Genomic DNA, 57671 nt, shown 5'->3' on the forward strand with positions numbered 1-57671 from the left:
GGCCTGCAAGGCCCCTCATGCACCCAGGCGCAGACCGCTGCTGGGCCTCATCACGCTCAAACGGCTACTGGCGCCCACTCCTCCCTATTCGGATTCGTCAAACATGGGGTTGTGAGAGGCTCCCAAAAGGGATGGAAACTGACCGTCCGCATCAAAAATATGTCATCAGGGGTTGTGAGATGCTCCCTCTTAACATAGAGCTCTCACATAAAATTATAATCGCCATTTATCCATTAATTTCTCAGGACTCAGATTATCATAACCTTCAAAAGGCTGATGAATCCACGGATTCGTGGTTAAAAATTCAACAGAATAATCCGGAGTGAAGCTTGAAATTGCTTTAGTCCAAACTACCGCACTACGTAGCTCAACAATAGGAGTGTATTGAGTCTTCAACAACTCTATAACCGCATTCAAAGTATGTCCGGAATCAGCCAAATCATCCACCAAAAGTACTCTACCCGCAATTTCACCTTTTGGTGTTGTGATAAATCTTGCAATATCCAAGTACCCCTGAATTGTCCCCGCTTCTGCACGATATGAACTAGTGGACATGATTGCAAGCGGCTTGCTAAATATTCGACTTAAAATATCGCCAGGACGCAACCCACCACGGGCGAGACACAAAATCGTATCAAACTCCCAGCCAGACTGGTGAATCTTAAGTGCCAATTTCTCAATCAAGCTATGATATTCATCATAACTCACATATAGATGCTTACCGTCTTCCGTTAACATTTAAAACTCCTGATTCATTCATCAGACTCACACAGTGACTAACTAGTAAATTTCAACTTACCAAGTATGGGTTATGCAATGTAATGGTGTGGTCTCGATCAGGACTCGTGGAAATCATAGCAATTGGAACTCCAGTCACCTCCTCAATTCGCTCCAAATACCTTCTCGCATTAGCAGGTAGCTCTTCATATTTTGTCACTCCCACAGTCGATTCAGTCCAACCGGGAATTGACTCATAAATGGGAGTGCAGCGGGAAATATCCTCTGCTCCCATCGGTAAAATTTCGATGTACGCTCCATCAAGCTCATACCCTGTGCAAAGCATGAGTTCCGACAATCCATCTAAAACGTCCAGCTTCGTGATACAGAGCCCTGTCAGTCCATTGACTTGGGCACTTCGCTTCAAAAGTGCTGCATCGAACCAACCACAACGGCGACTGCGGCCTGTAGTGACGCCTTTTTCCGCGCCTACCGTACTCATGTGATAACCCGGTGTACCAGGAACCTCCCAATCCAGCTCCGTAGGGAAAGGACCTCCTCCAACCCGCGTGCAATAGGCTTTGGTGATGCCCAAAACATAGTGAAGCAGGTTGGGACCCACGCCAGATCCCGCAGCAGCATTGCCAGCGACACAATTGCTAGATGTCACATAGGGGTAAGTGCCATGGTCTACATCCAGCAAGGTTCCCTGTGCACCCTCAAAAAGCAAATTGGCTCCCGCTACATGGGCAGCATTCAATTCGCTAGATACATCTGCAATCATGGGAGCAAGCAGTTTCGCATGTTGCATAGCCTCGTCGAAGACTGCATTGAATTGCACTTCTCCGTCAACCAAATAGGGGGCCAACGAATCACCAAAAACAAAAGAGCCGGAGTTTAAAAAAGTCTTGAGAACATGGTTATGCAGTGCCAGCAACTCACGCAGCTTTTCAGCAAAACGGGCTGGATACTTCAGGTCTTGGACACGAAGTGCGCGTCGAGCAATTTTGTCTTCGTAAGCAGGACCAATGCCACGACCTGTTGTTCCTATTTTTTCGGTCCCCTGGTGCTCTCGTGCAGCCTCTCGAGCCACGTCGATGGCTACGTGAAAGGGTAAAATGAGTGGGCAGGCTTCGCTTACTCGAAGGCGCGATCGAACCTCAACCCCAGCTTTTTCCAAGCCTTTTATTTCTTCAAACAACTTGGCAACCGACAGCACGACACCATTGCCGATGTAGCATTTGACGCCCGGCCGCATGATGCCACTCGGAATCAGGTGCAAGGCCGTCTTGACGCCATTGATGACCAAAGTGTGACCTGCATTGTGCCCGCCTTGGAAACGAACAACACCTTGGGCGCTTTCTGTAAGCCAATCAACCAGCTTTCCCTTGCCTTCATCACCCCATTGGGTGCCTACAACGACTACGTTCCGACCTTTGGTTGCTTTCATTTCAAACCCGATTCAATATAGCTAATGCTTCAGATAACTTTCACGATCCAACGGTCGGCAACTTTAGCCAACTCCCGGTCGTAACGAAACTCGTCGAACTCACTCTCATTACCAGGAAAAACGCACACAACGGTCTCACCGCGGCTACGCAAATCAGCGACAGCCTCGTTGACGGCGGAATCTTGCATCCATGGGGCCCTGATGGCAGTTTTCAACGCCCGTGGAGAGACGACGCTTACCAGTTGTTTGATATCCAAGCTAAACCCGGCTGCAGGACGGTTACGGCCAAAAACCGCTCCAACTTCATCGTACCGACCACCACGAACCACAGCGTCGCTCGCTCCCTTTGCATAGATGGTGAACCGAGTTCCGCTGTAGTAGGCATACCCTCTCAAATCCGCCAAATCAAATGTGACGTTGGCCCCTACAAGATGAGCGGCCAAAGATCGCAAATTGGTTAATATTTCGTCCACGCCGGGAACGTGATGAAGCGCTTCCTGTGCTTCGTCCAAAACAGAAACGTCACCATACAACTGCAGCAGCGCCTTCAGCCCCTCACGCGATGTCGAAGGGAAGTCGCGCGTAAGACTTGCCAATTCGCTCCCATCTTTGGCAGCAAGTGCGGCATGCACTCTGCGTACCGCATGCGCGTCCAAAGAGAGATTTGTAAGAAGACGCCGCACGATGCGTACATCTGCCAAATCTACGCTGGTGTCACGAACTTCGGCCACGCGTAGACATTGCAGCGCAAGCAAAACCGCCTCTAGGTCAGCTTCCAGACCCGCGTGACCATAAATTTCGGCGCCAAATTGAAGCGGCTCTCTCGTTGCATGGGGGCGATCAGGCCTCGTATGAAGCACAGGCCCGCAATAGCACAGCCGCGTAACACCTTTGCGGTTGAGCAAATGGGCATCAATGCGTGCAACCTGCTGTGTCATATCGGCGCGTACGCCCAAGGAGCGCCCCGACAACTGATCGACCAGCTTGAAGGTCTGAAGGTCGAGCGCCTCACCCGTGCCCGTCAACAACGACTCCAAATGTTCCATCAAGGGAGGCATGACTAACTCATAGCCGTAGCCCTGAGCGGTGTCTATCAGCCCGCGACGTAGTTCTTCGATGTGTCGAGCCTCGGAAGGCAAGACATCGGCAATGTGATCCGGCAGGACCCAAGCAGACATGGAAAGTGGGAGGCTGTTAAAAACGCGATTCTACCGGCATGACCGTCCGCAGTGGCCACCTCCACCCACAGCAGCGAACTGACCAAGCGGTCATATGCATGCGTCATCGATGCGATGACTCAATAGACCACGTGCGGCGCCGAATTTCTGTACTAAGACAACAGCACCGGAAGTCACAAAAAAGTAAGCGCGCCCAGCGAGAGCGCGCTATCCATGGACCTACTTACGAGTCGCGGATGTAGGCGCAGCGCCAGAGCTAGCGCCACCTCCACGGAAAGCTTTGAAAAATTCAGTGGAGGAAGGGTCTACCACCATGACATCGCTCTTCTTATTGAAGCTCGACTTGTAAGCTTCCAAGCTGCGATAGAACTGCGCAAATTGCGGGTCACGTCCAAAAGCTTCTGCATAAACGCGAGCAGCTTCTGCATCACCTTCGCCCTTCACCTTCTGGGCATCGCGATATGCGTTGGCAATCGCGACTTCACGCTGACGGTCTGCATCCGCTCGGATTTTTTCGCCCTCTGCCGCGCCTGTGGAACGCAGTTCGTTGGCCACTCTCTTGCGCTCTGCTTCCATGCGTCGATAAACAGACTCTGTGATGGCCTCGACATAGTCCACGCGGGTGATGCGAACATCAACGACATCGACGCCCCAAGGCTTGGCACCTTGAACGACCTCCAGCACCTCGCGCTTCACGTCCGACATCAAAGCATCACGCTTAAGTGACAACAACTCCTTGACGGTCCGCTTGTTGACTTCTTCCTGGAAGGCGTTACGCACGACCCGATTCAACTGCAGCGCTCCGGCATTCTCATCAAGGCCGACGTTGCGAATGTAAGCTGACGGATCTGAGATCCTCCAGCGCACATACCAGTCAATGACCACCCGCTGCTTTTCGGCAGTCAACATCGACTCGGTGTCAGTACTGTCAAGTGTCAACAACCGCTTGTCGATGTATCGCACATTCTGAAAGGGCGGGGGCATCTTGAAGTTAAGACCTGGCTCCGTAATCACATCTTTGATTTGACCCAGTTGGTACACCACACCGAATTGGCGCTGGTCCACCACAAACAAGGTTGAGCTCAAGAGAGCAAGCAAAACCAAGACAGTAGAAACGAAAAATCCGACTCTGTTCACAATGCGCTCCTATCGAGACTCGCGCTCACGCGTACGGCTGGAGTCCCGCGCACGGGGGTCAGCGGGAAATGTGGAAGCAGTTCCCGACGGCGGAACAGCAGACGACGCCGCTGGCGGCAAGGAATCATTCGACGCTGCAGCACCAGTCTGCGCGACACCCTGCATGATCTTGTCCAAAGGCAAGTACAACAGATTCGAGCCCTGACGGGACTCCACCAGCACTTTGGTGACGTTCGTGTAGATCTGCTGCATCGATTCGATGTAGAGGCGGTCCCTGGTCACCTGGGGCGCCTTTTGATACTCAGCAAGCAGCGAACTGAATCGCTGCGCATCGCCCTGGGACTGAGCCACAATCCGCGACTTGTAGGCTGCTGCTTCCTCAGCCAACCGAGAGGCCGACCCGACCGCGCGAGGGATGACATCGTTGGCATATGCTTGAGCTTCATTCTTGGCCCGCTCCCGCTCCTGCCCCGCCTTCAGAACATCATCGAAAGCTGCCTGCACTTGCTCAGGAGGACGCACCCCTCCCTGCTGCAAATTGATGCCCACCACTTCGACACCAACCTTATAGCGATCCAAGATCGTCTGCATGAGAGTGCGCACCCTTGGCGCAATTTGATCTCGCTCTTCGGCCAAAGCGGTATCCATCCGCATCTTGCCGACGATCTCCCGCACCGCAGTCTCAGCTGCTTGCACCACGGCATCTGATGGGTTACGGCTCTCAAACAACCAAGCTCTCGCATCGTTCAAACGGTACTGCACGGCAAATTTGATTTCGACGATATTCTCGTCTTCAGTCAGCATTGCCGATTCACGCAAGCCGGTGCTTTTGATCACCACATCCCGGCCGACATCGGCAGACCGGATTTGCGTCACGAAAACGAGTTCGTGACGCTGGATCGGATAAGGCAGCCGCCAGTTGAAACCGGCGTTCACGGTGCTCTTGTATTTTCCAAACTGTGTGATGACGGCCTGCTGACCTTCTTGCACAATAAAAAATCCGGTCCCAAGCCAGATCAACACGGCAATTGCGGCAATCAAGCCAATGCCGAAACCCGCATTTTTCATGTCCGGCTGGAAACCGCCGCCTGCAGGACCACGGCCTCCACCCTGCTTCCCCCCAAAGAGACCGCCCAGCTTGCGGTTGAGGTCACGCCAGAGTTCATCCAGGTCCGGTGGCTGACCAGCGGTGTTTTTGTCACGTCCTCGATGACCCGAGGGGGGCGTGGATGGGGGACGCTCCGAATCGGAGTTTCCCGTGCCATCGTTCTTATCATCGCCACGACCCCAACGGGGGTCATTCAGATTCAACATTCCCCGGATGCGCTCAGGCAATATGGCCCAGCGCGGGGTACGGCTTTGAGGATTCATTCGCAAAATCTCTGTTTCTCTGAATACGTGAACAAAGCGGCATTGTGCCCAATCAGGCACTATCTGGAGGCAATTCAGCATCGGCACCTAGGGTCATGGATGCCGGCTGGGCTTTGGGCACGCAGTCCGACAATCCGCGCCTCAAGGAGGGAAGCCCCTCTCCAGAGCCAGCACTCAGGAAGAACCGCTGAACGGGGGTACCTTGCATGTCGTAGATGTCATTCAGGACTTCCGGCCGTTGCTCGGGCGACAACATGTCCAGCTTGTTGAAAACCAGTATCTGGGGCACGTTCGCAGCGCCGATTTCAGAGAGCACCCGCTGGACTTCCATAATTTGCTCTGGAAAGTTGGGATTCGATGCATCTACCACATGCAGCAAAAGATCTGCATCCACCGCCTCCTGGAGAGTGGCCTGGAACGCATCAATCAATCCATGGGGAAGATCACGAATGAACCCCACGGTGTCCGACAAAGACACCGATCGCCCAGCCTCTGCAAGATAGAGTTGGCGAGTCGTCGTATCCAATGTGGCAAACAGCTGATCTGCGGCGTACGCTCGCGCCTTTACCAGTGCATTGAACAGTGTGGATTTACCGGCGTTCGTGTACCCCACCAACGATATGTTGAAAGTGTCCCGGCGCTCGCGCTGGCGTCGCTGTGTGGAGCGCTGACGCTTGACCTTTTCTAGTCTTTCGCGTGTGCGCTTGATCGACTCACCGATCATTCTTCGATCAAGCTCGATCTGTGTTTCGCCTGGCCCACCCCGGGCTCCGATGCCCCCACGCTGACGCTCCAGATGGGACCAGCGTCGGACAAGTCTGGTGCTCAGGTATTGGAGTTTTGCCAACTCCACTTGCAGCTTGCCTTCATGGCTTCTGGCACGCTGGGCAAAGATTTCCAAGATCAACAACGTTCGATCATTGACTGGAAGATCCAGATGCCGTTCGAGATTGCGTTGTTGCGCTGGACTCAAGGCCTGGTCAAACAGCACTTCCACCGCCTGATGCATCTGCGCAAGCAGCCGGATCTCGTCCGCCTTGCCACTGCCTACAAACAAGGCGGCATCAGGGGCTTTCCGCTTGCAGGTGATTCGCGCCACGGGATTCAATCCCGCTGTCTGCGCAAGCAGACCCAACTCTTCCAACTCAGCGTCGAAATGGGGCAAACCAAAATCAACGCCAACCAAGATGACCGGCGTCTTGGGAGAGGCAAGCGTATCGTATGAACTCAAGACGGCCCGCCCAGAGGCATGTTCGCTACATGCCCGACGGGCATACCACCTTCGTTCAAGAGTTACCGGCCTCGGCGTCGGACGCTTCAGCCGTCGAGAAGTTGACAGCGCGACCTGGGACGATGGTGGAGATGGCGTGCTTGTAGACCATCTGGGTGACCGTGTTACGCAGCAGCACCACGTATTGGTCGAATGATTCGATCTGGCCCTGAAGCTTGATGCCGTTCACGAGATAGATCGAGACGGGTACATGCTCGCGACGAAGCGCGTTCAGGAAGGGATCTTGAAGAAGTTGGCCTTTGTTGCTCACGATATTCTCCGTGTTCAGGAATATTGTTGTAAAGCGGCACCTTACCACAGCTGTAGAGGCGCCGAAGGAAAACCGAGGAAACCCCTCGCAGGGTCCTGGGCTAGTGGTCGCCCTTATCGGTGAAGGGGTTGTGCGACGTCTTCAACTCGATGCGAAGGGGGGTCCCGACCAGATCGAACTCCTTGCGGAAACGGCCTTCTAGGAAGCGTTTATACGCTTCCGTGACATGCTCCAACGAATTGCCATGGACCACGATGACAGGCGGATTCATGCCGCCTTGATGGGCGTATCGCAACTTGGGCCGGAACATGCCAGAACGCTTGGGCGCCTGGAACTGCACCGCCTCCAGCAGCAACCGCGTCAATACGGGCGTGGACATCTTGCACATCGCCGCTTTCTGGGCCTGCACGATGGATGTCCACAAAGGGCCTAACCCCTGGCGCTTCTTTGCTGAAATGAAATGCAACGACGCAAACTTGAGGAACGACAACCGCGTCTCGATGGAGCGCTCCAGCAGTTGGCGACCGTAGTCGTCCATGGCATCCCATTTGTTGACTGCCAAAACCACCGCGCGACCACTTTCAAGAATGTATCCAGCAATGTGCGCATCCTGGTCGGTGACCCCCTGCGTCGCATCGAGAACAAGAAGCACCACATTGGCGGACTCAATGGCTTGCAGTGTCTTCACCACGGAGAACTTCTCGATGGCTTCGAACACCTTACCTTTTCGACGCAAGCCTGCGGTGTCGACGAGCTCAAAGCGCTGGCCATTACGCTCGAAAGGAACGGAAATGGCGTCTCGCGTGGTCCCTGGCATATCGAATGCCACCAAGCGCTCCTCGCCCAGCCACGTATTGATCAGGGTGGACTTACCGACATTCGGGCGGCCAGCTACCGCAAGCTTGACCACGCTCTTGTCTTCGGCTTCCGCGTCTTCGTCCGGATCCGGCAAGTGGAGAGGCTCCAGAGCCAACTCAACCAAGCTGCGAATACCCTGTCCGTGGGCTGCTGAAATGGGATAGATCTCTCCCAACCCCAGCTCATAGAACTCGACGAGCTGCACCCCCTCGCGCATTCCCTCGGCCTTATTGCCGACAAGGAGACAAGGCTTGCCCAAGCGCCGCAGGTAGTTGGCGATGTCATGGTCCTGAGCAGACAACCCGGCGCGGGCATCGACGACAAAGATGACGACATCGGCCTCAGCGACAGCCTGCTGTGTCTGCTTGGCCATCTCGCGGTAAATGCCGCTGGCGGCATCGGGCTCGAAGCCTCCGGTGTCGATCACGATGTATTCGTGCTTGCCCTGCTTTCCGTTCCCGTAGTGCCGGTCGCGCGTCAAGCCTGCGAAGTCGGCAACGATCGCATCCCTCGATTTCGTCAGCCGGTTGAAGAGCGTGGATTTGCCCACATTGGGGCGACCGACCAAAGCGATGACTGGTTTCATCCAGATCAACCCGTCAATCCGGGCGGAAGCCGTAAACGCCGCCATTGCGCGTTACGACCACCAGAGTGCTCCCTGCCGCCACCGGCGCTGCAGCGATGCCTGAACCATCCGTCGTCATCCGATTCAGCGGTGAGCCATCTTCACGCGAGAGCAGGTGCACCAAGCCCGTGTCGTCACCGACGACGACCGACCTGCCAAGCAACAGCGGTGCGGTCAAGCGCCGGTATTGAAGTCGGTCCGAAGACCAGGCACGCGAGCCATCGGCACGCCGCCAAGCAATCACCACCCCGTTGCTCTCTGTGCCGAAAATCGAGGTGTCATCGCCGTGAATGCCTTCCGTTCCATTGGCCGGCTGCGTCCAGGCCACGGTACCTCGCACCGTGTTCACACAACCCACAGTAGACACGAAAGCGCGGGCACAAACACTGTCGCCTTCGCGGCTTGTGCGCCCGACCAATTCAACCAGCCGCTCGACATCATTGGTCCCTCTGGGGCTGGCCAGCGGCGCTTCCCAACGCACCGTGCCATTGTCAGGATTGAATCCGACCATCCGGCCCGCCAGTCCCGCGACCAGCGTGTCGCCTACAGCCGTCAATACACCCGACTGGCGCAACACCAGCGGCTCTCCCGGCCTGGGTTGATTCCACAAACGAAGCCCCGTCGCAGCATCAAACGCCGAAACGGACCGATCGGCCGCCAGGACGAAGATGCGATTGCCCGCCACCAACGGCGCTGTGTACGCTTGCGCGGACAGCGGCTTGCGCCAAATCTCACGGCCATCGGACAAGGCAATCAACTGGTTATCGACGGAGACCACAGCGGCCCACTTGCCGTCGCTGCCCACACCAGCAGACAAAGGTGTGCCAAGGCTGGCTCGCCAGACATCACCGCCGGTGCGCGCATCGACGGCAACGACCACGCCATCCGCAGAAGCCACCGTCACCGTGTTGCCATTGACATGCACATCGAGCGGCAGCCGACCGATGGCGCCCACTTTCGACGTCCACGCTTGGCGCACACCGATCACTGGCACGTTCGCACCCAACTCGGCGGGCTTCGGCTTTGCGGGACCGCCCCACAGAGAGCAACCGGTCAACAGTAGAAAGCACGCCGTTGCCACGGCAGCGACCGCTGCGCGTGGTGCACCCAAACGTGTTGCCTGAAAATCCATGTGACTGCGCATCATTTGGAATCTCCCGCAGTCGCTGCCGAGGCCACGAGTTGTGGCTGCACACCCAGGGCATTGAGCTTCACCTCGACCAAGCGGCGGTACTCCATGCCCTCTTCCAGCGATTTGTAGGCACGCTGGTATTCAGCGATGGCTTCCGGCTTCTTGTCCAGCAGCACCAATGCGTCGCCCTTGCGGTCCGCGACCAAAGCATCGAACTCTGCAGGAAAACTTCCAGACAACTGCTTCAACGCTTCGTCGTATGCCTTCTGGTCCATCAGCAAGCTGGCAAGCCGCAGTTTGGCTAGTGCCTTGTAGCCCGCATCCGAAGCATTGTCCGCAACCCAAGCCAGGGCCGCCTTGGCACCGTCTGGATTGCCGCTTTCCACCAAGCTTTTGGCTACCAGAAGGCCGGCTTGCCCCGCCTTTGTCGTACCGCCATACCGCGATTTGAGGTCGCCGAAAGCCTGCTCCAAGCGCGGGGTGTCTTTTGCCTGCGCAGCCGTTTCCACGGCATCAGACAGCGCAGCCGCCTGTGCCGCCTGTCGGTTCTGCCAGTACTGGTATCCATTCCATGCCGCAAACGCGCCGAAAACCAATACCAGGATGCCACTGATCAGCGTGCCCCAGGTATTCCAGAAATGCTTGAGTTGGTCAAGCTGCTCTTGTTCTTCAAGATCGAGGTGATTTGCCATGTAGGGTCTCTGTTAGCGGGGGGATTGTAGAGTGGGCGCCCAGTCGGGCAGCGCATCGAGCGCCCGCTCCACCTGGTCACCCCCGCCTTCCCGCAGCGGTTTGATCGTTACGGCCGATCGCACAAGCTCGTCAGCACCAAAGATCAATGCGTGCCTGCAGCCGCTGGCATCGGCCTTCTTGAACTGCGATTTCATGCTACCCATGCCTTCGCCCCGAACCGCAGGGCTGTGCATCTGCACGCTCACGCCCAAGGCCCGCAACTGCTGCAGCACGGCCATGACAGCGGGCAACGACTTTTCGTCCGGCACGATGGCATAGGCATCGGCCAACAGCATGGGCGGGGCCGCTTCCTGCTCTTTGACGAGTTCCAGCACACGCTCGACTCCAAGAGCCCAGCCCACCGCCGGCGCGGGCTTGCCTCCAATTTGCTCGAAGAGATAGTCGTAGCGCCCCCCGCCGCAAATGGTGCCTTGGGAGCCGAGTTGCTCCGTCACGAACTCAAAGACCGTGAGGTTGTAGTAGTCCATGCCCCGGACCAGGCGCGGATTGACGGTCCAGGCCACGCCATTCGCATCAAGGATGGCCTTGACGGTGTCGAAGTGGCGCCTGGATTCTTCGCCAAGGTAGTCCAGTAGTTTGGGAGCCGCTTGCACCAAGCTCTGCATGGCCGGATTCTTCGTATCCAGGATGCGCAGGGGATTGCTGTGCAGGCGGCGGCGAGCATCCTCGTCCAAAAGCTCGGAATGGCCTTCCAGATAGGCGATGAGCGCCGCACGGTGGGCTTTGCGCTCTTCAGGCTGCCCAAGGCTGTTGAGTTCCAGGCGAACGTCTTTCAGGCCCAGCTCCTTCCAGAGTGCATCCGCCAGCAGGATCAGCTCGGCGTCGACCTCGGCGCCATGGAAACCCATGGCTTCGGCACCGACCTGGTGAAACTGCCGGTAGCGCCCCCGCTGGGGCCGCTCATGGCGGAACATCGGCCCCATGTAGTACAGGCGCTTGCCACCGTCGTACAGCATCGAATGCTCCGCTGCGGCACGAACGACGCCTGCCGTCGCCTCGGGACGCAGCGTCAGATGCTCACCGTTCAAACGGTCTTCAAACGAATACATTTCCTTTTCGACGATATCGGTCACTTCGCCCAAGCCACGCACGAACAGCGCCGTCGGTTCGACGATGGGTGTTCGCACATTGCGATAGGCATATCGGGCCATGAGTGCCCGCACCTTGTCCTCCAGCCATTCCCAGCGCGCCGAGTCGAGGGGAAGAATATCGTTCATGCCTTTGACGGCCACCAATTTGCTTGTCTTTGGCAGAGGATTGCTTGTCTTGTTGCTCACGGAATGCATCAATGGTTAAGTGACTGGCGCGCCAGCAGCGGCCTGCGCATGCGCGGGCTCGGAAGGCGGCTTTCAATTCAGATCAAGAAGCAGCGACCGCCGTGCTGAAGCGGTCGGCGATGTAGCGTTCGACGAGCTGCTGGAACTCCTGCGCGATATTGTCGCCGCGCAGGGTCAACGCCTTCTCTCCGTCGATGAAGACGGGCGCGGCCGGGGCCTCTCCGGTGCCCGGCAAGCTGATGCCGATGTCGGCGTGCTTGCTTTCACCCGGACCGTTCACGATGCAGCCCATCACCGCCACCTTGATCTTTTCGACCCCGGGGTATTTGAGTCGCCAGACCGGCATCTGCGACCGCAGAAAGTCATCGATCTGCTTGGCCAACTCCTGAAAGGTGGTGCTGGTCGTGCGCCCGCAACCGGGGCATGCGGTCACGCTGGGCACGAACATGCGCAAACCCAGCGCCTGCAAAATTTCGGAAGCAACGACGACTTCCTGGGTGCGGGCCTCGCCAGGCTGCGGCGTTAGGGAGACGCGGATGGTGTCGCCGATGCCTTCCTGCAAAAGAATCGACAAGGCCGTGGTGGATGCCACGGTTCCCTTGGTGCCCATACCCGCTTCGGTCAGGCCCAGGTGCAAGGCGTAGTCGCAACGCTTTGCCAACTCACGGTACACGGACACCAGATCCTGCACTCCGCTGACCTTGCACGAGAGGATGATCTGGTTGCCATCCAGCCCCATTTCCTCGGCGCGCTTCGCCGATTCGATGGCCGATGTGATCAGCGCTTCATACATGACCTGCCGCGCATCCCAAGGAGACGGCCGCCGATTGTTGGCATCCATGAGCTCGGCGAGCAACTCCTGGTCGAGGCTGCCCCAGTTGACGCCGATGCGCACGGCCTTGTCCCAGCGCATCGCCGCGTCGATCATCTGGCCGAACTGGCGGTCGCGCTTGTCGCCCTTACCGACATTGCCGGGGTTGATGCGGTACTTGGACAGCGCCTGGGCGCAATCGGGGTATTCGGTCAGCAGCCGGTGCCCGTTGTAATGGAAGTCTCCTACCAGCGGAACGGTTTCGCCCATGCGATCGAGCTGCTCACGGATATAGGGGACCGCCGCAGCCGCTTCGGGCGTGTTCACGGTGATCCGGACGAACTCGGAACCGGCCTGCGCCAGTTCCTTGATCTGTATCGCCGTGCCGATTGCATCGACGGTGTCGGTATTGGTCATGGACTGCACGCGCACGGGTGCGTCTCCGCCCACCGTGACCACACGCGAGCCCCAGGTGATTCGGGCTTGCCGCGAGCGTCGCGGCTGGGGCGCAGCCATCGCAATCGGAAAAGCGGGCGTTAATAAAGGGTTCACGGTTTCACCTCAAATCGAGCAACGTTTTCGCGCGAAACGGTTTTGAGCTCCAAAGGCTTGCCGTGGACCACCACTTCAGTGACGTCGGCCTTACCGATGACCACGGACCATGGCGGGGTTCCCGGAACCGTCACGCTCTCGCCGGCCGCCAAGACACGCTGAAGGACGGTGGCTCCCGCCGCACTGCGCACCTGAACCCACGATTCTCCGCGCGTGCGAATGACCAGGGCGGCATCCGGACTACCTGCCGGTGCGGATGCCGGGGCCTCAGGCGCGGCCACTGCAGCCGTCGCCGCGGGCGATACACTCGATGGGCTTGCCATGGAAGATGGTGCAGAAGCCGACGGGGCTGGAACCGAAAGTGCAGTCACTGGCTGGGCAGGACTGGCAGCATCGCCGCCCTTGGCGCCTTCGGCTTCCGGGGCCGTACCTGTCGCCGACACTGTTTCATTGCCGGCCACGCCATCAGGCCGATGGGGCCAAAGCAGAACGGCAGCAGCGCCCACCAGCAACACGATCACCGCGAAGATGGCGGTGCGGGAACCCGATCCGCTGGAAGACGACGCCAACTGGCCGCTGCCAGGCTTGAACGATGCATTGATGCCTCGGTGCGCCGACAGCGCAGGTGGCTGATTGCGCGGTAGCAGCGCCAGCACGGGTGCGGGATCCACCTTGAGCGTGCGGCACATGCTGGAGGCCAGGGCACGCACAAAAACCACGTCCGGAAAAACCTCGAAGTAACCCGCTTCCAAGGCTTCCAGCTTGTGCACCGGCACCTTGAGGGCCACGGCCAGTGCCGCAATGTGCACGCCAGCGGATTCGCGGGCTTGCCGCAGCATCAGCCCTGCGGCCACGCTGTCCTGGGTTGGCGAGACTTCACTGTCCACAGGCTGTCCATCGTGCCCCACCACCGGCTCATTCATTGAACGCCCCTCGGTCATATGCCATCAATTCTTTGGAGTCAGGAAAACGCTTGCGCAGTTGTTCGGCGAGTTGCCGCATCGCCACCGAATCACTCAACGCCCGCTCGATCTTGATGCCCAGCCAAAGCGATTCCGCATTGGCGAACTCGCTGTTGTTCAGGCGGCGAATGTAGAACTGCGCACGCTTGATCTCGCCGCGGCGAAACATGAGCGACGACAGGTTGTATCCCACCACAGGGTTGCCCGCATCCAGTTCATACGCCTTGAGCAGTGTCTGCTCGGCTTCTGCGATCTGCCCGGCACGCTCCTGGCAAAGGCCTTGGGCCATGAGCGTCTTGCTGCGGGCGGTATAGGTCCGGCTGGCCAGGGCCCGCTCGAAATACTGCTGGCTTTCCGCGTACTTCTGCTGCTGGCACAGAAGCCAGCCATAGTTGTGCAGCAGGTTGGGCTCGGACGGGTGAAAGCCGAGTGCACGGCGAAAGCTCTCTTCCGCCAGCGGCAGATCCCCCAGGCGCAGATAAATCAGCCCGCGCAGGTTGTAGGCATCACCGTACGACGGGTCTGTGGTCAGCGATTGGCGTACTTCGTCCAGCGCCACCGTGGTCTGGCCCATCTCGAGGTAATTGGCGGCCAGCTCCAACCGGAGCCTGGCGCGGCGGCGGGTTTCCGTCTCTTCCGACGGCGTGACGTACTCCGCACTGCCAGACGAGGCATTCGAGCCGCCAGAGGCCGCGCACCCACCCAGGCCCGCCAACCCGACCGCAGCAAGGCACAAGGCCATCGCCCATCGGGCATGCCGCTCAACAACCGCGACCGATCTCGTCATGTAGATCCTTCCTGCTCAAAGGCAATGCGTGCCATGCGCCAGCTTCCGGAAAAGGTGATTTGAAAATCCCAATGGCGGCATCGCTTCACCCCTTCGTCCGTCACGGCGTTTTCCGAGATGGCGGGCCCAAGGGGGTCAGCCGCACCGGAAAATCACGTCACAGGCTTGAGCACGATGGTGCGCTGCTTGGCCATGCGCTCGGCGGCCCGGGTTCGGTCTTTCACATCTCCCGCCAACTGGCCGCACGCGGCGTCGATATCGTCGCCACGCGTTTTGCGCACGGTCGTAACGATACCCGCATCACTCAACAACTTTGCGAAAACCGCAACTTGCTGCGGGGTCGATCGGTGCAGGCCGGAAGCAGGAAAGGGGTTGAATGGAATCAGGTTGAACTTGCAGCGAACACCCTGCCCATGGCGGGGTCGCACCAGATCGATGAGTTGCCGGGCATGTTCTGCCTGGTCGTTCACGCCATCGAGCATGCAATATTCGAAGGTGATGAAATCGCGCGGCGCATGCGCCAGATAGCGCTGGCAGGCATCCAGAAGCTCCTGCAACGGGTATTTACGATTGAGCGGCACCAGGTTGTCACGCAGCGGATCGTTGGGCGCGTGCAGCGAAACAGCCAGCGCCACAGGGCAGTCCTGGGAAAGCCGATCCATCATGGGAACGACACCCGAGGTCGACACCGTCACGCGGCGCCGGGACAGGCCATAGCCGTGATCGTCCAGCATGGCACGCAACGCGGGCACGAGGGCGGTGTAATTCTGCAGCGGCTCACCCATGCCCATCATCACGACGTTGGAGATGACGCGCTCTTCGCTGCCCAGCCTTCGGCGCAGTGCATGCTCCGCGAACCACAACTGGGCGATGATTTCGCCCGTCGTCAGGTTGCGGCTGAAACCTTGGTGTCCGGTGGAGCAGAAACGGCATCCCACGGCGCATCCGGCCTGGGAAGAAATACACAGGGTGCCCCGGTCATCCTCTGGGATGAACACGGTTTCGACCGCATTGCCGTCACCCACGTCGAACAGCCACTTGACCGTGCCGTCCGTCGAAACATGTTCGCTCACGACCGGCAATGCCTGCACATGGGCGCAGGACTTCAGTTTTTCCCGCAGCGACTTCGCCAGATCGCTCATCTGGTCGAAATCGTGCGCGCCCCGCTGGTGAATCCAGCGGAACAATTGGGTCGCCCGAAAACGCTTCTCCCCCAGCTGCTCGCAAAACGCAGCCAGACCGTCGAGGTCGAAGTCAAGGAGATTGGTGGTCATCGGAGCGAAGGCTGTTCACGTCGATCACCGCCCCCTGCACTGGGCGCGCGGCCTGGGCAGCGCTCCGGCGCAAGGGTGGATCGCATATCAGCGCGAGTAGATGTTGAGGCCAGGGAAGAAGAAAGCCACTTCTGCCTGAGCGGTTTCCAAGGCGTCGGAACCGTGCACGGCGTTGGCATCGATGCTGTCTGCGAAGTCAGCGCGGATCGTGCCGGCTTCTGCCTTCTTGGGGTCGGTGGCGCCCATGAGTTCACGGTTCTTCAGGATGGCGTTCTCGCCTTCCAGGGCCTGGATCATCACAGGGCCGGAGATCATGAAGTCCACCAGGTCCTTGAAGAAAGGACGCTCCTTGTGCACGCCGTAGAACTGTTCGGCTTCCAGGCGCGACAGGTGGGCCATGCGTGCTGCGACCACCTTCAGGCCAGCGGCTTCGAAGCGGGCGTAAATTTGGCCGATGACGTTCTTGGCCACTGCGTCGGGCTTGATGATGGAGAGGGTGCGTTCGATAGCCATGTTGATTTTCCTGGAGAGTGGTTGATCTATTTGAATTTTTCGCCCTGCGGACAAAGCCCTCGATTCTAACTGGGCGGATTAATTCCCCAAGGCGCGAAGGTTCAGCGACCGCCGCGGCGCGGCGGGCCGTTGCGTTTCTGGTCCTGCCGGTAGCGCGACAGGCTGTCCGTGCCGATGTAGCCCACCGACGTCTTCATCGGATCCGGCTGGCTGCCCGTGCCGCCACCGCCGCCCTGGCGCCCACCGGGTGCGCCGTCCTTGCCGCGCCCTGCGCCCGGTCCATAGCCCGGCTTGCGCGCAGAAGATGGCGCGGCCGCATCGCGCGGCGTGCCATTGTTGCGACCGCGGGGCCCGCCACGGCGCAAGCCGCTTTTGCGGTCCGCAGGTCCGGCAGGTGCCTCGACCGTCTCTCTGGGGGCCTTGTTGCCACCACCCACGGCCTGCATGAGCGCGCGGATATCGCGCTCGTCCAGTTCCAGCCACGCGCCGCGCTTGAGTCCGCGGGGCAGCATCATCGCGCCGTAGCGGATGCGGATGAGCCGGCTGACCGCATGGCCCACGGCCTCCAGCATGCGCCGGACTTCGCGGTTGCGGCCTTCGGAGATGGTCACGCGATACCAGCAGTTGGAGCCTTCGCCGCCGCCATCCTCGATAGAGCCGAACGAAGCCATGCCGTCGTCGAGCTGCACGCCGTCGAGCAGCCGCTGCTTCTCTTCGTTGCTGAGTGCGCCCAGCACCCGCACGGCATATTCACGCTCCAGGCCAAAGCGGGGGTGCATCAACTGGTTGGCCAGCTCGCCCGAACTGGTGAACAGCAACAAGCCCTCGGTGTTCAGGTCCAGCCGCCCCACGGACTGCCACTTTCCATGGGCGAGCCGCGGCAGCTTGCGAAACACGGTGGGCCGGTTCTGGGGATCGTCGTGCGTCACCACTTCGCCCGCTGGCTTGTGGTACGCGATGACCCGGGCGGGAGGGGGATCGATGCGGTAGCGAATGGGCCGGCCATTCACTTTCACCTGATCGCCGAACTGCACGCGCTGACCGATGTGCGCCGGCTCGTTGTTGACCGAAATGCGGCCTTCCAGGATCAATTGCTCCATTTCCAGGCGAGAGCCCAGCCCCGCCTGGGCCAACACCTTGTGCAGCTTGGGCGTTTCCACCTGCGGCAGCAGGACGCGGCGCGGCGGCACAGCATCGGCTGCCGTTTCGTCCTCGTCCAGGCGGCCGGACACCACGTCGGCGAACTGATATCCCGGCGTGGTACGCGCCCCCGCAGCAGGGCGAGGCCCCGAAGGGCGCTCCGATCTGGTTGAAGCAGGTTCAGTCCGCCCCGGCGCAGGGGCAGCCTCCACCGCCGTCCCATCCGGTGCAGCGACAGCCTCGGCATCCTGCGCGGACTCGGCAGAAGCCTCCACCGGCTGGCCTGCTGCCGCGTCGGACTCCTTCGGCGCCTTCTTGCGGGGCGGCTTGCGGGTCGCGGGCTTCTTCACGCTGGCGTCTGCCTCGGCGGGCAACGCGGGCTGGTCGTCGGCAGGTTCTGAAATGGGATCGTTCATGGGAGACTCTCTGGTGTGCCGTTATCGGCGTCTTTTGGCTTCTCGTGCGAGGGGGCCAGCACGTCTTCTTCGTCGGATGGGCGCGGCGTGTCTTCTGTGGACGGGCCGGTGACCGGCTCCGTTTCGGAGCCCTGCGGCACCGAAGGCACCGCCTCTGCCACAGGGGGGTCATCCCCTGGCGCCGGGTCGGCAGGTGCGTCGAGCGGCAAGGTGCCGCCAGAACCCAGCGCTTCGAGCACGCTGTCCTGCACGGCCGGATTTTCCATCACGGGCAACTGGTCGAGCGACTGCAGCCCGAGGTCGTCCAGAAACTGCCGCGTGGTGGCGAACAGGGCGGGCCGGCCCACGGTTTCGCGGTGCCCGATGACCTCCACCCAGCCACGGTCTTCCAGCTGCTTGATGATCAGGCTGTTCACGGTCACACCGCGGATGTCCTCGATGTCGCCCCGCGTCACCGGCTGCCGGTAGGCAATGATGGCCAGCGTTTCCAGGGTGGCCCGGGTGTAGCGCGGCGGCTTTTCCGGATGCAGCCGGTCCAGGTACTCGCGCATTTCGGGACGGCTCTGGAAACGCCAGCCCGTCGCGACCTGCACGAGCTCCACGCCCCGCAATGCCCAGTCCTGCTGGAGTTCCAGCAGGATGGTTTTCAGGGTATCGGTTCCGAGAGCGTCGTTGAAGAGCGTGCGCAACTCGCGCAGGGTCGCCGGTTGCGGAGCGCAGATCAGCGCGGTTTCAAGGACCCGTTTGGCGTCCACCGTATTCATGGTTCAGCAATTGCGGGGAAAGGGACGCCACGTGTCGAAAAGGGCGCCATGCCTGTCAAAGGGTTCGTTCAGCGGGACCGCACGCAAAGACCTTGGTGCTGTTCCCAGCCCTGCAGTGTGTCCATGCGGGCGAGTCGGCTGGTACAGCCGCTAGGCGCGATTGTAGCGCAGGCCCCAAAAATCCAGGGCGTTTTCCATGTCCGGCGGCAGAGGCGCATGGAACTCCATCGGCTCACCCGTCATGGGATGGGCGAAGGCCAACCGGTACGCGTGCAGCGCCTGCCGGGAGAGCCCCCCCGCCGCTTCCCCGCCGTACAAGGCATCGCCCACCAGGGGATGGCGAAGCGAGGCCATGTGCACCCGGATCTGGTGCGTGCGCCCGGTGTGCAGCGTGCAGCGCACGAAGCAGACCGGATCGACGCTGTCGAGCAGGGCAATGTCCGTGCGCGCGGGCTTGCCCGACTGCGTGGCCAGGTCCACCACGGCCATGCGCAGGCGGTTGCGCGGGTCACGGCCGATGCTTCCCTCGACCACGCGCTGCTCCGGCCCGCTCCAGGGGCGGTGGCCGATGGCGAGGTACTGCCGGCTCACTTCGCGGGCGGCGATCATGCGCACCAGCGCATCCATGACGCCCCGCTCGCGCGCCACGACCATCAACCCGCTCGTGTCCTTGTCGAGCCGGTGGACGATGCCCGCCCGGGGCACCAGCAGCGCCTTGGGATCGCGGGCCAGCAGGCCGTTGAGCAAGGTCCCGCTCCAGTTGCCGGGCGCGGGGTGAACGACGAGCCCCGCAGGCTTGTGGATCACCAGCAGGTGCGCATCCTCGAACACCACGTCGATGGGCATGGACTCCGGCCGGAAGGCCTGGCTCTGCTGGGTGGGCCGCAGTTCCACCGCCACCACATCGCCCGCCTTGACGCGGGCCGCAGGCTTGGCCGCGGCCTGCCCGTTGAGCAGAACGCCCCCCTGGGCCAGCAATTGCTGCAGATAGCTGCGCGAAAACTCGGGCACCTGATCGGCCAGCGCCCGGTCCAGGCGCTCGCCGTGCTGCGACTCGCCGATGGCGAACTGGCGAATCTCCTGCGAGGCTTCGCCGCCCTCTTCCAGGTCTTCGGTGCCGGCCTCCCCCTCGGGGAGCAGGCCGGGGCCGGACGGCAGCGTGCTCAACGCGCCGGCAGGTAGCGGGACGGATCGACCGGCTTGCCCTGGCGGCGGATCTCGAAGTGCAGCTTCACCCGGTCGGTGTCGGAGCTGCCCATTTCGGCGATCTTCTGGCCGCGGCGCACCGTCTGGTCTTCCTTCACCAGCAGGGTCTGGTTGTGGGCGTAGGCCGTCAGGTAGGTGTTGTTGTGCTTGAGGATCACGAGGTTGCCGTAGCCACGCAGGCCGGCGCCGGCATAGACGACCCGTCCATCCGCGGAGGCGAGCACGGGGTCGCCCGCCTTGCCGCCGATGTCATAACCCTTGTTGCGGGCCTCGTCGAAACCCGCCACCAGCGAACCCGACGATGGCCAGATGAACGCCATGTCGTCTTCGCCGCCGGTTGCCGCAGGCGCGGGGCTGGGCGCAGGAGCGGGGGCGGCGGCCACGGCGGGGGCCGATGCGCCGGGCTTGGCACCGCTGGCGGGGGTGGCCGGGGCGATCGCGGACGAGGTGACCGGGCGGGTGACCACGCCGGTATCACTGGCCACCGAGGGCGCTGGCGTGGCCGAAGGCGCGGCCACGCGGAGCACCTGGCCAACCTCGATGAGGTTGGCGTTGTCCAGGTTGTTCCAGCGGGCGATGTCCTTCCAGCTTTGGCCGTTTTCCAGGCCGATGCGAATCAGGGTATCTCCTGGCTTGACCGTGTAGTAGCCGGGTTTGCCGGCGTTTTCAGCACCGGGCAGGGGCTTGGCCGCGGGAGCGACCACCATGCCGGGCTGGGAGGCGGATGTGGAAGCGGACGTGCCACGATCTTCCACCGGTGCCCTGTTGACGCGGGTACCGCAACCCGTCAGCACCAAGGCTGCGAGCGCTACCGAACCCCAACCAACAAGACCACGCGTAACCAACATAAGCAATCCCTTCAGGCAATCCCCGATTTTAGGGGGACAAAATGAACGGCCTCCAAAACGTTCTGTTTCAATCCGTGCGCCGTTTTGTCGATGACCAGCAACACCTGGTGGCCGCCGGCGCCCACCATGGGCGCCACGAGGCGGCCACCCACGGCCAGCTGGTCGATCCACGCCTGAGGGAGGGTCTCGCCGCCTGCCGCGGCGATGATGGCCGCATACGGCGCGCCTTTCGCATAGCCCACCGTGCCGTCGCCGAAGATGAGGTGCACGTTCGCGAGGCGCCAGGGACGCAGGTTGTCGCGCGCCTTCTCGTGCAACGCGCGCAAACGTTCGATGGTGTACACCTCGCGGGCCACGCGCCCCAGCACTGCGGCCTGGTAGCCACAGCCGGTGCCGATCTCCAGCACGCGCCCCAGCCCGGCGGCACGCGCGCCCTCCGCGCCCAGCAGCAGCTCCGTCATGCGGGCGACGATGCTCGGCTTGGAGATGGTCTGGCCCAGCCCGATCGGGAGGCTGGTGTCTTCGTAGGCCTGGTTGACGAGGGCGGTGTCCACGAAGCGGTGCCGCTCCACCGAGCCCATGGCCTGCAGCACGGCTGGCGATGCGATGCCCGAGGCCGCCAGGCGCTGCACCATGCGCGCGCGCACGGCGGCCGAATCGAGCCCCACGCCCTGCGGCATGGGCGGGGCATCGCGGCGCGGCGCGGGCTGCGATGGCGGCCGGGGCGCAGCGCCCGGCGGCGGGTCGATGCGGGCCGGAAAGCCGGGGCGGCGCTGGGTCATCGGGCGGGGGCCGGCGTGGTAGCGGCGGGCGCGTCGGGCACCAGGCGCGCCGCGGTCTGCGTCCAGTAGCCCAGGCCTTCGTGGTCGGTCAGGTCCACCTTCAAAGGGGTGATGGCCACATGGCCCTGGGCCGTGGCATGGAAGTCCGTGCCCTCGGCGTCGTCCTTGGCCGCGCCCGCGCCGCCGATCCAGTACATGACCTCCCCGCGCGGGCTCTGCTGCTCGATGACGCGCTCGGCCGCATGGCGGCGGCCCAGGCGGCACAGCCGCAGGGGCCGCAGTGCATCGAACGGCAGGTTGGGAATGTTCACGTTGAGGAGCCAGGGCGCCTCGCCCACCAGGCTCTGCGCCTGCATCTGCTCGACGATCTCGCGCGCCTTGCGGGCGGCGGATTCGATCTCGCCCCAGCCCTTGTCCACCTGCGAGAACGCGATGGCCGGAATGCCGAAGAGGTAGCCCTCCATCGCGGCGCCCACGGTGCCGGAGTAGATGGTGTCGTCGCCCATGTTGGCGCCGTTGTTGATGCCCGAGACGACCAGATCGGGCCGGTAGCCGAGCAGGCCGGTGAGCGCGATGTGCACGCAGTCCGCCGGGGTGCCGTTCACGTACCGGAAGCCGTTGGCCGCCTGGTGCACGTACAGCGGCGAATGCAGCGTGAGCGCATTGGACTTGGCGCTGTTGTTGTGTTCCGGCGCCACCACCTCGACGTCCGCGATGGTCTTGAGCGCATCGTGCAGGGCCACGATGCCGGGTGCCTGGTAGCCGTCGTCGTTGGAAATGAGGATCTTCATGGGTGGCAGGAAGCAGGGTGCGAGCGATTGTAGGCCGCGTCCGACACGGCGCGGCCGGGCCTGCTCCCGACTGCCCGCCCCTGCCGCCGGCCGCCGTCGCTCCAGGGACTCGCCACGCCGGTCCCCGCGCCTATCATGCGGCCACACCGACAGGAGACCTCCCATGCATGCTTGGCTTTGCACCAACCCGACGGGCGTCGACGCCCTGGCCTGGACCGAACTGCCCACGCCCACGCCGAAGGCGGGCGAGGTGCTGATCGCGATCAAGGCCGCCAGCCTGAACTTTCCCGACCTGCTCATCGTGCAGAACAAGTACCAGATGAAGCCCCCCCTGCCCTTCGTGCCGGGGTCGGAATACGCCGGCGTGGTGGAGGCCGTGGGCGAAGGCGTCACGCACCTGCGCCCCGGGCAGAGCGTGGCCTGCCTCACCGGCACGGGCGGCTTCGGCACCCACGCGGTGGCGCCCGCGGCGCTGTGCATGCCGCTGCCCGAGGGTTTTTCGCACGTGGATGCAGCAGCGTTCATCATGATCTACGCCACCTCGCACCATGCGCTGGTGGACCGGGGGCAGCTCAAGGCCGGCGAGACGGTGCTGGTGCTGGGTGCTGCTGGCGGCGTGGGCACGGCCGCCATCCAGATCGCCAAGAAAATGGGCGCCCGGGTGATCGCAGCCGCCTCCACCGAGGAAAAATGCAAGCTGTGCCTGTCCGTGGGCGCCGACGCCGTCATCAACTACACCGAGGAAAACCTGCGCGAGGCAATCAAGTCGCTGACCGACGGCAAGGGCCCGGACGTAATCTACGACCCGGTGGGCGGCGACTTCACCGAGCCCGCCTTCCGCTCGATCGCCTGGCGCGGGCGCTACCTGGTGGTGGGCTTCGCCTCCGGCCCCATCCCGGCGCTGCCGCTGAATCTGGCGCTGCTCAAGGGCGCCTCGATCGTCGGCGTGTTCTGGGGCGAGTTCTCCAAGCGCGAGCGGCAGGCCAACGCCGCCATGATGGCCGAGCTGGCCGCCTGGTACGGCGAGGGCGCCATCAAGCCCGTGATCGACCGCACCATGCCGATGGCGCAATTGCCCGCGGCCTATGCCCACATGGGATCGCGCGGGGTGATGGGCAAGCTGGTCATGGTGAACTGACGCGAGCGCCGGCCCGCGCCCGCCGGGCCCTTCACCCGGGCCGGTGGTGCGCGGGACCGGCGTTGCACGGATGCCCTGCGGGCGCCTGTTCAAGCGGTGCGCCGTCTGTCACACTCGCGCATCTTTGCCTTTCCGTGCACGCCAGATGGCCGACCGCCCCCCTTCAGAAATCGCGCGAGAAACCCTCAAGCAGCTGGCCGCGCGCCGTTTGGCGCCCACGCCCGACAACTACCAGGCGCTCTACGACGAGATCGCCGGCAATCCCAGCCCCACCGCCTTTCCGGAAGGCCCCCTGCGCCACATCCTGCGAGTGCTGCCCGGGCAGACCCCGGCGCAAAAACGCCTGCTGGGCCTGTTCGAATCCGCCATCGACAACACCGACTGGGCCCAGTTGCAGAGCGTGCTGGTGGGCTACGCCAACCTCGGCCTGGCCAGCGTGGCCGCACCGGCCGCCGCGGCGGCGGAACCCTCGGCCGCCACGCACCTGCCCGAGGAACTGACCGAGCAGCTCGCCCGCCTGATCGACAACACCCTGCCCGCGCTGGGCGAGGACGATGCCCGCGTGCATGAACTGGCCGCGCAGCTGACCAACTTCCTGCGCCAGCCCTCGCCCCCGGTCTCGACCTTCGGCCTGATGCTGAACAACTTCAGCTACCGGCTCTCGTTCGCCACCGAGGACCAGGCCGCCATCCGCGCCAGCCTGCTCGAACTGCTGCACATGCTGTTCGAGAACATCGCCGTGCTGAGCCAGGACGACCGCTGGCTGCAGGGCCAGGTCGAGGCGCTGATGGCCGCCTCCACGCCGCCGCTCACGCTGCGCCGGCTGGACGAGGTGCAGCGGCGCCTGAAGGACGTGATCTTCAAGCAGACGGAGGCCAAGGAGCGCACCGTGCAGGCGCAGGAACAGATGAAGGAGCTGCTGGCCACCTTCATCGAGCGGCTGGTGCAGATCACCGCCTCCAGCAGCACCTACCACGACAAGATGGAGCACTGCGCCGAGCGCATCGGCCAGGCCAACAGCCTGCAGGAGATCACCCCGCTGCTCGAAGAGGTGATGAGCGCCACGCGCGCCATGGCCCTGGACAGCCGGGTGGCGCGCGACGAGCTGCAGGACCTGCGCGCGCGCTCCGATGCGCGCCATGCCGAGATCGCCAAGCTGCAGGAAGAGCTGGACCGCGCCAGCGCCCAGGCCCGGCACGACCCGCTCACCGGCTCGCTCAACCGCAAGGGCCTGGACGAGGTGATGGAGCGCGAGATCGCCCGCGCCACGCGCAACGGCTCGCCCCTGTGCGTGGCCCTGCTGGACGTGGACAACTTCAAGCTCATCAACGACCGCCTGGGCCACACGGCCGGCGACGAGGCGCTGGTGCACCTGGCCGGCGTCACGCGCGAGGTGATGCGCCCGCAGGACATGCTGGCGCGCTACGGCGGCGAGGAATTCGTGCTGGTGCTGCCCGACACCGACCTGGACCAGGGCGTGGAAGCCATGAAGCGGCTGCAGCGCGAGCTGACCACGCGCTACTTCCTGAAGGACCGCGAGAAGGTGCTCATCACCTTCAGCGCCGGCGTGGCGCAGATGGCCGAGCAGGAGGGCAGCACGGAAGCCATCCGCCGGGCCGACCAGGGCATGTACCTGGCCAAGCGCGCGGGCAAGAACCGGGTGATGGCTGCCTGAGCCCCTCCCGGGCGGCCTTTTCCGAGCGCCCGGCCTGACCGTTTCCGCTCGCGCACTGCCAACCTTCCCATGACGCAAACACCCCTGCTCTCGCGCCGGGCACTGCTGCAACGGGCCGCCTGGGCCGCAGGCGTGGCCGCCTGGCCCCGCTGGGCCGGGGCAGGCACCGCAGCGCTGCGGCACGACCCGTTCACGCTGGGCGTGGCCAGCGGCGACCCCTCGCCCGATGGGATGGTGCTGTGGACGCGTCTCGTGCCCGCCGAACCCGGCGCGTGGAACCGCCCGATCGCCGTGCGGTGGGAGGTGGCGCACGACGACGCGTTTCGCCGCATCGTGCAGCGCGGCACGGCCACCGCCCTGCCGGACTTCGCGCACAGCGTGCATGTCGAGCTGCAGGGGCTGGCCCCGGGGCGCTGGTACCACTACCGCTTTCTGCAGGGCGACGCCGTCAGCGCCACCGGCCGCACGCGCACCGCGCCGGCCGCCGCGGATGTGGCGCCGGGCCTGCGCATCGCCTTCGCGTCGTGCCAGCGGTGGGAGCACGGCCACTACGCGGCCTGGGCCGACGTTTGCCGCCAGTCGCCCGACCTGGTGCTGTTCCTGGGCGACTACATCTACGAATACGCCAGCCCCAAAGACCCGGCCGGGCTGGCGCGCGTGCACGGCCTGCGCCTGGCGCACACGCTGGCCGACTACCGCGACCGCTACGCGCTGCACAAGAGCGATCCGTCGCTGCAGGCGGCCCACGCGCTGTGCCCCTGGGCCACGACCTGGGACGACCACGAGGTGCAGAACGACTACGCCGGCACCCACGGCCGCGGCGACGCCGCCGACTTCCTGGCGATGCGCACGGCGGCATGGCAGGCCTTCTACGAACACACGCCGCTGCGCGCCGCGAGCCTGGCGGCCAGCGGGTTCGGCGCGCTGCAGGTGTACCGCGCGCTGCCCTGGGGGCGGATGGCGACCATCCACCTGCTGGATGCGCGCCAGTTCCGCGACCGCCAGGCCTGCCGCGCGGAAGGCAGCAGCGGCGCGGGCGCCGTGCGGCCCGGCGACTGCGCCGAGCTGCAGGCGCCCGGGCGCAGCTTCCTGGGCGCGGCGCAGGAGCGCTGGCTGGATGCCGGCCTGGCCGCCGATGCGCGCGGCGGCGGCGTGGGAAACGCCATCGGCGACGGCACCCGCTGGAGCGTGATCGCGCAGCAGACGCTGTTCTCGCCGCGCCACTACCCCTCGGGCGTGCAATCGACCGACAGCTGGGACGGCTACCCGGCCGCACGCCAGCGGCTGCTGCAATCGGTGGCCCGGCATGCGCTGCGCAACACGGTGCTGCTGGGGGGCGACATCCACCAGAACTACGTCTGCAACGTGATGGCGCCGGCCGACGGGGCCGCGCCGGCCGAGTCCCCGTTGGCTCCCATGGCCCGCGTGCTGGCCAGCGAGTTCTGCGGCACCTCGATCAGCTCGCGCTCGGGCACCACGCAGGACAAGGTGGACGCCATCGCCCGCCACAACCCGCACGTGCTGCTGGCGCGCTGCGACTTGCGCGGCTGGGGGCTGGCCGAGGTCACGCCCCGGCGCTGGACCACCACGCTGCGCACCGTGAACGACCCGCTGCGGGCCGACAGCGGCGCCTCCACCCTGGCCCGCTTCGTGGTGGAAGACGGTCGCCCCGGGCCCGTGCGCGACCTTTGATTTGCTACAAAATAGATAGCGAAATGCCCTAGTATTGATTGCGCTGGAGGCCAAAAAGACCAAAGACTCCCAACGCAGGGGCCACCCACGCGCGCCGGTTCGGTAGCGGGGTGTAACACCCGCAGGCCAGGCCTGCACCCCGCATTACCATGGCGCCCACCACACAGGGAGACTCCATGATCCAAAAGCACCTGCCCGCCGCCCGGCTGGCCGCCCTCGCTGCCACCGCCCTGCTCGCGGCCTGCGGCACCAGCCCCCGCCTGAACTACACCCTGCCCGACCAGCCCGAAGGCGCGTCCGGCTACACCGAGAAGCCCGGCTGGGCGACGCAGAAGTTCGCCGTGGCGGCCGCCAACCCGCTGGCCACCGATGCGGGCTACCAGGTGCTCAAGGCCGGCGGCTCGGCGATCGATGCCGCCATCGCGGTGCAGATGGTGCTGTCGCTGGTCGAGCCGCAGTCGAGCGGCATCGGCGGCGGCGCCTTCCTGCTGCACTCGGCGGGCAGCCGGGTCGAGGCCTACGACGGCCGCGAGACGGCGCCGGCCGCCGCCACCGAGAACCTCTTTCTCGGACCCGACGGCAAGCCCGTACCCTTCTACGACGGCGTGGTGGGCGGCCGCTCGGTGGGTACGCCCGGCGCGGTGCGCATGCTGGAGCTGGCGCACAAGGAGCACGGCAAGCTGCCGTGGGCATCGCTGTTCCAGCCGGCCATCCAGTTGGCCGAGAACGGCTTCAAGGTGAGCCCGCGCCTGAACACGCTGCTGGCCAACGAAAAGTACCTGGCCCAGGACCCGGCCGCGCGCGCCTATTTCTTCGACGCGGCGGGCCAGCCCTGGCCCGTGGGCCATGTCCTCAAGAACCCCGAGCTGGCCGCCGTGCTGAAAGGCATCGCGAACAACGGCTCCAAGGCGCTGCTGGAGGGCGAGGTGGCGCAGGCCATCGTCGCCAAGGTGCAGGGCCACCCGACCAACCCCGGGCGCCTGGCGCTGGCCGACCTGGCCGGCTACCAGCCCAAGAAGCGCGAGGCGCTGTGCACGGACTACCAGGTGGCCTCCAAGGACTTTCGCCTGTGCGGCTTTCCGCCGCCCAGCTCGGGCGCGATCGCCGTGGGGCAGATCCTGGGCATCCTGAAGAACACCGACGCCACCACGATGGCGCTGCAGGAAGGCCCCAAGGGCGCGGGCGACTGGCTGCCCAGCGCCGACTGGCTCTACCTGTACAACGAGGCCTCGCGCCTGGCCTTCGCCGACCGCGGCCTCTACGTGGCCGACCCCGACTTCGTGCAGCCGCCGGGCGGCAGCTGGAGCACCCTGCTCGCCCCCGCCTACCTCGCCCAGCGCGCCAAGCTGATCGGCCCGCAGAGCATGAAGGTGGCGCAGCCCGGCAACCCCGGCGCGGTCCAAACCAGCCATGCGCCCATGCCCGACCAGATCGAGCACGGCACCAGCCACATCAGCGTCGTCGATGCCTTCGGCAACGCGGTGGCGATGACGACCACCATCGAAGACCAGTTCGGCTCGCGCCAGATGGTCAAGGGCTTCCTGCTGAACAACGAGCTGACCGATTTCAGCTTCGCGCCCAAGGACGCGCAGGGCCAGCCCATCGCCAACCGCGTGGAGCCCGGCAAGCGCCCGCGCTCGTCGATGGCACCCACGCTGGTGTTCGACAAGCAGACCGGCCAGGTGGTGATGAGCGGCGGCAGCCCGGGCGGCGCGCTCATCATCCACTACACGGCCAAGACGCTCTACGGCATCTTCAACTGGGGGCTGATGCCGCAGCAGGCCATCAACCTGCCCAATTTCGGCTCGCTCAATGGCCCGACGATGCTGGAGGAAAAACGCTTCCCGCCGGCCACGGTGGAGGCGCTGCGTGCCCGCGGCGCCGAGGTGTGCGAGATGAACATGACCAGCGGCCTGCAGGCCATCACCCGCGCCGAGGTGCACGGGCAGCCGATGTGGCTGGGCGGCGCCGACCCGCGCCGCGAAGGCGTGGTGATGGGGGACTGAGCGCCCGCCCTGCCCCCCAAAAAAAAGAGCACCCGGCGGGTGCTCTTTGGCGTTGCGGCCCGGGGCCGGCCGCTGCGCCAGCGCCTACTGCTCGGCGATCACGTCCAGGAACACCAGCGGCTCGGTGCCGGTGTTGGTCAGCCCGTGCGATTCGCCCTTGCGCACGATGGTCACGTCGCCCGGCTTCACGACCACGTCCACGCCGTCCTTGTCCTTGAAGGTGCCGCGGCCCGAGACGATCACGTAGGTGTCCTCGTTGCTGGTGTGCTTGTGGTAGCCGATGGAGTCGCCCGGCTGCAGCGTGAGCCAGCTGATCTCCTTGATGGCCTGGTCCTTGAGCGCCTTGTCGCGGGTGAAGGCGTATTCGCCGGCCAGCGTGCCCTTGCCGCCGCCGGCGCCCTCCTTGTTGGCTTTCAGCAGCGCCTCCTTGGGGTACACCTCGGCCGACGCCGTCGATGCCACCCCCACCAGGGCGAATGCGGCGGCCAGCAGGCGGAACGTTTTTTTCATGGGTTGTCTCCTTTGGAATGGTCGGGTGGCAGCGCGGGCCGCCGCAGCATGCCGCGGCCCGTTCGGTGCCGATGCGATCTTATGCGCGGCCCCGCGCCCCGCACCGGCCAGCACCCCGGCGGGGCCCTGCGAAGCAGGCTTGGTATCAAAACAGGCCCCAGCACAATCGACACTAGGGCATATCGCTATTAAAATAATAGCAACCGAATCCGCGCCTCACGCCGGGGCCTGGGCCGGCGCCACGGAGGCGCCCTGGATGCCGTGCCGCTCCAGCGCCGCCTGCACGAAGCCGCGGGCCTTGGCCTCCTCCACGAAGGCATGGAGCACGCCCGCCGCGGCCGCGCCCCGGCCCTTGGGCAGCCCCATGGCCTGCTGGATGACCATGAAGCGGCCCGGCAGCAGGCGCAGGCCGCCGCCCAGGCGCTGCGCATCGGCCTGCAACTGCTGCTTGACGCCCGCAGCCACGTCGGCGCCTTCGGCCAGGAAGGTTTCCACGACGGCGGGCGACGTGGGGGCGCGCACCAGGGTGGCGGCCTTCATCTCGCGGCTCAGGTAGAGGTCGTAGGCGCTGCCCTTGCCGACCACCACCCGGTGCCCGGGCCGGTCCACGGCCTCGTTGTCGCGCAGCGGCGAATCGTCCCGCACCAGGTAGCAGCCTTCGATGAGCACGTACGGCGCGGTGAACGCGATGCCGGCGCCGCGCAGCGGGTCCACGGCGAAGAAGCCCACATCGGCCTGCTCCTGCGTGACGGCCTCGACCGATCGGCCGGCCGCATCGAACACGTCGAAGGCGATGGGCACACCCAGGCGCTCGGCCAGGGCCCGCGCCAGATCGACGGACACACCGGACGGGTCCGCCCCCGGAGCACCGGCCTTGGCCAAAATGGGGTTGCCCAGGTTGATGGAAGCGCGCAGCACCCCGGTGGGTGCGAAGGCCTGGAGGACGGCGGGATCGAGGGACATGCGGCGAAGGTCAGGGGTTGAACGAAGGCCGAGCATCTTCCAGCCGGCGCGCCGTGTAAACCCCCGCGGCGGCCTGGCGGCGCAGCGTCAGGCGGCGGCGTCCTGCGGCCAGCGTACGGGCGGCAGGGCCTGCAGCGCAGGCCGGGCCAACAGGTAGCCCTGGAACAGGTGGATGCCCAGGCCGCGCAAGGTGTGCAGTTCGGCATCGGTTTCGACGCCTTCGGCCAGGGCCTGCACGCCCAGGTCATCGCACAGGCCCACGATGCTGCGCACGATGGCTTGCCGGACCGGATGGCGGTCGACGCCGCGCACCAGGGCCATGTCGATCTTCAGCAGATCGGGCTGGAAGTCGGCCAGCAGGCTCAGGCCCGCGTAGCCCGCGCCGAAATCGTCGATCGCGCTCAGGAAGCCGTGGCGGCGGTACGCGTGCAGGATGCCCTGCAGGTGCGCCTTGTCCAGCAGGTTCTCCCGCTCGGCGATCTCGAAGATGATGCGCTCGGTGGGAAAGCCGCAGCGCTGCGCGGCCTGCAGCGTGGCGCGGATGCAGGCCTCCGGCTGGTACACGGCGTTGGGCAGGAAGTTGATGCTCAGCCGGCAGGGCATGCCCAGTGCCGCGGCCAGCTCCACGGCCTTCACGCGGCAGGCCTGGTCGAAGGCGTAGAGGTTCTGCTCGGTCACCCGATCCAGGATGCTCTGGGCCGAGCTGCCGTCCAGCCCCCGCACCAGCGCCTCGTAGGCGTAGACGCTGCGGTCGCGCAGATCGACGATGGGCTGGAACGCCATGGTGAACTCGAAGTCCAGCGCCTGGCCATCGCGGCAGGCGGCGCAGGCGGGCGAAGAGGCGGTGGCCGAAGAGGCGGCGTGGGGGGAGGCGGGCAGATTCATGACAGCGATGGGCCACGGGCAATGGCGGGGCGACGATCGACTCGACAAGCTTACGCCCATTCAGCGGCACACTGGTCCCACACGCGTCCCGTGCCCCACCGGGACACCAGCCATTGCCGCCCCATCAGGCCCCATCCCGCGCACGACGCCGGGGCCCGGCGCACCGCACCGGGCCCCTCGCCGCGCTCTTCTTCTCTCCCCTCTCTCTCTTGGTTCCTGTGGCTCCGCGTCTGCTTTCGCCCGTGTTCGCTAGCTCGTGTTCGTCGCCTGTCACGCCACCACGTGCACCAGTTGCATCATTCCCAGGTCTTCGTGGTCGAGCGCATGGCAGTGCCACACGAACTGGCCGTGGAAGTCGGTGAAACGCATGCGGAAGGTGATGCTGCCCATCGGCGGCACCGGCAGCGTGTCGGCCCAGTACGGATCGACCGGCTCGCCGTTGACCCGGACCACATAGCTGTCGTTGACGTGGATGTGGAACGGGTGCGGGTAGCGGTTGAGGTTCTGGATGGTCCATTCCTCCACCGCGCCCAGCGCCACCGTCTGCGTGGCCGTGAGCGACGACTGGAACGGCGACAGCCGGGCCTGCGGCGAGGCATCGCCGGACGAGAACACGGTGTCGGTGAAGCCGTCGACGCCGTCCGACAGCGGGATGAACCAGCCCTCCCCCGCCGGAATGGGCTGGGCCAGGCGCTCGCTCGTCTTGGACAGCACGGCCAGCACCAGGCTGCGCTGCTTGCCGCCATGGGCCGCCAGTTCCTCATCGGTGATGGGCAGGTGCTCGGCATAGCGCGGCAGGCGCGCGGGCTGGGGCAGCGGGGTGGACAGCGGCGTGCCCTCCACCACGATGCGCGCGACGATCTCGTCCTGCGCCTCGCTCGACGGCGCCTTGACCGAACGCAGGTAGTACGTGCCGGGCACGTCGCTGGCCTTCACCACGATCGAATGGCGGTTGCCGGGGTACAGCGCGTTGCCGGGCCAGTGGGCGTTGTCGAATTGGTCCGAGGTGGCCGCGTTGATGGGCTTGAAACGGCGGTTGAACACGTTGCCGTCCTTGGCATACGCCCAGAGCGTGTGGCCGTCCAGCACGGGGTTGAACGGGTAGAACGAAGCCGTGTTGACGAAGTGCCACTGCTGCACCTCGCCCGGCCGCATCACGATGGTGGGCTGGTAGGCGCCGTTGAGCAAAAAACCCGACGACGCGGTGCGGATGGAGTCGTAGAAGGATTCGGTTTTGCCGTCGTCGGTCAGGTTGACCTTGTGCACGTGGATCGCGCGCTCGCGGATGTCCGGCGTGTCGATGAAGGTGTCCTTGGGGTCGTGGATGAGGATGGCGCCGAACATGCCGCTGGAGACCTGCACGTTGGACGACCCGTGCAGATGGGGGTGGTACCAATAGATGCCGTTGGTGTGGTCGGCCGGGATGGCCACCTCGTGCTGGCGGCTGGCCCCCGGCAGCACGCTGGCCTCGGCCATGTCCACCACGTAGTCGCCGAACACGCCGGGGCGGATCTCCCGCGGATCGACGTGCAGGCCGTGGAAATGCAGGTTGGTGCTGTTCTGGTGGTTGAGGTAGTCCAGCGAGGACTGGCCCTTCACGTTGGCCGGCAGTTCGTTCACCAGCCGAATGCGCAGCGTGTCGCCGGGCTGCAGGTGCAGCGTGGGCGCCATGTACTGGCCGTTGAAGCTGCGCAGCGCGGTCTGCACCGTGCGGGCCACGCCCGGATAGGCCGGCGGCTGCGATCCCGCGATGCGCAGCGGCTGCGCACCGTAGCGGGCGAACAGGTCCAGGCTGAGCTGGCCGCCGGACGACGTCAGCGCGGCGGGCTCGGGCAGCGTGTCCGCCGTGGCGCCGGAGGCGCTGCCGCCGCAGCCGGCCAGCGGTGCGACCACCGTGCCCAGGGAGAGCCCGAACATCCACTGCAGGCTGGCGCGGCGCGTCGGCTCCGGGGTCGAGAAAGAATCGGTCATGGCGGGCCTTCAGGCGAATGCGATGGGATGGGGACGGACCTGCACGGCGGTGGACGGAAACGCCCCGCAGGCGGACGAGCGGTTGTCGCCCCAGGCGAGCAGCCCGGTGCCGGTGCGCGCCAGCACGTGGCCCGATCCGGCCGCCAGTTGCTGCACGCCGCGCAGCGCCGGCACGCGCAGCGGCTTGGCGGAAAAGGCCATGCCGTCCCGCGCGAGCTGCCCCATGCCGTTCCAACCCCATGCGAACACATCGCCCTGGCGCGACAGCGCCACGGTGTAGAACATGCCCGCATCCACCTGCGCCACGGCAAAGCCGGTGCGCACCCGCACGGGCCGGGCGAAATAGCGCGCGGCCGCATCGCCCGATTGCCCGTACTGGTTGGAGCCCCAGGCCCACAGCCCGCCTTGCGCGTCCACCGCGAAGCTGTGCGTGTCGCCCGCGGCCACCTGCACGATGCGCCCGGGCAAGTCCACCCGCACCGGCACGGCGGATTCAGTCAGTGCCCCGTTGCCGAGCTGGCCGGCCGCGTTGGCCCCCCAGGCCCAGACGCGGCCGGCACGGTCCAGCGCCAGCACGTGCGCATGGCCGGGCGCCAGGTGCGCGATGGCGCCCAGGCCTTCGATGGCCTGCGGGCCGGATTCGCGCGACGCCGTCACGCGGCCCAGTTGCCCGTAGGCCGCCATGCCCCAGGAGCGCACCGTGCCGTCGGCCTGCAGCGCGAATGCGGCGGCTTCGGTTTGCGCCACCTGGACCACGGGGGACGGCAGGCCCGACACGCCCACGCGGTCGGCGCCGTGCTCCGGCGACACCACGGGCCGGCAGGCCACCACGGCGCCGCCCTCGCGCACGGCCAGCGTGTGGGAATACCCGTCGTGCACCGCAGTGAACGGCAGGCCTGGGTTCAACCACTGGGGCTGCGGCTGCGCGTAGCGGTTGTGGCCGATCTCGGTGGGGCTGGACGTGCACAGCTCGCCTGGATAGCCGGGCGGCAGCTGGGCGCTGGTGCCTTCGTGGTTGGACACGTGCACGTCCGACGCGTTATCGCCCTCGACGCTCCAGATGGCATCCTGGGTCACGTCCTTCCACTCGCCGCTGTCGGAGTAGCGCACCAGCGCCCAACCCTGCGCCGTGTCGGCCGTGGATTTGAAACCTTCGTAGAACTCGACCTTGAACTCCACGGGAACGGGCGGCGTGCGCACGTACAGCACCGGCATGGTCCAAGGCACAGGTGGCTGCGAGGAGCCGTATTGGGTATAGCACTTGCCGTCGCCACGGCAGAATTTGATGCGGATGTTTTCCTCGTCGCCGTTGTAGAGGTTCATCACCAGCGTGCGCAGTTCGTAGTCCGACTGGCCCCAGTGGCGATCGCGCCGCGTGTAGGCGTTGCGGGTGACGATGTAGCCCGGGCCGAGGATCTTGTACGGCCTGGACCCCGCCTGCCCCAGGTCGGCGAAATGCCGGTAATGGGTGGTGCCGTCCTGCTGGTACGACTGCGGCTTGAAACCGAAATACCGCATGACTTGAGGCGTCGCAGCCGACTGTTCGCCGGAAGGCAGCCGATGGCGCACGGCGTTCGGCGGTATCAGGCTCTGCAGTTCGGTGATGCTGGGCAGGCGCCAGGGATTGCCCGCGCTCGCCGGGTCGGCCATCAGCCCTTCCAGACCGTCGTACTCGAACATCTCCGGTTTCCACATCAGGCCGGTGTCGCGGTCCAGGATGCTGCCGTCGGCGAAGGGCTTGAGCCCGTTGGGGTACATCAGCCGCTGGCGCTTGAGGTGAATGTGGTACTCGTCCAGGTGCCGCTCCGCCTTGTCCAGTTGCGGCGGATCGCCCGCATGGGCGGCCTCGACCTTGAGGTTCAGCGCCTGGGCCTGCAGCGCGCGCGCCTGGTTGAAGGCGTTGAACAGCAGGTCGTCATAGGCCGTTCCGGCGCGGCCCGAATAGAACTTGGGGTGGTCGTCCAGCAGCAGGCGGATCAGCCCCTTGGCATCGGCACCGGAGCCCACCTGGTTGTCGTGCAGCTGGGTCAGCACCAGGCTTTCATTCACGGACTTGACGAATTGCTCCTGAAGCTGGTCGGCCGTCGGCGGCGCATCCCCCGCCGCGCTGGCCAGCAACTCGGTCTTGTCCTGCACGAACGCCTTCAATACCTCCAGCGCCGTCAGGCGGGCGATGTAGGCCGTGGACCGCGGCACCTTGTCGATCGCCTCGCTCAGCCGCTTGATCTCGGCCGTGATCGCCTGCAGTTGCTTGGCGGTGGTGTCCTCTCCTTCACCCAGCCCCAGTTCGTTCAGGAAGCTGTTGATCCCGCTGACCCGCATGAGCCAGCCTTTGACCTTGCCGCCGGCCCAGTCCTTGAAGTTGCCGGACAAGCCATCCACCAGGTCCTTGATGGTGGCGTCGGGGCTTTTGTCGGCGCCCAGCAGGCCGGCCGCGTTCCGTCCGAAGCGCTGGACGGAGACCGTGGCGTCGATGCCGTCCGCCACCTGCCGCGCCAGCGCCTGCGTGCCGCCCGCGCCGCGCGCGGCCTGGTGGAAGTGGTCCGCATCGAACCGGTCGCGGTCCAGGCTGAAGCCCAGAGTCCCCACGGGAAGGTCGGGCGGCAGCCCCAGCGACTCCAGCACGCGTGCCTGGGCCAGCGCCAGCGCCATCCCTGGCTGCGTGGCGAGGTAGGCATCCACCAGCGTGGAGATCGGCGACAGCACGACCGCCGTGCCGGACCGGTAGTCCTCGAGCCGGGCGGCCAGGTGCAGGCCGTCCCCCAGGTCCAGGACGAGGCGCAGGCCGCCCTGCGCCGCGTGCACCAGCACCGTGGCATGGCCGTCGAAGGCCGTCTGCACCAGCGTCTGGCCGCCCGCGCCGAAGACCGTGAGCGTGCCCTGGCCCGGGCCGCCCGGCTCGGCATGGACCGGTACCGACAGCGCATGGGGTGCAGGGCCGAGTCCGCCTTCGCCGCAGCTTCGGACGAGGTCAAGATGCTGCAGGGGGTCGAGGGGGCTGTCTACAGGGTGCATAAGTTGTGTCCGGCAGGCCGGTCCATTGGGGTGATGACGCAGTTTTTCGCCCGGAATCGGGCGGCAGGCCTCCCGCCCACCGGTGCATCGTGACGTTTCGCCCCGGCCGTTTCAACCCGCTGATCCAGTGGGGATTTCCATCCCACGCTGCGGCCAGAGCCCTCCGTGCAGCCCATTGAGACGGGCGGCCATGCCAGGCCCAAAGGGTGAGACGCGGGGTCCATTTCGACCCCGTTCGGCGCGGAGGGTTTTTTCTCGGCCTGTCGCGCGTGCACTACATTTCGAGTGGAAACACACAAAAAGCAACAGACCGCCGAAGGGAATTCATGGCAAACGAGATCCGTCCGGCTTCCGATGCCCATCCACCTCGCCGCCATGCTGCGCTCGCCAGTCCGCACGTTTCAGGGACCTTGGTGGAGGTCTCCACCGACCCCATCCCCTCGGGCGAGCGCCTCGACTTCTGGCGGGAATCGGTGCTCAGCCGCATGCGCCCCGAGTCCGACGCGCCGGACGGAGCGGCGTTCGGCGGGCGGTTGCGTCGCATCGTCGGCCATGGGGCCGATCTGGTCGAGCACGCGAGCGAGGCCGTGCATGCCGTGCGCACCGAGGCCATGTGCCGCCGGGACGGCGCGGACGACATCAGCCTGTCGCTGATGGTGGAGTGCGACTGGGCCACCCAGGAAAACCACGGAGCGCAGCAGATCTCGGCCGGCATGCTCTACCTCGTGGACTACGCCCGGCCCGTGGAGATCCGGCGCTCCCGGCACCGCGACATGTCCCTCATCGTGTCGCGCAAGACGATCCACGACACCCTGGGCCCCGGCTTCGCACTGCCCGACCAGTTGCCGCAGCGCCCGGGCCTGGGCAGCGTGCTGCAGACCCTGATGGCCGCCACCTGGCGCGAGGCGCCGCGCATGGGAATCGACGAACGCACCGTGGCGCTGAAAGCCTGCACCGACATGGCCCTGGCCCTGCTGCAGACATCGCAGAAAGCCGGCCTGCAGGCCGATGCCGGCCGCTTCGACGACAGCCTGTACCGGGCGGCCTGGGGCCTGGTGCGGCGCCACTGCGGCGACCCGGCCTTCGGTGCCGAGCGGCTGGCGGTGCTGCTGGAATGCTCGCGTGCTTCGCTGTACCGACTGTTCGCACGCCACGGCGAAGGCGTGGCGGCGGCCATCTGGAGCGCCCGGCTGGAGGCCGCCTGGCAGCAGATCACCGCGACCGCGGGGGCCGGCACTGAGCGGCCCAGCCTCTCGGAGATCGCGCTGCGGTGCGGGTTTTCCGACCCGTCCACCTTCCAGCGCATGTTCAAGCGCCGCTTCGGCCTCAGCCCGCGCGAGGCGCGCCACCAGGCGAACTGACACGCAGGCCGACCGGCGGGTGCCGGCACCGGCGCGTTGGGGGACAATCGCCGGGTGTCCATCCCCCAGTCGTTCATCCAGGAATTGCTCGCCCGCGTCGATGTGGTCGACATCGTCGGCCGCTACGTGCAGCTCAAGAAGGGCGGCGCCAACTTCATGGGGCTGTGCCCCTTCCACGGGGAAAAATCGCCCTCGTTCAGCGTCAGCCCCTCCAAGCAGTTCTACCACTGCTTCGGCTGCGGCAAGAACGGCAACGCCATCAGCTTCCTCATGGAGCACGCCGGCATGGGCTTCGTGGAGGCCGTGCAGGACCTGGCCCAGCAAGTGGGCCTGCAGGTGCCGCAGGACGACGTCTCGCCCCAGGAGCGCGAGCGCGCCGCCGCCCAGCGGCAAAAGCAGGCCACGCTGACGGACGTGCTCGAGAAAGCGGGCGAATCCTTTCGCAAGCACCTCAAGGATTCGCCGCGTGCGGTGGGCTACTTCAAGGGGCGCGGCGTGTCCGGCACGGTGGCCAAGCGCTACGGCCTGGGCTACGCGCCCGAGGGCTGGCGCAATCTGGCCAGCGTGTTCCCCGAGTACGACAGCCCCCTGCTGGCCGAAAGCGGCCTGGTGATCGTGAACGAGGAGGACGACAAGCGCTACGACCGCTTCCGCGACCGCGTCATGTTCCCGATCCGCAACGTGAAGGGCGAATGCATCGGCTTCGGCGGGCGCGTGCTGGGCGACGACAAGCCCAAGTACCTCAACTCGCCGGAAACGCCAGTGTTCCACAAGGGCCGCGAACTCTACGGCCTGTTCGAGGCGCGCACCGCCATCCGCGAGCACGGCTACGTGCTGGTCACGGAGGGCTACATGGACGTGGTGGCGCTGGCGCAGCTCGGCTTCCCGAACGCCGTGGCCACGCTGGGCACGGCCTGCACGCCCGACCACGTGCACAAGCTGTTCCGTTTCACCGACACCGTGGTGTTCAGCTTCGACGGCGACGCGGCCGGGCGGCGGGCGGCGCGCAAGGCGCTCGACGGAGCCCTGCCCTACGCCACCGACACGCGCAGCGTGAAATTCCTGTTCCTGCCGGCCGAGCACGACCCCGACAGCTTCATCCGCGAACACGGCACCGACGCCTTCGCCCGCCAGGTGGGCGAGGCGCTGCCGCTCAGCCGCTTCCTTTTGGAGGCGGCCCGCGAGAACTGCGACCTGGGCACCGCCGAAGGCCGGGCCCACATGGTGAGCAACGCGCGGCCACTGTGGTCCGCCTTGCCCGACGGCGCGCTCAAGCGGCAGTTGCTGACCGAACTGGCCGAGCAGGGACAGCTCGACGCGCGCGATCTGTCCGACCTGTGGAACCAGGCCGCAGCGCAGGACGCCAGCCGCCAGGGCGGCGGCGCGCACCGCGCGGCGCCCGGTGGCGCTCCCCCACCCGCCTACGCCGACGAACCGCCCTGGGGCGCCTCCGCGCAGGACGCCGGCTGGGCCCCGGCCGGCGAGCCGCCCGGCGGCGGCCAGGGCTATGCCGCCAAACCGTTTCGCAAGAACAACGGCGACTGGAAAGGCAAGGGCCGCTGGAAGAAGGAGGACGAGCGCCCCATCCAGCCGCGCCTGCCCCGCACCCCGGCGGCGAGCCGCACGGACCACGCGGTGCGGCTTCTGCTGTCGCACATGGAGTTCCTGGAAGACCTGGCCCACGAGGACCATGCGGTGCTGTGCGCCCAGGCGGCACCACACGGGCCCCTGTTCACCTGGCTGGAAGGCCAGTTGCACGAGCACGGTCCGCTGGCCTGGGCCGTGCTGCGCGAGAGCCTGCGCGGGCACGAATGCGAGGGGCTGGCGGAACGGGTGATGACCGGCTCGCACGCCCAGACCGAGGGCGACGTGCAGGAACTGCGGGCCGAGTTGCGCGACCTGCTCGACCGCATGCTCATCGAGGAACTCAAGCGCCAGCAAAACGAGCTCATCCTGCTGGCGGCGCGCGACCCGGCGGCACTGGCGCAGTACCAGGCCCTGGAGCAGCGGCTCAAGGCATTGCGCGGAATTTCGCTCAAGCCGGCTTGAAATCCCCCTGGGCCGCTATAATGTAGGGTTCATCGGCAAGAGCGACAGCAGCACCTCCGGGCCGGGCAACCGTGACACACACGCACGACCGCCCTTCACACCGCAAGGACTGCACACCAAATGTTCGCCCACACATCTTGCCCCTGAGGGTCGCTCCCTCGAACCGCGAAGGCTCCGGCCTTTGCCGTGCCACCCGCGCCGGGATCCATGGCGCTTGCGTTTTCTTTGTGTCCGTTTTTGATCCTGAGGTGTCCATGCCTGCTCAAAAGTCCGCGAAGTCGCCCAAGTCCGCCCCAGGCACCGCCGCGAAGGCCGCTTCCAAACCTGCTGCCAAAGCCGCAACGACCGAGCCCAAGAAGGCCCTGGCCGCCGCTGCTCCAGCCGCCAAGAAAGTCCATACCGTGCCCGTGAACAAGTCCTCTGACAAGGCCGAAGCCTCCGAAGAAACCAAGAAGCCCGCCCGCGCCAAGGCCGCCGTGGCCTCCGCTGACGACGAAACGCCCAAGAAGCGCCCCGGCCGCCCGGCCAAGGCCGCCGGCGCCGCCGCAGCCGACAAGGCCCCTGCCAAGCGGGGCCGCAAGCCCAAGGCCGGCGCGGACGACGATGCGGTGGGCGACGACGCCGACCTGTCCGACATCGAGGCCGACCTCGAAGGCGAACCCGAAGCCGAAGCCACCCCCACGGCCACGGTCGAGAAGGTCAAGCCCCTTCGCATGAAGATCAGCAAGGCGAAGGAACGCGCCTTGATGAAGGAATTCGGTCTGGACGAGACCGTCCTGTCCGAGGAAGACCTGGCCAAGCGCCGCTCGCGCCTGAAGACCCTGATCACCCTGGGCAAGACGCGCGGCTACCTGACGCAGGTCGAAATCTCCGACCACTTGCCCGACAAGCTGGTCGATGCTGAGACGATGGAAGTCGTGGTCACGATGCTCAACGACATGGGTGTGGCCGTGTACGAGCAGACGCCCGATGCCGAGACCCTGTTCCAGAACAACGTGACGCCCACCGCGGCGACCGTCGAGGAAGCGGAAGAAGAAGCCGAAGCGGCCCTGTCCACCGTGGACAGCGAATTCGGCCGCACCACCGACCCCGTGCGCATGTACATGCGCGAAATGGGCACGGTGGAACTGCTGACCCGCGAAGGCGAAATCGAAATTGCCAAGCGCATCGAAGGCGGCCTGCAGGCCATGATGGAGGCGATCAGCGCATCGCCCGCCACCATCGCCGAGATCCTGAACATGGGCGAAGAGATCCGCGAGGGCAAGGTCGTCATCTCCACCATCGTGGACGGCTTCTCCAACCCCAATGAAGCCGACGACTACGTGGCCGAAGAAGACTTCGACGAATTCGACGAAGAGGACGACGACGACGGCAAGGGCGGCTCCAAGGCGCTGACCAAGAAGCTCGAAGAACTCAAGCGCGAAGCCCTGTCCCGCTTCGACACCATGCGCGACCTGTTCGAGAAGGTCCACAAGATCTACGACAAGGAAGGCTACGGCACGCCCGCGTACATGAAGGCCCAGCAGGCCCTGTCGGCCGAGCTGATGACCATCCGCTTCACCGCCAAGACCATCGAGAAGCTGTGCGACATGGTGCGCGGCCAGGTGGACGACGTGCGCAAGAAGGAGCGCGAGCTGCGCCGCATCATCGTGGACAAGTGCGGCATGCCGCAGGAAACCTTCATCAAGGAATTCCCGCCCAACCTGCTGAACCTGAAGTGGGTGGAAAAGCAGGCGGCGTCCGGCAAGCCCTGGAGCACCGTGCTGCAGCGCAACATTCCGCCGGTGCAGGAACTGCAGCAGCGCCTGATGGACCTGCAGGCGCGCGTGGTGGTGCCGCTGCCCGAGCTCAAGGACATCAACAAGCGCATGAACGAGGGCGAATCGTCCTCGCGCGATGCCAAGAAGGAAATGATCGAGGCCAACCTGCGCCTGGTGATCTCCATCGCCAAGAAGTACACGAACCGCGGCCTGCAGTTCCTGGACCTGATCCAGGAAGGCAACATCGGCTTGATGAAGGCCGTGGACAAGTTCGAATACCGCCGCGGCTACAAATTCTCGACCTACGCGACGTGGTGGATCCGCCAGGCCATCACGCGCTCGATCGCCGACCAGGCGCGCACCATCCGCATTCCGGTGCACATGATCGAGACGATCAACAAGATGAACCGCATCTCGCGCCAGCATCTGCAGGAGTTCGGCTTCGAGCCCGATGCGTCCATCCTGGCGGCCAAGATGGAGATTCCGGAAGACAAGATCCGCAAGATCATGAAGATCGCCAAGGAGCCGATCTCCATGGAAACGCCGATCGGCGACGACGACGACAGCCACCTGGGCGATTTCATCGAGGACGGTGCCAACACCGCCCCGATCGATGCCGCCATGCAGGCCGGCCTGCGCGATGTGGTCAAGGACATCCTGGACGGCCTCACGCCGCGCGAAGCCAAGGTGCTGCGCATGCGCTTCGGCATCGAGATGTCCACCGACCACACGCTGGAAGAAGTCGGCAAGCAGTTCGACGTGACGCGCGAGCGCATTCGCCAGATAGAAGCCAAGGCATTGCGCAAGCTCAAGCACCCCAGCCGCAGCGACAAGCTGCGCAGCTTCATCGACTCGCTGTAATCAGCCTGCCGCCGCCCCTGGGCCGCGTCCATCGAAAAGCCTGCCCCCGCCTTGCGGGAGCAGGCTTTTTTCATGGCTGGACGTTTTCGCGGAAGCACCCCTTGGCCCGCATGGGAAAGAGCCCCACCACCCTTCGGAAGATGGCCGGCCGCCACATGCGGCGTTTGGCGAGACATGCGAAATTGGCACGTGTTGCTTTCCAAAATTTCGCTTTGGATTTGAAAATCTGAAACATAAACTTACGAACGACATTGCACTGCCAGCAAGTTTCCACGCAGATGGACAGGGAGGGGGGGTAGAAGCCGAAGCGGCTGACCCATGGGGCGAACCGCACGCCGCAAGAGGAAAGCATCGAAGTGCGCGCCACCTGCAACTCCGCCCCGGCACTTGCGGGTGGCGCATTTTTTTCTGAGCCCACCAAGAAAGAAAGAGCACGTCCATGAACCACCGATTCTTCGGAAACCTGCGCATCGGCCCCCGCATCACGCTCGCATTTCTTTCCACGATCGTGTTGCTGCTCCTCGTGGCCGGCATCTCCATGTCGGCCTTGAGCAATGTCAACCAGGCGCTGACGCTGGTGACCAAGGACTACTACGTCAAGGTCCGGCTGCTGAACGAGATTTCCGACGAGGTCGATCAGCAGGCCCGCTACGTGCGCAACCTGGTGATCTTCGATGACGCAACCCAGCGGGCGCAGGAGATCAAGGGCATCGAAGGCAGCCGCGAACTCATCACCGGCATGTACGCCAAGCTCACGCCCACGGTGCAAAGCGACATGGGCAAGCGGTTGCTCGCAGACACGCAGGAGCAGCGGTCCGCCTATGTGAAGGACGTGGACGCCTTCCTTTCACTGATCCGCGCAGGCCAGACCGAGGAAGCCAAGGGCCTGCTGGCCAACACGCTGCGGCGCAACCAGCTGGCCTACATGGCAGCGATCGACAAGATGTCCGATCACCAGCAACTGCAGATGGACAAGGCCAGCGACGGCGCGGACCGCGAGGTGAAGACGGGCTTTCAGCTCATCATCGCCATCGCGTGCGCGGCGGTGGCCGTGTCGTTCGTGCTGGGCTGGCTCATCACGCGATCCATCACCCGGCCCATCGGGCGCGCGGTGCAGATCGCCGAGACCGTGGCGGCGGGCGACCTGACGTCGCACATCGAGGCGAACAGCAAGGACGAGGTGGGCCAGTTGCTCAACGCGCTGCAGCGCATGAACGCCAGCCTGGTGCAGATCGTGGGCAACGTGCGCACGAGCGCCGACTCCATCGCGACGGGGTCGGTGCAGATCGCCAACGGCAACGCCGACCTGAGCCAGCGCACCGAGGAACAGGCCAGCAACCTGGAAGAGACCGCAGCGTCGATGGAAGAACTGACCTCCACCGTGCAGCAGAACGCCGACTCGGCCCGCCGCGCGCACCAGCTGGCCTCCGGCGCTTCGGCCGTGGCCACGCAGGGCGGCTCGGTGGTGGGCAACGTCGTGTCCACCATGCAGGACATCCAGCAGAGTTCCGGCCGCATGGCGGAGATCATCGGGGTGATCGACGGCATCGCTTTCCAGACCAACATCCTGGCGCTGAACGCCGCGGTAGAGGCGGCCCGCGCCGGCGAGCAAGGGCGCGGCTTCGCGGTGGTGGCCAGCGAGGTGCGATCCCTCGCGGGGCGCTCGGCGGAGGCCGCCAAGGAGATCAAGGCGATGATCGAAGCCAGCGTCTCGCGCGTGAGCACCGGCAGCGACCTCGTCGCCCAGGCCGGGCGCACCATGGACGAGGTGGTGGCGCAGGTCACGCAGGTGTCCACGCTGCTGTCGGAGATCAGCGCGGCCAGCGCCGAGCAATCGAGCGGCATCAACCAGGTGGGCGATGCGGTGCAGCAACTGGACCAGGTCACGCAGCAGAACGCGGCACTGGTGGAGGAAAGCGCTGCCGCCGCCGACAGCCTGAAGTTCCAGGCCGAATCGCTCTCGCGCATGGTGGCCCAGTTCCGCCTGCCGGGCGATACCGATGCCGGCACGGCCGGAACCCCGACTGGCACCGCCCGCAGCAGCAGCAACGGCCGCCATGGCGCGCTGCCGGCGCCCGCGCAGCGGCTGATCGGCTCGTCGGGCGCCTACTGAGCCGGCGCTCCCGCCCGATGGCGGGGCTCAGCAGTCGAGCTGGCGCACCTGGAAGTAATCCTGCGCCAGGTCCAGCCAGGCGCGCGCCGCGGGCGTGTGGGGCACGCCGCGGCGCCAGGCCAGGGTGAAGTGCCAGATGGAGGACAGATCGTCCACGTCGAGGTAGCACACGCCGGGGTGCTTGCTCCAGCGCGTGATGACGCGCGGCAGCAGCATCACGCCCAGCTGCTGCGCCACCAGCTGCACCATGAAATCGACCTGCCCCGTGCCCATCACCGACACGCGGGGCCGCACGCCTTGCCGCGCACAGGCCTGCAGCAGGGCCTGGTTCACGGTCGTGCCCTCCTCGAACAGGATGAGCGGCCACTGCGCCAATTCCGCGAGCGAAATGCGCGTGGTGCCGACGGGTACGAAGGCCTGCGGCACCAGGGCCACCACGGGCTCGGTGCGCACATGCTGCCAGTCGAAGTCGTGCGCGGCCGGGGCCACCAGGGCCGCCAGATCCACCTCGCCCGCCCGCAGCTGCGCTTCCAGCCGGTCCAGCGGCTCGACCACCATGGCCACGTCGATGGCGGGAAAGCGCTGCCGGAACTCGGTGAACAGGCCCGCGTAGTACGCGCTGGTGCCCATGCGGGGAAAGCCGATGCGCAGGCTTCCGCGCTGCACCTGCTGCATTTCCGCCAGTTCGCCCTCCAGCCCGCGCATCTCATGCAGGATGTTCACCGCGCGGCGCAGCAGCAGGTTGCCCGCAGCGGTGAGGCCCTTGCCCCGGCCCGAGCGCGCGAGCAGTTGCACGCCCATCTCGGATTCGAGGCCCTTCATCGCCTTGCTGACCGCCGACTGCGTGGCGCACACCACCTTGGCCGCTTCGGCGAAGCTGCCGTGTTTGGCGATTTCCACGAAAAGGCGCAGGGTCTTGATGTCCATGGGGATGGATGAGCACGAAGGACACGAGAAAACCGACGATACAAGCAAATGCCGACCCATCACAGGGCCCCGGCCAGCATAAGGCCCCCCGCACGCCCTGCGCCACCCCCCATGGCAAACGCCCGGCATCGCAGGGCGAGGCCGGGCGTCGGAGCGATGCCGCCAAAAAACAGTTCGGGTCAAAAAGACCTGCAGCACATATCTTGCTAGGGCATATTGCTCATATTTTTATAGCAACCGCCCCACTGCATTCTTCTCAGGAAGCCAGGGCCCGCATCTCCGCGATCAGGTCGGGCTTGCCCTCGAACCCGATGCCCGGCAACGGTGGCAACGTGACGTAACCGTTTTCCACCTTCACGCCGTCCGGGAAGCCGCCATAGGGCTGGAACAGATCGGGGTAGCTTTCGTTGCCGCCCAGGCCCAGGCCCGCGGCGATGGCCAGCGACATCTGGTGGCCGCCGTGGGGGATGCATCGGCTGGGGGACCAGCCATGGTCCTTGAGCATGTCCAGCGTGCGCAGGTATTCGACCAGCCCGTAGCTCAAAGCGCAGTCGAACTGCAGCCAGTCGCGGTCCTTGTGCATGCCGCCGTGGCGGATGAGGTTGCGCGCGTCCTGCATCGAAAACAGGTTCTCGCCCGTGGCCATGGGGCCTTGGTACACCTCGCCCAGCTTGGCCTGCAGTTCGTAGTCGAGCGGGTCGCCGGCCTCTTCGTACCAGAACAGCGGGTACTGCGACAGGGCGCGGCCGTAGTCGATGGCGGTCGGCAGGTCGAACCGGCCGTTGGCATCCACCGCCAGTTGCTGGCCCGGGCCGAGGATCTTGAGCACCGACTCGATGCGCTCGCAGTCGTCGGCCAGCGAAGCCCCGCCGATCTTCATCTTGACCACCGAGTAGCCGCGCGCCAGGTAGCTCTCCATTTCCTTCCGGAGCCCGTCCAGCCCCTTGCCAGGGTAGTAGTAGCCGCCGGCGGCATACACGAAGACGCGCGGGTCGGGCGTGCCGTTGCCGTAGCGTTCGGCCAGCAGCTGGTAGAGCGGCTGGTCGGCGATCTTGGCCACTGCGTCCCACACGGCCATGTCGATGGTGCCCACGGCCACCGAGCGCTCGCCGTGGCCGCCGGGCTTTTCGTTGATCATCATGCGGGCCCAGACCTTGTGCGGGTCGAGGTTCTCGCCGGTGCCGTCCACCAGCGTGGCGGGGTCGGCTTCGAGCACGCGCGGGATGAATCGGTCGCGCATCAGCGCGCCCTGGCCGTAGCGGCCGTTGGAATTGAAGCCGTAGCCGATCACCGGCTTGCCGTCGCGGACCACGTCGGTGACCACTGCCACCAGGCTCAGGGTCATCTTCGAAAAGTCGATGTAGGCGTTGCGGATGTCGGATTGGATGGGCCGGGTGGATTCGACGATATCGACGATTTTCATGGTGCTTGGGTGGTTGAAAAAAGAAGGATCAGCGGGCGAGCGAGGAGCCCCCGCAGATGGCGATGTCCTGCCCCGTGATGGCCGCCGCCGGCGGCGACAGCAGGTAGCCCACGAGCGCGGCGATCTCGCCGGGCTCGATGAGGCGGCCGATGGGCGGCAGGCGCGGTGCGCTGCCGGCGCGGGCGGGGTCGTTCAGCATGCCGGTGGCGGTGGCTGCGGGCGAGACGACGTTCACCGTCACGCCCTGCCCCGCCACTTCGGCCGCCCAGCTGCGCGCCAGCGCGACCAGCGCCGCCTTGGTGGCCGCGTACTGGCCGCGCCCGGGCATGCCCTGCGCCACGCGGCTGCCGATGAACACCACCCGGCCGTTCCCACGTGCGGCCATGGCGGGCACGATGGCATCGGCCAGGCGCGTGGCGGCATCGACGTGCAGGCGCCACATCAACCCGCCGCCCGCGTGGTCCAGCTGGCCCAGCGGGCCCACGCGCAGCACACCCGCGGCATGCACCAGGGCCTGGACGGCCGGCAGCCCCGCGGCGGCACGGGCGATGTCTTCGCCATCGGTCAGATCGACGGCCACGGGCGTGAACGCGGCGTGTTCGATGGCCGGCGCGGCCACGTCCAGCCCGCTCACGTGCCAGCCCGCGGCCAGCAGCGACTCGGCGATGGCGCGACCGATGCCGCTGCTGCTGCCGGTGACGGCGGCATGGGCGCCTGTGGGCGGCGTGCCGTCATTCCGCACGGATGTTGCCCTCGGTCACGATCTTCTGGGAGCGCTCCATGTCGGCGCGCTGGAACTTGGCGAAGTCGTCCACGCTGCCCGGCGTGACGAGCAGGCCCTGGTCCTTGAGCTTCTGGGCCATGTCGCCGGCCAGGGCCTTGTTCACCTCGGCGTTCAGGCGCTGCACCGGCGCGGGCGGCGTCTTGGCCGGGGCCCACAGGCCGTACCAGCTGTAGAACTCGAAGCCGGGAATGGTCTCGGCCACCGTGGGCACGTCGGGCAGGTTGGGCACGCGCTGGGCGGACGTCACGGCCACCACCTTTAGCATGCCGCTCTTGTGGTACTGGAGCGAGCCGAGGATGGGGTCGATGAAGCCGTCGATCTGCCCGCCGATCAGGTCCTGGAAGGCCGGCGCCGTGCCCTTGTAGGGCACGATGAGGTAGTCAATCTTGCCGGCCCGTTTCAGCAGCTCGGTCGAGAGATGCCCCGCCGAGCCGATGGAGCCCACGGCGAAGGTCATCTTGCCCGGGTGGCTCTTGGCGTAGCCCAGCAGGGACTTGATGTCGGTCACCGGCAGGTCCTTGTTGACCGCCACCGACAGGGGCGCCTTGGCCACCAGCGCCACGGGCGTGAAGTCCTGCGTGACGCTGAACGGCACCGACTTGAGCGTCATCGGCGCGGTCGTGAAGGTGGAGGCGCTGAACAGCAGCGTGTAGCCGTCCGCCGCGGCCTTGGCGACCGCATCGCCGCCGATCACGCCGCTGCCGCCGGGCTTGTTGTCGATCACGAAGCTCTGCCCGGTCTGCTCGCCGAGCTTTTGCGCCAGCATGCGGCCCACGGCGTCCAGCGTGCCGCCCGGCGGGAACGGGATCACCACGCGCACCGGCTTGTTCGGGTAGGTCTGCGCGAAGCCGCTGGCGGCGGCGGTGAGCGCGAGGGCGCCGAGGACGGCGCGGAGGAATGGCTTGCGTTGCATGGCGTGTCTCCTGTCTTTATGGGGTCGCGAATGTCCGGTGCGGGCCGTGCGGTGCGGCCCGTCTTGTCATGGCACCCGCAGATCAGCGCTGCAGCAGGCCCGCCTGCCGGACGGCGGCGCGCAGGGCCTCGACCTCCTGGGCGTTGGGCGCCTCGGTGGGCGGGCGCACGGTGGCGTCGTCGATCACGCCGGCCAGGTACATGCCGCCCTTCATGCGCGCATGGGCCTCGCCCGTGGGCTCGCCGCCGCCGTACAACGCGTCCTTGAGCGGCGTGATGACGGCCTGCACGGCCATGGCTTTTTTCAGGTCGCCGGCCTTCACGGCGTTCCACAGGTCGATGATGAGCTGCGGGATGAAGGTGGCGAAGCCCACCAGCGCGCCATCGACGCCCTGCACCATCGAGGCCAGCAGGTATTCGTCGTGGCAGGTGAGGATGGCCTTGGAGGCGTCGGCCTCGCGGATCGCCTGGATGTCGCGGGCGTACTTGTTCATGTCGCGCTGGCCCACCTTGAAGGCCTGCAGGTAGGGCAGCCGGGCGAGCTCGGCCAGCAGTTGCGACGAGTACGAGGCGCGCGTCCACGCCGGGTACACGTGGCACACCAGGTCCAGGCCCGGCGCGGCCCGGTGGATGGCCTCGAAATACTGCAGCGCATGGCCCGGCGTGAAGCCGAAGCGCAGCCAGTGATGGGGCGGCATGACGTCCAGCGCCACGGCGCCGGCGGCCTGGGCGGCGCGGGCATGTTCGGCGGCCTCGGCCAGGCCCTCGCAGACGATGGAGGAGATGACGGGCGTGCGGCCCTTCAGTTCGTCGGCCACGATGCGGGTGACCTCGGCGCGCTCGGCGGGGGTGAGGGAAAACACCTCGCCGGTGTGCCCGTTGGTCATGATGGCCACCACGCCCTCGTGGCCGGCCAGCCAGGCGGCGAGCTTGCGCAGGGCGGGCTCGTCGATGCGGTGGTCGGGGGTGAAGGGGCACGAGATGGCGGGGATGATCCCGCGATAATTCGCGATGGAAGGCATTCAAAGTCTCCGTTATGGGTGCAGGGGAACGACAACGCAGCGGATCTTCCGGCGACGGCCCCGCACCGTCCAATACCCGAATCGCATACATCTATCTGCACGGAACACGACGCCCATGGGACCTGGCAACCGCCCCCTCGATCTCGAATGGCTGGAAGACTTCCTGGCCCTGGCCGAGTGCGGCAATTTCTCACGCGCCGCCGAGGCCCGGGCCATCGCCCAGCCCGCGTTCAGCCGCCACATCCGTGCGCTGGAGGAATGGGTGGGCGTGGAGCTGTTCGACCGCAGCGCGCACCCGGCCGCTCTCACGGCGGCGGGGCAGCGCTTTCTGCCCCTGATGGAAACCCTGCTGGCCAACCTGGAGGCCACCCGCATCAAGGCGCGCGCCGCGCACGACACGGCGGCCGCCAGCCTGCGCTTCGCGGCCACGCACGTGCTCTCGCTAACCTTCTTTCCGCGCTGGCTGGGCCAACTGGAGGCGCAGCTGCGCCTGGGGCCCATCCAGACCATGTCGGACAGCTCCCGGGCGTGCGAAGACCTGGCGCTGCAGCGGCGCGTGCAGTTCGTGCTGTGCCACGGCCATGCCGAGGCGCCCGGGCGCCTGGACGAGGCGCAATACCCCATGCAGCGGCTGTCGGACGATGTGCTGCAGCCGGTGAGCGCGGCGGGCCCCGACGGCGGGCCGCTGCACGCCATCGGCCGGGACGGCGCGCCGCTGCCCCTGCTGGCCTACAGCGACGCCTCGGGCCTGGGCCGCATCATGCGGGCGCGCATGCGCGGCGTGTACGGCGATGGCGGGGAGTCGGCCGTGCCGGGTGGCGTGGCGGTGGTGTTCACCGCGCACCACGCGGTGCTGCTCAAGACCATGGCGCTGGAGGGGCGCGGCGTGGCCTGGCTGCCGCGCAGCCTCATCGCCGACGACCTGCGGGCCGGCACGCTGGTGGCGGCCGGCGAGGCGGCCTGGGACGTGCCGGTGGAGATCCGCCTGTACCGCCAGCGCGCCGGCATGTCGGAGGTGGCCGAATCGCTGTGGGCGCTGGCCGGCAGCCAGGCAATCCCCGCCAAATAGCCCCGATGCCGGGAGATCGATTGCCTGTTTAGCTATTATTTTCATAGCAACCGGGCGATCCGGGTGCCCGGCCCCTGGCAGGTGGGCGGGGCCCCGGCACGGAACATAATGCAGGCCCTTCGCACTCCGACGGCTCCATGTACCGCGCAAGACTCTCCCTGGCATTCGCCGCCCTCGTGGCCCTGGTGTGCATCCAGGCCGCGTTCGTGTACTGGGGCACGCACCGCGTCAACGACTACGCCCAGCACAGTCGGCTGGCCAGCGACATCCTCTCGGAGTTGCTGGACCTGTCGGCCAACAAGCAGCGGCTGCGCGTGTGGGCCACCCAGCGCCTGATGAACGCCAATGCCGTGCCCGAGGTGCGCGAGCGGCTGCTCGAACGCATGCACGAAGGCGCGGCCGCCCTGGCGGAGCTGGCCCGCCGCGACCTGGCCCTGTGGAACGAGCTGGCCCACCGCGAGGGCATGTCCATGCCGCAGGAGGTGCCGCAACTCGTGGGCATGACGGAGCTGCTGGAGGACAACATCCGGGCCGTGGAGGCCCGCCTGGCGCAGCTGCAGCCGCTGGAGCCCGGGGCCGACTTCCCTGCGGTGTGGGAAGAGCTGAACGCCACGTTCGACATGGCGCGCGGCCTGGACCTACGCGAGCTCATCAATGGCGCCATCGAGCGCCAGCGCAGCGCCGTTCCGGTGGCGCGCGCCGCCACCGAGCGCGGGCTGGACGTGCTGCGCCAGCAGGCGATCACGCTGGTGATCGTCACCCTCGCCGTGGCGGCCCTGCTGGCGCTGCACCTGAACCGCCGCCTGCAGCGCCCGCTGGACCGCCTGCTCGCCGGCACGCGGGCCCTGCAGGCCGGCGCGCTGGACCACCGCGTGGCCACCGGCTCGAAGGACGAATTCGATCGCGTCGCCCAGCACTTCAATGCCATGGCGGCGGAGCTGCAGCAGCACCGCGCCCATGCCGATGCGGCGCGCCGTGAACTGGAGGACGCGGTGGAGGCCCGCACGCACGAACTGAGCGTGGCGCACGAGACCCTGCAGCGCGTGGACCAGCGCCGGCGCCAGCTGTTCGCCGACCTGGGCCACGAACTGCGCACGCCCGCCACGGCCATCCGGGGCGAGGCCGAGATCGCGATGCGCGGCGGCGACCGGCCGGCGCAGGAATACCGCCAGACGCTGGAGCGCATCGTGGGCGGCGTCGATCAGCTCACCAAGGTGATCCACGACCTGCTGCTGATCGCCAGGACCGAGGCGGACCAGTTGGTGATCCGCCCGAGCCGCCTGGACCTGCAGGCCCTGGTCACCGATGCGGCGGAGCAGGCCGCCGCGCTGGGCGGGCTGCACGGCGTGACCGTGGAGCCCCTGCCGCCCGCCCCCGGCGACCCGCTGGTGGTGAACGCCGATGCCGACCGGCTGCGCCAGGCCCTCATGATCGTGCTGGACAACGCGGTGCGCTATTCGCAGCGCGGCGGCACGGTGCGCGTGGGCTGCCAGCCCGGCCCCGATGGCGAAGCCCAGGTGCTGGTGCGCGACGAAGGCATTGGCATCGAGGCCGAGGAACTGCCCGCCGTGTTCCAGCGCTTCGTGCGCGGCCAGCGCGCGCGGGCGCACCGCGCGGACGGCACCGGCATCGGGCTGTCGATCGCGCAGTCCATCGTGCACGCGCACCACGGCCGCATCGACATCGACAGCCAGCCCGGCGTGGGCACGGTGGTCCAGATCACCGTGCCTTCGGCCAGCCACCCCGAAACCCTGTCCCCCGAGGAAACCGCATGAACATCCTGGTGGTCGAAGACGATCCGCGCGTGGCGGACTTCCTGCTGCGCGGCCTCAAGGCCGAAGGCTACAGCGTGGAGCTGGCGCGCAACGGCCCGGACGGCCTGACCCTGGCGCGCACCGGCGATCCCGGGCTGCTGCTGCTCGACCTCATGCTGCCCGGCCTGAGCGGCCTGGAGCTGTGCCAGACGCTGCGCTCCGAAGGGCGCCACGTGCCGGTGCTGATGCTCAGCGCACTCAGCAATACCGAGGACAAGGTCAACGGCCTGCGGCTGGGCGCCGACGACTACCTCACCAAGCCCTTCGCGTTCGAAGAGCTGCTGGCCCGCATCGAGGCGCTGATGCGCCGGGGGCGCGAGCAGCGCCAGCGCGCCAGCACGCTGCAGGTGGCCGATCTGGTGCTCGACCTGGAGCGCATGCAGGCCAGCCGCGCCGGCCAGCCCATCGCGCTGACCGCGAAGGAACTGGCCTTCCTGGAGCTGCTCATGAGCGCGCCCGGCCGGGTGTACAGCCGTGAGCGCATCCTCTCCAATGTCTGGGGCACCAACGAGGACCCGCTGACGAACGTGGTCGATGTCTACGTGCGCCGCCTGCGCGCGAAAATCGACGAAGGCCATGCCATCTCGCTTCTGAAAACGGTGCGCGGCTTCGGGTACCGGCTGGATGCCGCGGCCGAGTGACACGGGGGCGAAAGCCTGTTCATCGGCGGTTCATTTTTGCGTCATCTGCCCTTCATGGGGCTGCAACGGCCGTGTTCATGCACGCCTTGAAGAATAGGTCCTGTATCGCAGTGAGCGATGCAGTGCCGGCGAAGGCCGGCGCTTGACCCACTTTTCTCAAAGGACCCCATGAAGACGCTTCACACCGCCCTCTCCGCAGCTGCCCTGGCTCTGTTCTCCGTCTCCGCCCCGGCCTTCGCGCAGGGTCAGGGTGAGCCGGTCTGCTTCCCTGCCGACGAAAAGCAGATCTCCGCGCTGTTCGACCGCTGGAACGCTTCGCTGCGCACGCTGGACCCGGACAAGGTCACCGCGAACTACGCGCAGGACGGCGTGCTGCTGCCCACCGTGTCCAACCAGCCCCGCACGACGCCGCTGGAAATCCGCGACTACTTCGTGAAGTTCCTCAAGAGCGAGCCGCAGGGCAAGATCGACAGCCGCACGATCCGCATCGGCTGCAACGTGGCGCAGGACGTGGGCACCTACACGTTCCGCTTCAAGGACGGCAAGACCGTGCAGGCCCGCTACACCTACGTGTACGAGCGCGTGAACGGCCAGTGGCTGATCGCCCACCACCACTCCTCGGCCATGCCCGAGACGGTGGCCGCCAAGTAAGCGGCCTTTCCACCGGCGCTCCATCGCCGGGCAGCGCAGGGGCCGGCATGCCGGCCTCTGCGCCGTGGCGCCTGCGTCAATACACGTCGCGGCGGTAGCGCCCGCTGCGCACCAGGCCCTCCATCGCCTCCTCGCCGAGCACGGCGCAAAGCGCGGCATGCACGCCCTGCGCCATGCCCACCAGGCTGCCGCAGACGTAGATGGCCGCGCCGTCCGCCACCCAGGCGCGCAGCGCATCGGCGGCCTCGGCCAGCCGGTCCTGCACGTGCACCCGCTGCGCCTGGTCGCGCGAGAACGCCAGGTCCAGGCGCGTCAGCACGCCGCTGGCCTGCCAGGCCTGGATCTCTGCCCGGTACAGGAAATCGTGCGCCGCCTGGCGCTCGCCGAACACCAGCCAGTTCGGGCCCGCCCCCGCCGCGGCGCGCGCCCGCAGATGGCTGCGCAGGCCGGCGATACCCGTGCCGTTGCCGATCAAGACGAGGGGCCGCGCGGCGTTGTCCTGCAGCCGGAAAGGCCCGTGCGCGCGCAGGCGCAGCGGCACGGCGCCCCCCGACGCGAGGCCTGCGCACAGCCAACCCGATGCCACGCCGGGCGTGCCGTCCTCGCGCACGGCCTGGCGCACGGTGAGATGGATGCGTCCGTCACCCGCCACCGAGGCGATGGAATAGTCGCGCGGGCGTTGCGGGTCGGCCGGCGCGCACAGTTGCACCAGATCGCCCGATGCCCAATCGGCCGCGGTGCCGGGCGGGGGCGCCAGCTCGATGTGAAACACCGGCGCGCCCAGGCTGCCCGGATTGAGGTGGCGGCGCGCGGCCAGCGTCCAGTCGGCGAACGGCGGCGCCTCCCAGGCAGGCGCCCCGTTCAGGTTCGCGACCTGCGACAGCTGGTGCTGCCATGCCAGGAGCGCGGCCGGGGCGCCGTTGTCCATCTCCACCCGCTCGAACAACGGTACCGCGCCCTGCGCGCGCAGCCAGCCGTCCAACTGGCGGCCGAAGCCGCAGTAGTGCGCGTATTGCCGGTCGCCCAGCGCGAGCAGGCCGTACTGCAGGCCTGCCAGCGCGGGCGCCGCGGCCGCACCCATCCACTGCCCCTGGAAGCCCGCCGCGTTGTCGGGCGCATCGCCCTCTCCGTACGTGCTGGCCAGGAACAGCGCCCGGCGCGTGCGCTGCAGCAGCGCCGCATCCACCGCGCCCAGCGCGCACAGGTGCACGGGCTCGCCGGCCGCGTGCAGCAGGCGCGCGGTCTCGCGGGCCAGCGCCTCGGCCTGGCCCGTCTGGCTGGCATAGGCCACGAGCAGCGGCGGGACCCCTTCGCGGGCCGAGGCCAGCTCGGCCGCCTCGGCCCGCGCACGGCGTGCGCGGCGGCGCTCGCGCCGTGCGATGGCGGTGCACATCAGCCCATAGAGCAAGACCAGGATCAATGCCGCGGCAAGGCGCGGCACGGGAATCGAAAAAACCATGGGATGCAGCAGGCGATGGTGTCAGGCCCCCGCCAGCGCTTCGAAGGCCGGCGTCGCGGCCCAGGCCAGGCCCTGCGGCGTGCGCTCGCACACCAGCGCGGCCAGCCCCTGCCGCCGCGCGAAGTCCAGGCCGTCCTGCGGGCCCAGCACGGTGATGATGGTGGCCAGCGCGTCGGCTTGCATGCACTCGGCATGCAGCACCGTCACGCTCGCCAGCGCGTGGTGCACGGGCTCGCCGGTGCGCGGATCGATGGTGTGGGAATAGCGGCGGCCTGCATGGTCGAACGCATGCCAGAGGTCGCCCGAGGTGGCCACGGCCATGCCCTGGAGCACCAGCGCGCGCGGGGCATGGCCCGCGGGATCGGCCACGGCCACGCGCCAGGGCTGCCCGTCCGGCCGGCGGCCGCTGGCACGCAGCTCGCCGCCCACCTCGACCAGAAAATCGGTCCAGCCCTGCGCCTGCAGATGCTGCGCCACGCAGTCCACCGCATAGCCCTTGGCGATGCCGCTCAGATCGAGCTGCGCGCCACCCGGCTGCCGGGCCTGGCAGTGCTCAGGCTGCAACGCGATGCGGCCATGGCCCACGCGGGCCCGTGCATCACTCAGGGCCTGGGGCGATGGGATGCGCGCCACCGGCCCGGCCCCCGGGCCGAAGCCCCACAGGTCCACGAGCGGGCCCACGGTGGGGTCCCAGGCGCCGCCGCTGCGCTGCGACCAGTCGAAGGCGCATTGCAGCACGGTGAAGAACTCGTCCGGCAGCGTGTGCCAGGTGCCGGCCGCGGCGCGGTTGAAGCGCGAGAGGTCGGAGTCCGGCTCCCAATGGCTCATCTGCTGCACGACCCGGCCCAGCTCGGCGTCGATGGCGGCACGCACCGGCGCGAGCGGCGCGAAGCGCGGGTTGCCCAGGCGCACGCGCCAGGTCGTGCCCATGGACTCGCCCGACAGCGTGTGCAGCGCGGCCGGATCGGCGCGGCGCGGCGACGGCGCCGTGGCATACCCGGCCGGCACGAACGAAGGCGTGGCCGCGCCGCCCGCTGGCTGCGGCAGCAGCACTTCGGCGGTGGCGCCGCTGCGGCCACCGCCCTGCAGCGGCACGCCCGCATAGCGCACCCGCACGGGGGCGGACGGGGTCAGGGCAGTACCTCCAACGTGCCCACGTACGACAGGCGGCGTTCCTTGGCCTGGGGCAGCGACACCTTGTCGTCCTTGGCATCGGCATCGACCCAGTACATGCCGGCCTGCGGCCAGGTCACGCTGAACTCGCCTTTGGCATCGGTGGTGGCCTTGATCTCGTCCTGCTTGTCGCGGTAGCGCGTGGCACCCGCCACCAGCACCACCTCCAGCCCGGCGGCGGGCTTGCCGTCGATGTGGAAGGCGAAGGTGGCCTTGTCGCCCTTCACCAGGTCGTTGGGGTGCGTCACGGGCACCAGCTCCAGCCCCTTGCCGCTGGCCTTCACGGCGCTGGGCTTGCCCACCGTCACGTAGGTTTCGATGCGCCCGGCCGACTGCGTGACCTTGAGGTCCTGGGCGTCGGCAGGCACCTCGGCCGCGAATTTTTCCGCCGTGCCGCGCCAGCGCCTGGGCTGGCCGGCCTTGTCCTTGTAGGTGGCGAACAGGCCGTTGTTCAAAACGGCCAGGCGGTAGGTGCCGGTCTGCGTGAGGTTCAGGTCGAACACGCTGCGCAGCTTGCCCTTGTGGGCGTTCTCGGGCGCCACGGCACTGCCGTCGGGGGCGGTGACGGTGAGGTTTTCCAGGCCCAGCGGGAAGTGGTTGAAGAAGAACAGGTCGTTGGACACCGCGGCGTCCACCGTGATCCATTCGGCCTTGGACAGCACGGTGGTGGACGGCAGCAGCCACACGTTGTGGGCTTGCGCGGAGGTGAACGCGCCGCAGAGGGCGACGAGGCAGGCAGCGGCGAGGCGCGATGGTGTCTTGGAATGCATGCGGAAACTCCGGATGGATGGGAATGGGGGGTGAAGGGCTTGCCGGATCAGGGCTTGAGTTCGAGCGTGATCTCGCCCAGCTCCGTGGTGCCCTTGGCCCGCAGGGGCTCGCCCTTGGCAGCGGGCCAGGCGAAAGGCACGG

48 protein-coding genes (1 of these 48 running past the window's edge) are annotated in these 57671 nt (G+C 66.2%); 12 read left to right on the plus strand and 36 right to left on the minus strand.

Going from position 1 to position 57671, the window contains the following annotated elements; all coding sequences use genetic code 11:
• Positions 1-213: 213 nt before the first annotated feature.
• The 22 genes from AVAK2825_RS21480 to surE all read right to left on the minus strand — a co-directional run bounded on the left by AVAK2825_RS21480 (position 214) and on the right by surE (position 22885).
• On the minus strand, positions 214-738 hold the full coding sequence (locus AVAK2825_RS21480) for a phosphoribosyltransferase (protein WP_284402493.1): 525 nt from the start codon (positions 736-738) through the stop codon (positions 214-216).
• A 52-nt stretch (positions 739-790) separates the two neighbouring features.
• A complete protein-coding gene (locus AVAK2825_RS21485) occupies positions 791-2167 on the minus strand; it encodes an adenylosuccinate synthase (RefSeq protein ID WP_284402494.1) in 1377 nt (458 codons plus the stop codon).
• Positions 2168-2196: 29 nt separating this feature from the next.
• Entirely contained in the window at positions 2197-3345 is a 1149-nt protein-coding gene (locus AVAK2825_RS21490) for an ATP phosphoribosyltransferase regulatory subunit (RefSeq protein ID WP_284402495.1), read from the minus strand.
• Positions 3346-3564: 219 nt separating this feature from the next.
• Positions 3565-4482 (minus strand): protease modulator HflC, encoded by a 918-nt coding sequence (gene hflC, locus AVAK2825_RS21495; RefSeq protein WP_284402496.1) that lies wholly within the window; start codon positions 4480-4482, stop codon positions 3565-3567.
• A 9-nt stretch (positions 4483-4491) separates the two neighbouring features.
• Entirely contained in the window at positions 4492-5853 is a 1362-nt protein-coding gene (gene hflK / locus AVAK2825_RS21500) for an FtsH protease activity modulator HflK (RefSeq protein ID WP_284402497.1), read from the minus strand.
• 52 nt (positions 5854-5905) lie between these two features.
• Positions 5906-7084, minus strand: a complete 1179-nt coding sequence (gene hflX, locus AVAK2825_RS21505) for a GTPase HflX (protein ID WP_284402498.1) — start codon at positions 7082-7084, stop codon at positions 5906-5908.
• A gap of 55 nt (positions 7085-7139) precedes the next feature.
• Complete coding sequence (gene hfq / locus AVAK2825_RS21510) at positions 7140-7394, minus strand: RNA chaperone Hfq (RefSeq protein WP_284402499.1); 255 nt, start codon at positions 7392-7394, stop codon at positions 7140-7142.
• A 100-nt stretch (positions 7395-7494) separates the two neighbouring features.
• The gene (gene der / locus AVAK2825_RS21515; protein WP_272568223.1) at positions 7495-8838 is read right to left on the minus strand and encodes a ribosome biogenesis GTPase Der; all 1344 of its coding nucleotides are present in this window, start codon (positions 8836-8838) and stop codon (positions 7495-7497) included.
• Positions 8839-8851: 13 nt separating this feature from the next.
• A complete protein-coding gene (gene bamB / locus AVAK2825_RS21520; protein WP_502870581.1) occupies positions 8852-10024 on the minus strand; it encodes an outer membrane protein assembly factor BamB in 1173 nt (390 codons plus the stop codon).
• On the minus strand, positions 10021-10701 hold the full coding sequence (locus AVAK2825_RS21525) for a YfgM family protein (protein ID WP_284402500.1): 681 nt from the start codon (positions 10699-10701) through the stop codon (positions 10021-10023). Before AVAK2825_RS21525 ends, bamB begins: the two co-directional genes overlap by 4 nt.
• 12 nt (positions 10702-10713) lie before the next feature.
• Positions 10714-12048 carry a histidine--tRNA ligase gene (gene hisS, locus AVAK2825_RS21530; protein WP_502870582.1) on the minus strand — a complete coding sequence of 445 codons (1335 nt, stop codon included), beginning with the start codon at positions 12046-12048 and terminating at the stop codon, positions 10714-10716.
• A gap of 73 nt (positions 12049-12121) precedes the next feature.
• Entirely contained in the window at positions 12122-13366 is a 1245-nt protein-coding gene (ispG, locus tag AVAK2825_RS21535; protein WP_284402501.1) for a flavodoxin-dependent (E)-4-hydroxy-3-methylbut-2-enyl-diphosphate synthase, read from the minus strand.
• A gap of 32 nt (positions 13367-13398) precedes the next feature.
• Entirely contained in the window at positions 13399-14325 is a 927-nt protein-coding gene (locus AVAK2825_RS21540) for a helix-turn-helix domain-containing protein (RefSeq protein WP_284402502.1), read from the minus strand.
• Complete coding sequence (gene pilW, locus AVAK2825_RS21545; protein WP_442867365.1) at positions 14318-15151, minus strand: type IV pilus biogenesis/stability protein PilW; 834 nt, start codon at positions 15149-15151, stop codon at positions 14318-14320. The genes AVAK2825_RS21540 and pilW overlap by 8 nt, the downstream gene beginning before the upstream one ends.
• Positions 15152-15303: 152 nt before the next feature.
• A complete protein-coding gene (rlmN, locus tag AVAK2825_RS21550) occupies positions 15304-16425 on the minus strand; it encodes a dual-specificity RNA methyltransferase RlmN (protein ID WP_272568220.1) in 1122 nt (373 codons plus the stop codon).
• A gap of 87 nt (positions 16426-16512) precedes the next feature.
• Entirely contained in the window at positions 16513-16938 is a 426-nt protein-coding gene (gene ndk / locus AVAK2825_RS21555) for a nucleoside-diphosphate kinase (RefSeq protein ID WP_272551858.1), read from the minus strand.
• Between the two features lie 101 nt (positions 16939-17039).
• Positions 17040-18494, minus strand: coding sequence for a pseudouridine synthase (locus AVAK2825_RS21560; protein ID WP_284402503.1), 1455 nt, complete (start codon positions 18492-18494; stop codon positions 17040-17042).
• A complete protein-coding gene (gene scpB, locus AVAK2825_RS21565) occupies positions 18491-19258 on the minus strand; it encodes an SMC-Scp complex subunit ScpB (protein WP_284402504.1) in 768 nt (255 codons plus the stop codon). The genes AVAK2825_RS21560 and scpB overlap by 4 nt, the downstream gene beginning before the upstream one ends.
• A gap of 150 nt (positions 19259-19408) precedes the next feature.
• Entirely contained in the window at positions 19409-20425 is a 1017-nt protein-coding gene (locus AVAK2825_RS21570) for an RluA family pseudouridine synthase (protein ID WP_284402505.1), read from the minus strand.
• On the minus strand, positions 20422-21312 hold the full coding sequence (locus AVAK2825_RS21575) for a peptidoglycan DD-metalloendopeptidase family protein (protein WP_272568212.1): 891 nt from the start codon (positions 21310-21312) through the stop codon (positions 20422-20424). Before AVAK2825_RS21575 ends, AVAK2825_RS21570 begins: the two co-directional genes overlap by 4 nt.
• An 11-nt stretch (positions 21313-21323) precedes the next feature.
• A complete protein-coding gene (locus AVAK2825_RS21580) occupies positions 21324-22094 on the minus strand; it encodes a protein-L-isoaspartate(D-aspartate) O-methyltransferase (protein ID WP_272568210.1) in 771 nt (256 codons plus the stop codon).
• Complete coding sequence (surE, locus tag AVAK2825_RS21585) at positions 22091-22885, minus strand: 5'/3'-nucleotidase SurE (RefSeq protein ID WP_284402506.1); 795 nt, start codon at positions 22883-22885, stop codon at positions 22091-22093. The genes AVAK2825_RS21580 and surE overlap by 4 nt, the downstream gene beginning before the upstream one ends.
• 163 nt (positions 22886-23048) lie before the next feature.
• Between surE and AVAK2825_RS21590 the strand changes: the two genes are divergently transcribed.
• From AVAK2825_RS21590 to AVAK2825_RS21605, 4 genes are all read left to right on the plus strand, one after another.
• Complete coding sequence (locus AVAK2825_RS21590; protein WP_272568207.1) at positions 23049-24023, plus strand: NADPH:quinone oxidoreductase family protein; 975 nt, start codon at positions 23049-23051, stop codon at positions 24021-24023.
• A 145-nt stretch (positions 24024-24168) separates the two neighbouring features.
• Positions 24169-25698: a GGDEF domain-containing protein gene (locus AVAK2825_RS21595; RefSeq protein WP_272568206.1), complete on the plus strand. Its 1530-nt coding sequence runs from the start codon at positions 24169-24171 to the stop codon at positions 25696-25698.
• A 69-nt stretch (positions 25699-25767) separates the two neighbouring features.
• Positions 25768-27390, plus strand: coding sequence for an alkaline phosphatase D family protein (locus AVAK2825_RS21600; RefSeq protein WP_284402507.1), 1623 nt, complete (start codon positions 25768-25770; stop codon positions 27388-27390).
• A 176-nt stretch (positions 27391-27566) separates the two neighbouring features.
• Entirely contained in the window at positions 27567-29396 is a 1830-nt protein-coding gene (locus tag AVAK2825_RS21605) for a gamma-glutamyltransferase family protein (RefSeq protein ID WP_284402508.1), read from the plus strand.
• An 84-nt stretch (positions 29397-29480) separates the two neighbouring features.
• Here the strand turns inward: AVAK2825_RS21605 and AVAK2825_RS21610 are convergent, their stop codons facing one another.
• From AVAK2825_RS21610 to AVAK2825_RS21630, 5 genes are all read right to left on the minus strand, one after another.
• The gene (locus AVAK2825_RS21610; RefSeq protein WP_284402509.1) at positions 29481-29906 is read right to left on the minus strand and encodes a cupin domain-containing protein; all 426 of its coding nucleotides are present in this window, start codon (positions 29904-29906) and stop codon (positions 29481-29483) included.
• A gap of 216 nt (positions 29907-30122) precedes the next feature.
• Positions 30123-30869 (minus strand): transporter substrate-binding domain-containing protein, encoded by a 747-nt coding sequence (locus tag AVAK2825_RS21615; RefSeq protein WP_284402510.1) that lies wholly within the window; start codon positions 30867-30869, stop codon positions 30123-30125.
• A gap of 87 nt (positions 30870-30956) precedes the next feature.
• Positions 30957-31754, minus strand: a complete 798-nt coding sequence (locus AVAK2825_RS21620; protein WP_284402511.1) for an EAL domain-containing protein — start codon at positions 31752-31754, stop codon at positions 30957-30959.
• Between the two features lie 270 nt (positions 31755-32024).
• Positions 32025-33725, minus strand: a complete 1701-nt coding sequence (locus AVAK2825_RS21625; protein ID WP_284402512.1) for a multicopper oxidase family protein — start codon at positions 33723-33725, stop codon at positions 32025-32027.
• A gap of 9 nt (positions 33726-33734) precedes the next feature.
• Positions 33735-36740: an RCC1 domain-containing protein gene (locus tag AVAK2825_RS21630; protein ID WP_284402513.1), complete on the minus strand. Its 3006-nt coding sequence runs from the start codon at positions 36738-36740 to the stop codon at positions 33735-33737.
• 326 nt (positions 36741-37066) lie between these two features.
• On the opposite strand from AVAK2825_RS21630, the gene AVAK2825_RS21635 reads away from it, so the two are divergent.
• From AVAK2825_RS21635 to AVAK2825_RS21650, 4 genes are all read left to right on the plus strand, one after another.
• Entirely contained in the window at positions 37067-38101 is a 1035-nt protein-coding gene (locus AVAK2825_RS21635; protein WP_284402514.1) for a helix-turn-helix domain-containing protein, read from the plus strand.
• A gap of 54 nt (positions 38102-38155) precedes the next feature.
• Entirely contained in the window at positions 38156-40150 is a 1995-nt protein-coding gene (gene dnaG, locus AVAK2825_RS21640; RefSeq protein WP_284402515.1) for a DNA primase, read from the plus strand.
• A gap of 254 nt (positions 40151-40404) precedes the next feature.
• The gene (gene rpoD, locus AVAK2825_RS21645) at positions 40405-42771 is read left to right on the plus strand and encodes an RNA polymerase sigma factor RpoD (RefSeq protein WP_284402516.1); all 2367 of its coding nucleotides are present in this window, start codon (positions 40405-40407) and stop codon (positions 42769-42771) included.
• A gap of 439 nt (positions 42772-43210) precedes the next feature.
• A complete protein-coding gene (locus AVAK2825_RS21650; RefSeq protein WP_284402517.1) occupies positions 43211-44884 on the plus strand; it encodes a methyl-accepting chemotaxis protein in 1674 nt (557 codons plus the stop codon).
• Positions 44885-44911: 27 nt separating this feature from the next.
• On the opposite strand, the gene AVAK2825_RS21655 is transcribed toward AVAK2825_RS21650, so the two are convergent.
• The 5 genes from AVAK2825_RS21655 to AVAK2825_RS21675 all read right to left on the minus strand — a co-directional run bounded on the left by AVAK2825_RS21655 (position 44912) and on the right by AVAK2825_RS21675 (position 49952).
• The gene (locus AVAK2825_RS21655) at positions 44912-45811 is read right to left on the minus strand and encodes a LysR substrate-binding domain-containing protein (RefSeq protein ID WP_284402518.1); all 900 of its coding nucleotides are present in this window, start codon (positions 45809-45811) and stop codon (positions 44912-44914) included.
• Between the two features lie 256 nt (positions 45812-46067).
• Positions 46068-47234: a mandelate racemase/muconate lactonizing enzyme family protein gene (locus tag AVAK2825_RS21660; RefSeq protein ID WP_284402519.1), complete on the minus strand. Its 1167-nt coding sequence runs from the start codon at positions 47232-47234 to the stop codon at positions 46068-46070.
• 28 nt (positions 47235-47262) lie between these two features.
• On the minus strand, positions 47263-47976 hold the full coding sequence (locus tag AVAK2825_RS21665; RefSeq protein WP_284402520.1) for an SDR family NAD(P)-dependent oxidoreductase: 714 nt from the start codon (positions 47974-47976) through the stop codon (positions 47263-47265).
• Positions 47966-48931: a Bug family tripartite tricarboxylate transporter substrate binding protein gene (locus tag AVAK2825_RS21670; RefSeq protein ID WP_284402521.1), complete on the minus strand. Its 966-nt coding sequence runs from the start codon at positions 48929-48931 to the stop codon at positions 47966-47968. The genes AVAK2825_RS21665 and AVAK2825_RS21670 overlap by 11 nt, the downstream gene beginning before the upstream one ends.
• An 82-nt stretch (positions 48932-49013) precedes the next feature.
• Positions 49014-49952 carry a dihydrodipicolinate synthase family protein gene (locus AVAK2825_RS21675; RefSeq protein ID WP_284402522.1) on the minus strand — a complete coding sequence of 313 codons (939 nt, stop codon included), beginning with the start codon at positions 49950-49952 and terminating at the stop codon, positions 49014-49016.
• 115 nt (positions 49953-50067) lie between these two features.
• On the opposite strand from AVAK2825_RS21675, the gene AVAK2825_RS21680 reads away from it, so the two are divergent.
• The 4 genes from AVAK2825_RS21680 to AVAK2825_RS21695 all read left to right on the plus strand — a co-directional run bounded on the left by AVAK2825_RS21680 (position 50068) and on the right by AVAK2825_RS21695 (position 54127).
• Entirely contained in the window at positions 50068-51021 is a 954-nt protein-coding gene (locus AVAK2825_RS21680; protein ID WP_284402523.1) for a LysR family transcriptional regulator, read from the plus strand.
• 137 nt (positions 51022-51158) lie between these two features.
• The gene (locus AVAK2825_RS21685) at positions 51159-52796 is read left to right on the plus strand and encodes a sensor histidine kinase (protein WP_284402524.1); all 1638 of its coding nucleotides are present in this window, start codon (positions 51159-51161) and stop codon (positions 52794-52796) included.
• Positions 52793-53476: a response regulator transcription factor gene (locus AVAK2825_RS21690; RefSeq protein ID WP_284402525.1), complete on the plus strand. Its 684-nt coding sequence runs from the start codon at positions 52793-52795 to the stop codon at positions 53474-53476. The genes AVAK2825_RS21685 and AVAK2825_RS21690 overlap by 4 nt, the downstream gene beginning before the upstream one ends.
• Positions 53477-53644: 168 nt before the next feature.
• Positions 53645-54127, plus strand: coding sequence for an SgcJ/EcaC family oxidoreductase (locus AVAK2825_RS21695; RefSeq protein WP_284402526.1), 483 nt, complete (start codon positions 53645-53647; stop codon positions 54125-54127).
• A gap of 76 nt (positions 54128-54203) precedes the next feature.
• Here the strand turns inward: AVAK2825_RS21695 and AVAK2825_RS21700 are convergent, their stop codons facing one another.
• The 4 genes in view from AVAK2825_RS21700 to AVAK2825_RS21715 are tightly spaced (at most 47 nt apart) and all read right to left on the minus strand, a layout consistent with a single transcriptional unit that may run on beyond the window.
• On the minus strand, positions 54204-55586 hold the full coding sequence (locus AVAK2825_RS21700) for a sulfite reductase subunit alpha (RefSeq protein WP_284402528.1): 1383 nt from the start codon (positions 55584-55586) through the stop codon (positions 54204-54206).
• 21 nt (positions 55587-55607) lie between these two features.
• Positions 55608-56702, minus strand: coding sequence for an FAD:protein FMN transferase (locus AVAK2825_RS21705; RefSeq protein WP_502870583.1), 1095 nt, complete (start codon positions 56700-56702; stop codon positions 55608-55610).
• A 14-nt stretch (positions 56703-56716) separates the two neighbouring features.
• Positions 56717-57529: a DUF4198 domain-containing protein gene (locus AVAK2825_RS21710; RefSeq protein WP_272568173.1), complete on the minus strand. Its 813-nt coding sequence runs from the start codon at positions 57527-57529 to the stop codon at positions 56717-56719.
• A gap of 47 nt (positions 57530-57576) precedes the next feature.
• A protein-coding gene (locus tag AVAK2825_RS21715) for a DUF2271 domain-containing protein (protein WP_284402529.1) crosses the window boundary here: on the minus strand, positions 57577-57671 show its 3' end. The gene runs 430 nt beyond the window's last position; only the last 95 of its 525 coding nucleotides appear in the window; its start codon lies beyond the right edge, outside the window — the gene reads right to left on this strand; it ends in the stop codon at positions 57577-57579.

Origin of the sequence: Acidovorax sp. SUPP2825 (genome assembly GCF_030158995.1) — a bacterium.
Lineage (GTDB): Bacteria > Pseudomonadota > Gammaproteobacteria > Burkholderiales > Burkholderiaceae_C > Paracidovorax.

What these genes read in the sequence shown, in the direction of transcription:
- AVAK2825_RS21575 (WP_272568212.1), bottom strand. Translation starts at nt 21,312, where the DNA reads ATGTTGGTTACGCGTGGTCTTGTTGGTTGGGGTTCGGTAGCGCTCGCA.
- der (WP_272568223.1), bottom strand. Translation starts at nt 8,838, where the DNA reads ATGAAACCAGTCATCGCTTTGGTCGGTCGCCCCAATGTGGGCAAATCC.
- AVAK2825_RS21595 (WP_272568206.1), top strand. Translation starts at nt 24,169, where the DNA reads ATGGCCGACCGCCCCCCTTCAGAAATCGCGCGAGAAACCCTCAAGCAG.
- AVAK2825_RS21680 (WP_284402523.1), top strand. Translation starts at nt 50,068, where the DNA reads ATGGGACCTGGCAACCGCCCCCTCGATCTCGAATGGCTGGAAGACTTC.
- ndk (WP_272551858.1), bottom strand. Translation starts at nt 16,938, where the DNA reads ATGGCTATCGAACGCACCCTCTCCATCATCAAGCCCGACGCAGTGGCC.
- hflK (WP_284402497.1), bottom strand. Translation starts at nt 5,853, where the DNA reads ATGAATCCTCAAAGCCGTACCCCGCGCTGGGCCATATTGCCTGAGCGC.
- AVAK2825_RS21560 (WP_284402503.1), bottom strand. Translation starts at nt 18,494, where the DNA reads ATGAACGATCCCATTTCAGAACCTGCCGACGACCAGCCCGCGTTGCCC.
- AVAK2825_RS21690 (WP_284402525.1), top strand. Translation starts at nt 52,793, where the DNA reads ATGAACATCCTGGTGGTCGAAGACGATCCGCGCGTGGCGGACTTCCTG.
- rpoD (WP_284402516.1), top strand. Translation starts at nt 40,405, where the DNA reads ATGCCTGCTCAAAAGTCCGCGAAGTCGCCCAAGTCCGCCCCAGGCACC.
- AVAK2825_RS21635 (WP_284402514.1), top strand. Translation starts at nt 37,067, where the DNA reads ATGGCAAACGAGATCCGTCCGGCTTCCGATGCCCATCCACCTCGCCGC.
- AVAK2825_RS21695 (WP_284402526.1), top strand. Translation starts at nt 53,645, where the DNA reads ATGAAGACGCTTCACACCGCCCTCTCCGCAGCTGCCCTGGCTCTGTTC.
- AVAK2825_RS21700 (WP_284402528.1), bottom strand. Translation starts at nt 55,586, where the DNA reads ATGGTTTTTTCGATTCCCGTGCCGCGCCTTGCCGCGGCATTGATCCTG.
- AVAK2825_RS21600 (WP_284402507.1), top strand. Translation starts at nt 25,768, where the DNA reads ATGACGCAAACACCCCTGCTCTCGCGCCGGGCACTGCTGCAACGGGCC.
- AVAK2825_RS21580 (WP_272568210.1), bottom strand. Translation starts at nt 22,094, where the DNA reads ATGACCCAGCGCCGCCCCGGCTTTCCGGCCCGCATCGACCCGCCGCCG.
- hisS (WP_502870582.1), bottom strand. Translation starts at nt 12,048, where the DNA reads ATGCATTCCGTGAGCAACAAGACAAGCAATCCTCTGCCAAAGACAAGC.
- AVAK2825_RS21630 (WP_284402513.1), bottom strand. Translation starts at nt 36,740, where the DNA reads ATGCACCCTGTAGACAGCCCCCTCGACCCCCTGCAGCATCTTGACCTC.
- surE (WP_284402506.1), bottom strand. Translation starts at nt 22,885, where the DNA reads ATGAAGATCCTCATTTCCAACGACGACGGCTACCAGGCACCCGGCATC.
- scpB (WP_284402504.1), bottom strand. Translation starts at nt 19,258, where the DNA reads ATGAATACGGTGGACGCCAAACGGGTCCTTGAAACCGCGCTGATCTGC.
- pilW (WP_442867365.1), bottom strand. Translation starts at nt 15,151, where the DNA reads ATGACGAGATCGGTCGCGGTTGTTGAGCGGCATGCCCGATGGGCGATG.
- AVAK2825_RS21650 (WP_284402517.1), top strand. Translation starts at nt 43,211, where the DNA reads ATGAACCACCGATTCTTCGGAAACCTGCGCATCGGCCCCCGCATCACG.
- bamB (WP_502870581.1), bottom strand. Translation starts at nt 10,024, where the DNA reads ATGATGCGCAGTCACATGGATTTTCAGGCAACACGTTTGGGTGCACCA.
- AVAK2825_RS21485 (WP_284402494.1), bottom strand. Translation starts at nt 2,167, where the DNA reads ATGAAAGCAACCAAAGGTCGGAACGTAGTCGTTGTAGGCACCCAATGG.
- AVAK2825_RS21660 (WP_284402519.1), bottom strand. Translation starts at nt 47,234, where the DNA reads ATGAAAATCGTCGATATCGTCGAATCCACCCGGCCCATCCAATCCGAC.
- ispG (WP_284402501.1), bottom strand. Translation starts at nt 13,366, where the DNA reads ATGGCTGCGCCCCAGCCGCGACGCTCGCGGCAAGCCCGAATCACCTGG.
- AVAK2825_RS21675 (WP_284402522.1), bottom strand. Translation starts at nt 49,952, where the DNA reads ATGCCTTCCATCGCGAATTATCGCGGGATCATCCCCGCCATCTCGTGC.
- AVAK2825_RS21540 (WP_284402502.1), bottom strand. Translation starts at nt 14,325, where the DNA reads ATGAATGAGCCGGTGGTGGGGCACGATGGACAGCCTGTGGACAGTGAA.
- AVAK2825_RS21685 (WP_284402524.1), top strand. Translation starts at nt 51,159, where the DNA reads ATGTACCGCGCAAGACTCTCCCTGGCATTCGCCGCCCTCGTGGCCCTG.
- AVAK2825_RS21605 (WP_284402508.1), top strand. Translation starts at nt 27,567, where the DNA reads ATGATCCAAAAGCACCTGCCCGCCGCCCGGCTGGCCGCCCTCGCTGCC.
- AVAK2825_RS21480 (WP_284402493.1), bottom strand. Translation starts at nt 738, where the DNA reads ATGTTAACGGAAGACGGTAAGCATCTATATGTGAGTTATGATGAATAT.
- AVAK2825_RS21655 (WP_284402518.1), bottom strand. Translation starts at nt 45,811, where the DNA reads ATGGACATCAAGACCCTGCGCCTTTTCGTGGAAATCGCCAAACACGGC.
- AVAK2825_RS21670 (WP_284402521.1), bottom strand. Translation starts at nt 48,931, where the DNA reads ATGCAACGCAAGCCATTCCTCCGCGCCGTCCTCGGCGCCCTCGCGCTC.
- AVAK2825_RS21620 (WP_284402511.1), bottom strand. Translation starts at nt 31,754, where the DNA reads ATGAATCTGCCCGCCTCCCCCCACGCCGCCTCTTCGGCCACCGCCTCT.
- AVAK2825_RS21590 (WP_272568207.1), top strand. Translation starts at nt 23,049, where the DNA reads ATGCATGCTTGGCTTTGCACCAACCCGACGGGCGTCGACGCCCTGGCC.
- rlmN (WP_272568220.1), bottom strand. Translation starts at nt 16,425, where the DNA reads ATGACCACCAATCTCCTTGACTTCGACCTCGACGGTCTGGCTGCGTTT.
- AVAK2825_RS21625 (WP_284402512.1), bottom strand. Translation starts at nt 33,725, where the DNA reads ATGACCGATTCTTTCTCGACCCCGGAGCCGACGCGCCGCGCCAGCCTG.
- AVAK2825_RS21490 (WP_284402495.1), bottom strand. Translation starts at nt 3,345, where the DNA reads ATGTCTGCTTGGGTCCTGCCGGATCACATTGCCGATGTCTTGCCTTCC.
- AVAK2825_RS21610 (WP_284402509.1), bottom strand. Translation starts at nt 29,906, where the DNA reads ATGAAAAAAACGTTCCGCCTGCTGGCCGCCGCATTCGCCCTGGTGGGG.
- AVAK2825_RS21615 (WP_284402510.1), bottom strand. Translation starts at nt 30,869, where the DNA reads ATGTCCCTCGATCCCGCCGTCCTCCAGGCCTTCGCACCCACCGGGGTG.
- AVAK2825_RS21525 (WP_284402500.1), bottom strand. Translation starts at nt 10,701, where the DNA reads ATGGCAAATCACCTCGATCTTGAAGAACAAGAGCAGCTTGACCAACTC.
- AVAK2825_RS21710 (WP_272568173.1), bottom strand. Translation starts at nt 57,529, where the DNA reads ATGCATTCCAAGACACCATCGCGCCTCGCCGCTGCCTGCCTCGTCGCC.